Source organism: Kitasatospora sp. NPDC056138 (genome assembly GCF_042264695.1).
Lineage (GTDB): Bacteria > Actinomycetota > Actinomycetes > Streptomycetales > Streptomycetaceae > Kitasatospora.
In genome coordinates this window covers 110,365-168,035 of record NZ_JBHJVK010000006.1, presented here as the reverse complement: position 1 = coordinate 168,035, position 57,671 = coordinate 110,365, and the positions used below count along the sequence as shown (strand labels likewise).

The 57,671-nt window shown below is 74.2% G+C and carries 42 protein-coding genes (2 of these 42 only partly in view); 24 read left to right on the top strand and 18 right to left on the bottom strand.

The genetic code is table 11. From position 1 onward, the window contains the following. From ACFC1R_RS06855 to ACFC1R_RS06845, 3 genes are all read right to left on the bottom strand, one after another. Positions 1-643: the 5' portion of an amino acid adenylation domain-containing protein gene (locus ACFC1R_RS06855; protein WP_375933891.1), read on the bottom strand. Its footprint begins 3,707 nt before the window's first position; only the first 643 of its 4,350 coding nucleotides appear in the window; it begins with the start codon at positions 641-643; the stop codon falls past the left edge of the window. A gap of 67 nt (positions 644-710) precedes the next feature. Further along, positions 711-1,265: a DUF6309 family protein gene (locus ACFC1R_RS06850; protein ID WP_375933888.1), complete on the bottom strand. Its 555-nt coding sequence runs from the start codon at positions 1,263-1,265 to the stop codon at positions 711-713. 11 nt (positions 1,266-1,276) lie between these two features. Beyond that, positions 1,277-2,074, bottom strand: coding sequence for a phytanoyl-CoA dioxygenase family protein (locus ACFC1R_RS06845; RefSeq protein ID WP_375933885.1), 798 nt, complete (start codon positions 2,072-2,074; stop codon positions 1,277-1,279). A 949-nt stretch (positions 2,075-3,023) separates the two neighbouring features. Here ACFC1R_RS06845 and ACFC1R_RS06840 point away from each other — a divergent pair. The 7 genes from ACFC1R_RS06840 (at position 3,024) to ACFC1R_RS06810 (ending at position 19,876) form a co-directional block, all read left to right on the top strand. Then, the gene (locus ACFC1R_RS06840) at positions 3,024-4,100 is read left to right on the top strand and encodes an NAD(+)/NADH kinase (RefSeq protein ID WP_375933882.1); all 1,077 of its coding nucleotides are present in this window, start codon (positions 3,024-3,026) and stop codon (positions 4,098-4,100) included. Between the two features lie 438 nt (positions 4,101-4,538). Next, positions 4,539-11,408, top strand: coding sequence for an SDR family NAD(P)-dependent oxidoreductase (locus ACFC1R_RS06835; RefSeq protein WP_375933879.1), 6,870 nt, complete (start codon positions 4,539-4,541; stop codon positions 11,406-11,408). Then, positions 11,405-16,306, top strand: a complete 4,902-nt coding sequence (locus ACFC1R_RS06830; RefSeq protein WP_375933876.1) for a beta-ketoacyl synthase N-terminal-like domain-containing protein — start codon at positions 11,405-11,407, stop codon at positions 16,304-16,306. The genes ACFC1R_RS06835 and ACFC1R_RS06830 overlap by 4 nt, the downstream gene beginning before the upstream one ends. Before the next feature lie 68 nt (positions 16,307-16,374). Continuing rightward, positions 16,375-16,629 carry an acyl carrier protein gene (locus ACFC1R_RS06825; RefSeq protein WP_375933965.1) on the top strand — a complete coding sequence of 85 codons (255 nt, stop codon included), beginning with the start codon at positions 16,375-16,377 and terminating at the stop codon, positions 16,627-16,629. A gap of 3 nt (positions 16,630-16,632) precedes the next feature. Then, complete coding sequence (locus ACFC1R_RS06820) at positions 16,633-17,550, top strand: alpha/beta fold hydrolase (RefSeq protein ID WP_375933873.1); 918 nt, start codon at positions 16,633-16,635, stop codon at positions 17,548-17,550. Then, complete coding sequence (locus ACFC1R_RS06815) at positions 17,547-18,746, top strand: glycosyltransferase (protein WP_375933870.1); 1,200 nt, start codon at positions 17,547-17,549, stop codon at positions 18,744-18,746. Before ACFC1R_RS06820 ends, ACFC1R_RS06815 begins: the two co-directional genes overlap by 4 nt. Further along, the gene (locus ACFC1R_RS06810; protein WP_375933867.1) at positions 18,743-19,876 is read left to right on the top strand and encodes a class I SAM-dependent methyltransferase; all 1,134 of its coding nucleotides are present in this window, start codon (positions 18,743-18,745) and stop codon (positions 19,874-19,876) included. The genes ACFC1R_RS06815 and ACFC1R_RS06810 overlap by 4 nt, the downstream gene beginning before the upstream one ends. A 170-nt stretch (positions 19,877-20,046) precedes the next feature. Here ACFC1R_RS06810 and ACFC1R_RS06805 read toward each other — a convergent pair whose 3' ends face one another. From ACFC1R_RS06805 to ACFC1R_RS06795, 3 genes are all read right to left on the bottom strand, one after another. Beyond that, positions 20,047-20,658 (bottom strand): TetR/AcrR family transcriptional regulator, encoded by a 612-nt coding sequence (locus tag ACFC1R_RS06805; protein WP_375933864.1) that lies wholly within the window; start codon positions 20,656-20,658, stop codon positions 20,047-20,049. Further along, positions 20,658-22,181, bottom strand: coding sequence for an MFS transporter (locus tag ACFC1R_RS06800; RefSeq protein ID WP_375933861.1), 1,524 nt, complete (start codon positions 22,179-22,181; stop codon positions 20,658-20,660). Before ACFC1R_RS06800 ends, ACFC1R_RS06805 begins: the two co-directional genes overlap by 1 nt. A 173-nt stretch (positions 22,182-22,354) precedes the next feature. After that, complete coding sequence (locus tag ACFC1R_RS06795; RefSeq protein WP_375933858.1) at positions 22,355-22,621, bottom strand: hypothetical protein; 267 nt, start codon at positions 22,619-22,621, stop codon at positions 22,355-22,357. A 579-nt stretch (positions 22,622-23,200) separates the two neighbouring features. Here ACFC1R_RS06795 and ACFC1R_RS06790 point away from each other — a divergent pair. The 5 genes from ACFC1R_RS06790 (at position 23,201) to ACFC1R_RS06770 (ending at position 31,949) form a co-directional block, all read left to right on the top strand. Further along, on the top strand, positions 23,201-23,770 hold the full coding sequence (locus ACFC1R_RS06790) for a hypothetical protein (protein WP_375933855.1): 570 nt from the start codon (positions 23,201-23,203) through the stop codon (positions 23,768-23,770). A 171-nt stretch (positions 23,771-23,941) separates the two neighbouring features. Continuing rightward, positions 23,942-28,549: an HAD-IC family P-type ATPase gene (locus ACFC1R_RS06785; RefSeq protein ID WP_375933852.1), complete on the top strand. Its 4,608-nt coding sequence runs from the start codon at positions 23,942-23,944 to the stop codon at positions 28,547-28,549. A gap of 144 nt (positions 28,550-28,693) precedes the next feature. After that, on the top strand, positions 28,694-29,626 hold the full coding sequence (locus tag ACFC1R_RS06780; protein ID WP_375933849.1) for an NAD(P)H-binding protein: 933 nt from the start codon (positions 28,694-28,696) through the stop codon (positions 29,624-29,626). A 682-nt stretch (positions 29,627-30,308) separates the two neighbouring features. After that, positions 30,309-31,166 (top strand): oxaloacetate decarboxylase, encoded by an 858-nt coding sequence (locus tag ACFC1R_RS06775; RefSeq protein WP_375933846.1) that lies wholly within the window; start codon positions 30,309-30,311, stop codon positions 31,164-31,166. A 393-nt stretch (positions 31,167-31,559) separates the two neighbouring features. After that, positions 31,560-31,949, top strand: coding sequence for a hypothetical protein (locus ACFC1R_RS06770; RefSeq protein WP_375933843.1), 390 nt, complete (start codon positions 31,560-31,562; stop codon positions 31,947-31,949). A gap of 114 nt (positions 31,950-32,063) precedes the next feature. On the opposite strand, the gene ACFC1R_RS06765 is transcribed toward ACFC1R_RS06770, so the two are convergent. Continuing rightward, entirely contained in the window at positions 32,064-32,411 is a 348-nt protein-coding gene (locus tag ACFC1R_RS06765; RefSeq protein WP_375933840.1) for a DUF1330 domain-containing protein, read from the bottom strand. Positions 32,412-32,668: 257 nt separating this feature from the next. Here ACFC1R_RS06765 and ACFC1R_RS06760 point away from each other — a divergent pair, with 257 nt between their 5' ends. Further along, positions 32,669-33,397, top strand: a complete 729-nt coding sequence (locus tag ACFC1R_RS06760) for a response regulator transcription factor (RefSeq protein ID WP_375933837.1) — start codon at positions 32,669-32,671, stop codon at positions 33,395-33,397. Further along, a complete protein-coding gene (locus ACFC1R_RS06755) occupies positions 33,394-34,815 on the top strand; it encodes an ATP-binding protein (RefSeq protein WP_375933834.1) in 1,422 nt (473 codons plus the stop codon). Before ACFC1R_RS06760 ends, ACFC1R_RS06755 begins: the two co-directional genes overlap by 4 nt. 369 nt (positions 34,816-35,184) lie before the next feature. On the opposite strand, the gene ACFC1R_RS06750 is transcribed toward ACFC1R_RS06755, so the two are convergent. Then, positions 35,185-35,763 (bottom strand): ricin-type beta-trefoil lectin domain protein, encoded by a 579-nt coding sequence (locus ACFC1R_RS06750; RefSeq protein WP_375933831.1) that lies wholly within the window; start codon positions 35,761-35,763, stop codon positions 35,185-35,187. A gap of 1,113 nt (positions 35,764-36,876) precedes the next feature. On the opposite strand from ACFC1R_RS06750, the gene ACFC1R_RS06745 reads away from it, so the two are divergent. The 6 genes from ACFC1R_RS06745 to ACFC1R_RS06720 all read left to right on the top strand — a co-directional run bounded on the left by ACFC1R_RS06745 (position 36,877) and on the right by ACFC1R_RS06720 (position 43,395). Further along, on the top strand, positions 36,877-38,547 hold the full coding sequence (locus ACFC1R_RS06745) for a sigma-70 family RNA polymerase sigma factor (protein WP_375933828.1): 1,671 nt from the start codon (positions 36,877-36,879) through the stop codon (positions 38,545-38,547). A 265-nt stretch (positions 38,548-38,812) separates the two neighbouring features. Beyond that, positions 38,813-39,592 (top strand): ferric reductase-like transmembrane domain-containing protein, encoded by a 780-nt coding sequence (locus ACFC1R_RS06740; protein ID WP_375933826.1) that lies wholly within the window; start codon positions 38,813-38,815, stop codon positions 39,590-39,592. After that, complete coding sequence (locus tag ACFC1R_RS06735; RefSeq protein ID WP_375933823.1) at positions 39,589-41,595, top strand: FAD-dependent oxidoreductase; 2,007 nt, start codon at positions 39,589-39,591, stop codon at positions 41,593-41,595. The genes ACFC1R_RS06740 and ACFC1R_RS06735 overlap by 4 nt, the downstream gene beginning before the upstream one ends. Continuing rightward, positions 41,592-41,828, top strand: coding sequence for a hypothetical protein (locus ACFC1R_RS06730; RefSeq protein WP_375933820.1), 237 nt, complete (start codon positions 41,592-41,594; stop codon positions 41,826-41,828). The genes ACFC1R_RS06735 and ACFC1R_RS06730 overlap by 4 nt, the downstream gene beginning before the upstream one ends. 90 nt (positions 41,829-41,918) lie before the next feature. Beyond that, positions 41,919-43,178, top strand: a complete 1,260-nt coding sequence (locus ACFC1R_RS06725; RefSeq protein WP_375933817.1) for a hypothetical protein — start codon at positions 41,919-41,921, stop codon at positions 43,176-43,178. Between the two features lie 28 nt (positions 43,179-43,206). Then, positions 43,207-43,395, top strand: coding sequence for a hypothetical protein (locus tag ACFC1R_RS06720; protein WP_375933814.1), 189 nt, complete (start codon positions 43,207-43,209; stop codon positions 43,393-43,395). A gap of 172 nt (positions 43,396-43,567) precedes the next feature. Here the strand turns inward: ACFC1R_RS06720 and ACFC1R_RS06715 are convergent, their stop codons facing one another. Next, positions 43,568-44,017 (bottom strand): SRPBCC family protein, encoded by a 450-nt coding sequence (locus ACFC1R_RS06715; RefSeq protein WP_375933811.1) that lies wholly within the window; start codon positions 44,015-44,017, stop codon positions 43,568-43,570. 498 nt (positions 44,018-44,515) lie between these two features. Here ACFC1R_RS06715 and ACFC1R_RS06710 point away from each other — a divergent pair, with 498 nt between their 5' ends. Further along, complete coding sequence (locus ACFC1R_RS06710) at positions 44,516-45,382, top strand: polysaccharide deacetylase family protein (RefSeq protein ID WP_375933808.1); 867 nt, start codon at positions 44,516-44,518, stop codon at positions 45,380-45,382. A 118-nt stretch (positions 45,383-45,500) separates the two neighbouring features. Here the strand turns inward: ACFC1R_RS06710 and ACFC1R_RS06705 are convergent, their stop codons facing one another. From ACFC1R_RS06705 to ACFC1R_RS06680, 6 genes are all read right to left on the bottom strand, one after another. Continuing rightward, positions 45,501-46,049: an SsgA family sporulation/cell division regulator gene (locus ACFC1R_RS06705; RefSeq protein ID WP_375933805.1), complete on the bottom strand. Its 549-nt coding sequence runs from the start codon at positions 46,047-46,049 to the stop codon at positions 45,501-45,503. 267 nt (positions 46,050-46,316) lie between these two features. Beyond that, positions 46,317-47,735, bottom strand: a complete 1,419-nt coding sequence (gene proP, locus ACFC1R_RS06700) for a glycine betaine/L-proline transporter ProP (protein WP_375933802.1) — start codon at positions 47,733-47,735, stop codon at positions 46,317-46,319. Between the two features lie 585 nt (positions 47,736-48,320). Then, a complete protein-coding gene (locus ACFC1R_RS06695; RefSeq protein WP_375933800.1) occupies positions 48,321-48,959 on the bottom strand; it encodes a transglycosylase family protein in 639 nt (212 codons plus the stop codon). A 152-nt stretch (positions 48,960-49,111) separates the two neighbouring features. After that, positions 49,112-49,333, bottom strand: a complete 222-nt coding sequence (locus ACFC1R_RS06690) for a hypothetical protein (protein WP_375933797.1) — start codon at positions 49,331-49,333, stop codon at positions 49,112-49,114. Between the two features lie 126 nt (positions 49,334-49,459). Then, on the bottom strand, positions 49,460-51,265 hold the full coding sequence (locus tag ACFC1R_RS06685; RefSeq protein WP_375933794.1) for an acyl-CoA dehydrogenase: 1,806 nt from the start codon (positions 51,263-51,265) through the stop codon (positions 49,460-49,462). Between the two features lie 130 nt (positions 51,266-51,395). Continuing rightward, the gene (locus ACFC1R_RS06680; RefSeq protein ID WP_375933791.1) at positions 51,396-51,962 is read right to left on the bottom strand and encodes a GNAT family N-acetyltransferase; all 567 of its coding nucleotides are present in this window, start codon (positions 51,960-51,962) and stop codon (positions 51,396-51,398) included. A 150-nt stretch (positions 51,963-52,112) separates the two neighbouring features. Here ACFC1R_RS06680 and ACFC1R_RS06675 point away from each other — a divergent pair, with 150 nt between their 5' ends. After that, positions 52,113-53,231: a PP2C family protein-serine/threonine phosphatase gene (locus ACFC1R_RS06675; protein WP_375933788.1), complete on the top strand. Its 1,119-nt coding sequence runs from the start codon at positions 52,113-52,115 to the stop codon at positions 53,229-53,231. A gap of 342 nt (positions 53,232-53,573) precedes the next feature. Here ACFC1R_RS06675 and ACFC1R_RS06670 read toward each other — a convergent pair whose 3' ends face one another. Continuing rightward, positions 53,574-54,425, bottom strand: a complete 852-nt coding sequence (locus ACFC1R_RS06670; RefSeq protein WP_375933785.1) for an SDR family NAD(P)-dependent oxidoreductase — start codon at positions 54,423-54,425, stop codon at positions 53,574-53,576. A 131-nt stretch (positions 54,426-54,556) separates the two neighbouring features. Here ACFC1R_RS06670 and ACFC1R_RS06665 point away from each other — a divergent pair, with 131 nt between their 5' ends. Continuing rightward, positions 54,557-54,985: a MarR family winged helix-turn-helix transcriptional regulator gene (locus ACFC1R_RS06665; RefSeq protein ID WP_375933782.1), complete on the top strand. Its 429-nt coding sequence runs from the start codon at positions 54,557-54,559 to the stop codon at positions 54,983-54,985. A gap of 245 nt (positions 54,986-55,230) precedes the next feature. Here the strand turns inward: ACFC1R_RS06665 and ACFC1R_RS06660 are convergent, their stop codons facing one another. Beyond that, the gene (locus ACFC1R_RS06660; protein ID WP_375933779.1) at positions 55,231-55,677 is read right to left on the bottom strand and encodes a VOC family protein; all 447 of its coding nucleotides are present in this window, start codon (positions 55,675-55,677) and stop codon (positions 55,231-55,233) included. A gap of 92 nt (positions 55,678-55,769) precedes the next feature. Then, complete coding sequence (locus ACFC1R_RS06655; RefSeq protein WP_375933776.1) at positions 55,770-57,221, bottom strand: MFS transporter; 1,452 nt, start codon at positions 57,219-57,221, stop codon at positions 55,770-55,772. 119 nt (positions 57,222-57,340) lie between these two features. On the opposite strand from ACFC1R_RS06655, the gene ACFC1R_RS06650 reads away from it, so the two are divergent. Then, a protein-coding gene (locus ACFC1R_RS06650) for a TetR/AcrR family transcriptional regulator (RefSeq protein WP_375933774.1) crosses the window boundary here: on the top strand, positions 57,341-57,671 show its beginning. Its footprint extends 335 nt past the window's final position; 331 of the gene's 666 nt are visible here — the first part of the coding sequence; the start codon lies at positions 57,341-57,343; its stop codon lies off the right edge, out of view.

Sequence of the window (57,671 nt, the reverse complement as noted above, 5' to 3'; positions counted from 1 at the left end):
CGTGCACCGAACCCGCGGTCGCGAGTGCGAGCAGCCAGGAGGTGTGGCCGAGGTCGGCGGCCAGCGTGGTGACGTGGGCGATGCACGGGGCGTCGGCATCGGTGTAGCCGAGCCGGTGGCTCAGCGACCGCGCGTAGTGCACCGCGTTGGCGTGGGTGACGGTCACCGCCTTGGGCTCCCCGCCCGAGCCCGAGGTGAAGGAGAGGTAGGCCGGGTCCGTGTCCGGGCCCCGGTCGGCGACGGGCAGATCGGGCGGGCCGGCCGCAGCCAGCGCGTCGACGTCCAGCACCTCGGTGCGGCAGGTCCCCGGCGCCTGGACGGCGGCGTCCGTGGTGAGCGCGCAGCAGACGTCGACGGCCTGCAGGCGCCTGCGCAGATCGGACTCGGACCAGTCAGGGTCGACCAGTACCGCGGCTGCGCCCGAACGCAGCACTCCGTGCAGCAGGGCGCACACGCGGGCGTCCCTGGGCCCGAGCAGCGCCACCCGGTCCCGGCGGCCGACGCCGAGCTTGCGCAGGTGGGCCGCGACGTGCCCCGCCACGATGTCGAGGGTCCGGTAGTCGAGGGTGCGGATCCCGTCGGTCAGGGCGGGCCGGCGCGGGTGGGCCCGGATGTCGTGTGCCAGCAGGTCGGTCAGCGACACATCGGTCAGTAACGAGGTGGGCCGCGTCGTACACGTCACGTCTGTTCGTCTCCGGTTCGTGCGGGTGTCATGGTGTCCGACCTGCCTCCGCCTCGACGCGGGCCCGGACGTCGCCCGCGACGAACGCCTCCAGCCGCGCCGCCCGGGGCAGCCGCCGGGCCACTTCCCAGGCGAGCATCCGGTGCAGGCCGTCGAGGTGGACCAGGCCGCTCCCCAGCAGCAGGTCCGCGTAGTCGGAGTGCGGCACCGGGAGGGTGCTGAGGTACACCGGGGTGAGGGGGGAGCGCCTCAGCAGGTCGAGCTTGGCCGCGCACACCGGGTTCGCCTCGGCCCACTCGGCCCCGCCCGAGCGGATGCGGTCGGCGGCCTGTCCCACCGTCAGTCCGGAGCGCGGCACGAGTTCGAGCCGGCCGCCCTCGCTGAGGTGCCAGGGCAGCATGACGTCGAGGACCTCCGCCCGCGAGAGCCGTACCCGCGACCAGCAGCCGAGCAGGTCGTCGGCACGCCGGAGGTTCTCCTCCCCGTCCCGGTTGGTGTTCGCCTCGTGCGTCGTTTCCACCGGGTGGTTGTGCAGATAGGTCTCCCGGACCTCGGCGAACGCGACCGAGCTGACAATTTCCACGCCGATGCCTCTCACCCGGTTGCGGTGTATTCGGTGAAGTGCCGGTCCGCGAACAGCTCCGGCCACCGTCCCCGGTCCAGGTCGAGCGCCCTGGCGCGGGCGAGCATCTGCCGCCAGAACGGTTTGACCGGCCGCCATCGCGCTCCCACCTGGCAGTACGATGCGTCGACGAAGTAACGGGGGTGGCCGGACCCGGTCGGAGCCGGTCTGCGGGTGTGGAACAGAGCCGAGTTGAGCAGGACGGTCGAGCCGGCCGGCAGTCGGTCGATGACGACCTCGCCCGGCAGTTCGGCGGTGCCCAGGTGGACGAGCGCGGTCTTGTCCGCGGAGTCCCGGTGCGAACCCGGCAGTACCGCGAGGCTCCCGACTGTTTCGTCGAGGCCGCCGAGGTAGTGCAGCGCGTGGACCATCAACAGCGACGGATCCGCACGGTCGTTGGGCTCGTAGTCGTGGTGCCAGGGCTTGCCCGCGATGCCGGGGCTCTGCCGGTCGCTGTGCAGATGGTGGAAGACGAACGAGGGGCCCATGAGCTCCGCGAGCGCGCGCAGCAGCGGGCGGTGGGTGAGGAGTTCACCGTGTGCCGGGAGCTCCAGCTCCAGCACCGGGGGCGGGTCGTGCGCGACCGGGTCGGCGCACGCGGCTATCGAGCGGGCACGCAGACCCTCGTCCACCCAGCGGTCCACCTCGGGCACGAGCCGGCTTCGCAGGGGTTCGGGCAGGAGACCGGGAAGGACCAGGAATCCCGACTCCGCGAACTGGTCCCGCCGTGCTGCGTCAAGGGCCTCACGCCCCTCGAGAAACAGTGGCACTAAAACGACTCACCTCTTTCGGAGCGCGATGACGCGTCGGCCGTCGCGGACTTCCGGTAATCGAATCAGCGGTGGCAGAGCCCGGAGTGATCGCGTCCGGTCGGAATCCGCGTGTTGGAGTCTCTGTCACCGGGCCGGGCGTCACAAGACCCGCATCGAGTCCGGGTGCGGATTTCCGGCCATGCGGATTTCCGGTCCGGATCCTTCGTCCCAATACCGGCTCGCCCGGCGGGACTTTCGACGGGGCGGGCGGCGTGTGCGCAGGCCGGAGGAGGTTTGTCACCGAACGGTGGACGCCTTGAGTCGGATCGCGACGGCGGCCGGCGGGACGTATTCGGGGCCTTCCCCTTGCTATCCGAACATCTCGGACAGTAGATCATGGTTCACCGGGAGAACGGGATCTCGCCTCCGGGTGAAATCCGACCGCTGAACGGCGGATCGACCGCGATGCGTCGCGTGGATCGCCCGATCCTCCCGGCCCTCACCGAGAGGCCGGGGGTGGGTGGGATTTCCGTGGCGTACTGGGCCGATATCCGACGGCTGCGGCAAACCGGGCATATGCCGATCCGGGTGATCGGCCGCCACGGCCGTCGCCGGGCGGTTTGGATGGGAGCGCTGTGCGCTCGTTCCCGGGCCGCGGAGGCGTGCGCCGGACGTTCGTTCCCGGGCCGCGGAGGCGTGCGCCGGACGTTCGTTCCCGGGCCGCGGAGGCGTGCACCGTTGCGGCCCGGTGTGTGCCGGGTGCGGACTCCTGTCCCGCCGAGGCCGGCACCGCCGTGTTCCGCGCGGCCCACGGCGTTCCGCCGGACGCCTCCGCGCACCACGCACCACGCGGCCCCGGCCGGGGCCAGGGCGGTCGGGGGCGACCGGTCGGCCGGAGTTGCCAACCGGCCGTCCGCGCTGTGTGCTGGGGCCGGGGCGTCCCGTCGACGGTTGTGGAGCACGTGCCATGCCAGTGAACCGGATCGGCCTGGTGGTACACGGGGCCCGGCCCGCCGCCCGCGCGGCTGCCGACACCGTTCGGGCCTGGTGCGCCGGACACGGCATCCCGTGCGCCGAGGTCGACGTCTGGAGCGACGGCCGGCCCCGCCTCGGCGGCAAGGAGGAGGCCGCGGCAGCGGGGCACCCCGACCTCATCATCACCCTCGGCGGCGACGGCACCTTCCTGCGCGGAGCCCGGATCGCAGCCAAGGACAACGCCAGGGTGCTGGGAGTGGACCTGGGCCACGTCGGCTTCCTCACCGAGGTTCCCGCCGACGGGGTGCGCCAGGCCCTGGACGCCGTGCACGAGGACCGGGCCACGGTCGAGGAGCGGATGACCCTGACCCTGCGGACCTCCCGTTCGCTGGAGGTCCCCTCGGGCATGGAGCCACTGCTGCGCGACGGCCGGTGCCCGGCACTGCCCACGCCGCAGCCGCGTGCGGACGGCGAGGACGGCGCGGACGGCGCCGGCGGCTGGGGGGTGCCGCTGGACGTGACCGCCCTGAACGACGTGGTGCTGGAGAAGCTCGTCCGGGACCGGCAGGTCGCCCTCGCGGTCTACTTCGCCGGACGCCTGCTGGCCTCGTACTCCGCGGACGCGGTCATCGTGGCCACCCCCACCGGCTCCACCGCGTACAGCTTCGCCGCCGGCGGCCCGGTGCTGTCGCCCCACATGGACGCCGTGGTGTTCACCCCGGTGGCCCCGCACATGCCCTTCAACCGGACCGTGGTCGCCGCCCCCGACGAGCCGGTGGCCGCCCGGGTGCTGCCGCACTCCGGGCAGGTCGTCGTCAGCATCGACGGCCAGCTGCGCGGTGTGCTGGGGCCCGGCGACTGGGTCGGCGTGTACCCGGCCCCGTCCCGGCTGCGGCTGGTCCGGCTGGGACCCACCGACTTCTTCGGCCGTCTCCGTGAGCGGTTCAGCCTCACCGACGCCCCCGCCACCGTCGCCGACGGTCAGGCCCCGGCGCTGTTCCGCTCGCCTGATTCCGACGTACCCGAGGACCTGGTCGGCCTGCGGCTGCCCCCGGCCCTGGAGGAGTGACCTGCTCCGCGGTCGGCGCCACGGCCCGCCGCCGGTGGCCCCGTCGGCAGTGTGGGTCCGCCGGACAGCGGCGCCGTCCGGCCGATGGCGGGGGCTCCGTCGGGGGTGCCGGTGTCGTCCGGCCGCCGTGCGTCAAGAATCCCTCTGCCGGGCCGAGCTGACAATTTGTCAGGAACTCTCGCCGCATTGCGTCCCGGGGGGTGACTTCCGAAACCCGGAGTGCGCTACATTGGCATGCGCACGCAACGTGATCTTAACCTGACGGGCTGTGCCGTTCGCTATCGTCGGCAGCGCGCCGTACCACCGCAAGTGCGCACCCGCACCTCCTCATGCGCCCCCTGGGCGTAGTCCGCAGCTCGGCAGCTCCGGAGCACCCCGTACCGGAGTAGCGATCGTCATCGAACGTGCCCATTGCTCCGCGACGCCCCCGGAGGGTCCATGCCGCCCGCATCGCGCTTCGCCGACCTCGTCATCGGGATCACCCCCTTCCAGGAGCCGGACGCCGCACTCGCCGCGGCCGTCTGCCGTGCGGGAGCCCTGGGGGTGCTGGACCTCGGGGTCGGCGACCGTCGGGCCCGGGAGGAGCTCGCCAGGCTGCGTGCGTGGGCCCCGGCGGAGTTCGGCGTCCGGGTGGGCCCCGGCTGCCGGATCGCCCCCGAAGACCTGGGGGCCGCCGGCGACGGCGTTCGGCCTACCGTCGTGCTGGCCGCCGGCACTCGCGGGTGGCAGCCCGCCGGGCTCGGCCCCGGGTACCGCGTGCTGGCCGAGGTGACCGACCTGGAGCAGGCCCGCGCCGCGGTCCGGGCCGGGGCCGCGGGACTGATCGCCCGGGGTGCCGAAAGCGGCGGCCCGGTCGGCGAGTTGAGCACGTTCGTGCTGCTCCAGCAGCTGCTGGCCGCCCCGGAGATCGGACTGCCGGTGTGGGCCTGCGGCGGCATCGGTGTGCACACCGCGACGGCGGCGGTGGCCGGCGGCGCCGCCGGCGTGGTCCTGGACAGCCAGCTCGCGCTGCTCGCCGAGTCGGCGGTGGGCGACGAGGCCGCCGCAGCGGTGCGGGGCATGGACGGCTCCGAGACCGTCGTGATCGACGGGTGCCGCGTGCTGCGCCGGGGCCGGCCGGGTGTCCGCGGCCCGGCCGATCCGGCACCTGACCTGATGGTCGGCCAGGACGGTTTCCTGGCCGCCGTGTTCGCCGAGAGATGGGGTACCGCCCGCCGTGCGGTACCTGCCGTGCGGGACGCGGTCCTCGACGGGCTGCGGGCACTGGCCGCCCCGGGCGCCGCCGCGGCGCTGCTCGGTCCCGGCGCGCCGCTGGCCGGGTCGCTCGGAACCGAACTACCGGTGGCCCAGGGGCCGATGACCCGGGTCAGCGACCAGCCGGCCTTCGCGGCCGCGGTGGCCGGGGCGGGCGCACTGCCGCTCGTCGCCCTGGCGCTGGCCGGACCGGAGCAGACCAGGACGCTGCTCGCCCGGACCGCCGAGGCGGTCGGCGAACGCCCCTGGGGCGTCGGTGTGCTGGGCTTCGCGCCGGAGGAGGTGCGGCGCACCCAGCTGGCCGAGGTGCTCAGAGCCAGGCCCAGCCATGCGGTGATCGCCGGCGGACGCCCCTCGCAGGCCCGGGCGCTGGAGGAGGCGGGCATCCGCACCTTCCTGCACGTCCCCTCGCCCGGGCTGTTGCGCCAGTTCCTGGCGGACGGGGCGCGCCGGTTCGTCCTGGAGGGCTCCGAGTGCGGCGGCCACGTCGGCCCGAGGTACGGCTTCCCGCTGTGGGAGGCGCAGTCGGCGGTGCTGGCGGAGTACCTGGACGCCGCACCGGACGGGCCCCGGATCGAGGTGCTCTTCGCCGGCGGGGTGCACGACGAGCGGTCGGCGGCGATGGTGGCGGCGCTGGCCGCGCCGCTGGCGGCCCGGGGAGCGGCCACGGGCGTCCTGATGGGCACCGCGTACCTGTTCACCGAGGAGGCGGTGGACTGCGGCGCGGTGCGGCCGCTGTTCCAGCGGCAGCTGCTGGCGGCGCAGCGGACGCAGCTGCTGCAGACGGCGCCCGGACACGCCACCCGGTGTGTGCCGAGCCCGTTCACCACCGAGTTCGAGCGGGAGCGGGAGCGGCTGCGGGCCGAGGGCGTCCCCGAACGGGAGGTCTGGGAGCGGCTCGAGCGGTTGAACGTCGGACGGCTGCGGATCGCGGGCAAGGGTGTGGACCGGGTCGCGGGCGCCCTGGTCGAGGTGGACGAGGACGAGCAGCTGGCCCGGGGCATGTTCATGGCCGGGCAGGTCGCGGTGCTGCGCTCGGCCCCCACCACACTGGCCGGACTGCACGCCGCGGTGGGCCTCGGTGCGGCCGGCTTCCTGTCCGCGCGGGCCGCGGAGGTGACCGGGCACCCGCGGCCGGACCCGGCGGCGCGACCGTCGCCCCTGGACATCGCGGTGATCGGGATGGCCGGGATGTTCCCGCAGGCTCCCGACCTGCCCGCGTTCTGGGCCAACATCCTGGCCGGGGTGGACGCGGTGACCGAGGTGCCGGTGGAGCGCTGGGACCCGGCGCTGTACCACGCGCCGGACGGCGGGAGCGGCACCACATCGTCCAAGTGGGGCGGGTTCCTGCCCCGGATCCCGTTCGACCCGCTGAGCTACGGCATCCCGCCGTCCGCGCTGGGCAGCATCGAGCCGGTGCAGCTGCTGGCGCTGGAGGCGGCACGCCGTGCGCTGGCCGACGCCGGGTACGGCGACGGCGAGGACGGCCGGCCGTTCGACCGGTCCAGGACCAGTGTGGTGTTCGGTGCGGAGGCGGGCAGCGACCTGTCCAACGCCGGGGTGCTCGGGGCGGTGCTGCCGTCCTACCTGGGAACCCTCCCCGAGGCGCTGGCCGGACAGCTGCCCCGGCTCACCGAGGACTCCTTCCCCGGCATGCTGGCCAACGTCATCTCGGGCCGGATCGCCAACCGCCTGGACCTCGGCGGTGCCAACTACACGGTGGACGCGGCCTGCGCCTCCTCGCTGGCCGCACTGGACGTGGCCTGCAAGGAACTGACCGCGGGGAGCAGCGACCTGGCCCTGTGCGGCGGTGCGGACCTGCACAACGGGATCAACGACTTCCTGCTCTTCTCCTCGGTGCACGCGCTCTCCCCGACCGGCCGGTCACGGCCCTTCGACGCCTCGGCGGACGGGATAGCACTGGGCGAGGGCGTGGCCTGCCTGGTGCTGAAGCGGCTGGCGGACGCGGAGCGCGACGGCGACCGCATCTACGCGGTGGTCAAGGGGATCGGCAGCGCCAGCGACGGCCGGTCGCTCGGCCTGACGGCGCCGCGCCCCGAGGGGCAGCGGGCGGCGCTGGAGCGCGCCTACCGCAGTGCCGGGGTCGGTCCGGCCGAGGTGGGACTGCTGGAGGCGCACGGCACCGGCACGGTGGTCGGCGACCGGACCGAACTGACCACCCTGGTCGAGGTGTTCACCGAGGCGGGGGCGGCGCCGGAGAGCTGCGCGCTCGGATCGGTGAAGTCCCAGATCGGGCACACCAAGTGCGCGGCCGGGCTGGCCGGGCTGGTCAAGGCGTCACTGGCGCTGCACACCGGGATCAGGCCGCCGACCCTGCACCTCGGGCAGCCCAACTCCGCCTGGCAGGAGGGAGGGACGCCGTTCGCCTTCCACACCGAGGCCGTCCCGTGGGCCGCCCCGCCGGGCCGACGGGTGGCCGGGGTCAGCGCGTTCGGCTTCGGCGGCACCAACTTCCACGCGGTGCTGAGCGCTCACGACGCCCCGCCACCGGTGCACGGGCTGCAGGAGTGGCCGGCCGAGCTGTTCACCTTCCGGGGCGCGGACCGCGAACGGGCGCTGCGCGCGGTGACGGAGCTGCTGCGGCTGGCCGAGGCGGACGGCACCCCCTGGCGGCTGCGCGACCTGGCGCTGGCCGCCTCCCGGCGGGCGGAGTCCGGGCACGGGCCGGTACGGGTCGCGGTGGTCGCCTCGGACCCGGCGGAGCTGGCCGGGCTGCTGCGCCGGGCGCTGGCGGGCGAGCACGACCCGGCGGCCGGGCTGCACCTGGCGGAGCACGGCGAGGCGCCGCAGGGGTCGGTGGCGTTCCTCTTCCCGGGGCAGGGCAGCCAGCGGCCGGGGATGTTCGCGCAGCTCTTCGCGGCCTTCCCCGGGGTGCAGCGCCACCTGTCGGGGGAGTACGCGCAGCTGCTGTACCCGCCGACGGCCTTCACCCCCGAGGCGCGGGAGCGGCGGCGGGCGGCGGTGACCGACACCCGGGTCGCCCAGCCGGTGCTCGGGATGGCCGGGTTGGCCGCGTACGAGCTGCTGGGCCTGGCCGGGGTGCGTCCGCAGCTGGCCGCCGGTCACAGCTACGGCGAGCTGGTCGCGCTGTGCGCGGCGGGGGCGCTGGCGGCCGAGGACCTTCCGGCGCTCAGTGCCGAACGCGCCGGGGCGATCCTGGCGGAGGTCGGCCGGGAGGCCGATCCCGGGGCGATGGCGGCGGTCGCGGCGGCCGCCGAGAAGGTGGAGCACGTCCTGGCGGTGGCCGGCCTGGCCGGCCGGGTGGTGGTGGCCAACCGCAACGCCCCCCAGCAGACCGTGGTCTCCGGGCCGACCGAGGAACTGTCCATCGCGGTCGAGGAGTTGCGCGACGCCGGGTACGGCGTGAAGCGGCTGCCGGTGGCCTGTGCCTTCCACAGCCCGCTGGTGGCGGGCGCGGGCGGACGGTTCGCCGAGGCACTGGCGGGCCGCACCGTACGGGAGCCCGAGTTCCCGGTCTTCTCGAACCGTACGGCGGCCCGCTACCCGGCGGACCCGGTCGCGGTGCGGGCCGAACTCGCCGCGCAGATCGGCGCGCCCGTGCGGTTCGCCGAGCAGATCGAGGCGATGTACGAGGCGGGGGCCCGGGTCTTCGTCGAAGCCGGTCCCGGGACGGTGCTGAGCCGGCTGGTCCCGGCCGTCCTCGGGGACCGGCCGCACCGGGCCGTGCCGGTCGAGGGCCGCCGCGACGGACTGCCCGGATTCCTGGACGCGCTGGCCGAGCTGGCCGTCGCGGGCGTACCCGTGCGGACCGGGCGGCTGCTGCGCGGCCGCGACGCGGTGGAGGCCGACCCGGCGCGGGCGCCGCGCCGACCCGGCTGGACGGTGGACGGGCAGCTGGTGCGGACCGCTGCCGGAGAACTGCTGCCCGGTGCGCTCGCACCGGCCCGACTCGTACCGGAGGCTCTGGTGACCACACAGGCAGCTCACCCTGACGGCCCGGGACCGGGCGGGGACGCCCTCGTCTCGGAGTTCCTGCGCAGCAGCCGGGAGTTGATCGCGGCCCAGCGGGACGTGCTGCTGAGCTACTTCGGCGGTCCCGGCGCGGTGCCGGCGGCCCCGCCGGTCGGGCTTCCCGTGCCGGCCGCGCTCCCGGCGGCCGCCGTGGCCCCCGTCGTGCCCGTGCCCGTGGCCGCACCGGAGCCGATGTCGGCACCGGGCGTCCTGCCGGAGCAGCCGGCGGTCCGGGCGGCGGAGGGAGACGGACCGGTCGACGTGATGGCCGCCGTGGTGACCGTGATCAGCGAACGCACCGGCTACCCCGCCGACATGATCGAACCGGATCTCGACCTCGAAGCGGACCTGTCGATCGACTCCATCAAGCGGACCGAGATCATCGGCCGGCTCGCCCGCCTGCTCGCCGGCGCCGGCGGCGACCTCGCCGCGCTGACCGACGACGAGATCGAGGAGCTGTCCCGCGCCCGCACCGCCGCCGCCATCACCGAGTGGCTGACCGCCCGCCTCGACGGCCCGCCGGCGGCGGCCGACGGGGCCGGGCGGCCCGGCGCGGCGGACGCCGAGCCGACGGGGTCGACACCGGCCGTCCCGGGCCGCGAACCGGTCCGGCTGCGCTTCACCACGACCCCGCTGCCGGAACCCGGCAGAGCGGCCGGGACACTGGCAGGCCGCCGCTTCGCCCTGCTCGGCGAGGACGGCACCGGAGTTCGCGACGCCCTGGCGGCTCGGCTGGTCTCGTACGGCGCGCAGGCGCTGAGCCTGGACGCGGGACACGAACTGTCCGCCGCGGACGGCCCGGTGGACGGTGTGCTGCTGCTCGACCCGCTCGCCCCGCACGGCGCACCGGTGCTGCCGGACCAGGTGCCCGCGCTGCAGGCCGCGCTGGCCGCCGCCCCGGGCCGGCTGCTCGCCGCCCGCCGGGGGCCCGCGTCCGGCGGCGGCCGGGCGGCCGGACTGCGCGGGCTGTTCCGCACCCTGGCACGCGAGTACCCGCAGCTGGTCACCCGGCTGGTGGAGCTCGGCGAGGGCGGTACCGCCGGGGACGCGGCGGACGCACTGGTCGGCGAACTGCTGGCGGACGACCGCGAGCCGGTCGTGCTGCGCGGGACCGGGCGGCAGGCGCTGACCCTGGTGGAGGCGGACCTGGGCGTGCTGGGCAGCACGGGCGCGGGCCCGGCAGGCGACGGCGCGGCGGAGGCCGCCGCCCTGGGTCTGGACCGGGACGCGGTGGTGCTGCTCGTCGGCGGTGCGCGGGGCATCACCGCGCGCTTCGCCGCAGTGCTCGCCTCGGCCGCCCGCTGCCACCTGGAACTGCTGGGACGTACGCCGGCGCCGGAGGACGCCGAGGACCCGGACACGGCCGCCGCCCGCGACCGCACCGGGCTGCGCGCGGTACTGGCCCGCCGGGGCGTCCCCGTGGCGCAGATCGACCGCACCGCCGGCCGGATCCTCGCCGGGCGTGAAGTCGCAGCGACACTCGCGGAGTCGGCCGCACTCGGAGCCCGGCCCCGGTACCGTCCGGTGGACGTCACCGACGCCGCCGCGCTGCGCCAGGCGGTCAAGGAGACGTACGCCGAGTACGGCCGGCTGGACGGAGTGATCTACGCGGCGGGCGTGATCGAGGACAGGGTCCTTGCGGAGAAGGACCCCGGGTCCTTCCGTCGGGTCTTCGCCACCAAGGCCGACGGGGCCAGGGCACTGCTGGACGTCCTGGCCGAACTGCCCGGCGGCCCGCGGTTCACCGTCCTGTTCGGGAGCGTCGCCGCGGCCCTGGGCAACCGCGGCCAGGCGGACTACGCGGCGGCCAACGACGCGCTGGAGGAACTGGGCGCCCGCTGGGCGGACCGCACCGGGCACCGGGCGCTGACCGTGCACTGGGGGCCCTGGGCCCCGTCCGGCCCGCACGGCGGCATGGTCTCCGAGGAACTGGCCCGCGACTACGCCCGGCGGGGCGTCGAACTGATCGACCCGCAGGCGGGCACACTCGCCCTGCTGCGCGAACTCGCCTGGGGCGACGAGTCGCTGCGGTCCGTGGTCTACACGGCCTCGGGCTGGTGACGGCTGCCGTGCCGGCGAACGCGACACCACCGGTGGCCGTGGTGGGCATGGCGGTGCTGCTGCCCGGAGCACCGGACCTGGCGACGTACTGGCGCAACCTGCTCGACGGCGTCGACGCGATCACCGACGTCCCCGAAGGACGCTGGGACATCGGCTTCCACGACCCGGCGGCAGCGTCGGGACCGGCCGAGCCCGACCGCCTGTACTGCCGCCGCGGCGGCTTCGTGGACGGGCTGGCACAGTTCCGGCCGACCGGGTTCGGCATCATGCCGGCCTCGGTGCCGGGGACCGAGCCGGACCAGCTGATCGCGCTCCAGGTCGCCGCCGCGGCCGTCGCGGACGCGGGCGGCCGGGACCGGCTGCCCGACCCGGACCGGGTCGGTGTGGTGCTCGGCCGGGGCGGCTACCTGACGCCCGGCCTGGTCCGGCTGGACCAGCGGGTGCGCGGCGCGCACCAGCTGGTGCGCACCCTGGGCGAACTGATCCCCGATCTGACACAACGTCAACTGGCTCTGGTTCGTGAGGCGTTCACCCGCCAGCTGGGACCGGACCGGCCGGAGTCGGCGATCGGCCTGGTGCCCAACCTGGCGGCCTCCCGGGTGGCCAACCGGCTGGACCTGCGAGGCCCCGCGTACACCGTGGACGCCGCCTGCGCCTCCTCGCTGGTCGCGGTGGACCAGGCGGTCGGCGAACTGGCCACCGGCCGCTGCGACGTCATGCTGGCCGGCGGCGTGCACCACTGCCACGACGTCACGCTGTGGAGCGTGTTCACACAGCTGCGGGCGCTCTCGCCGAGCCAGCGCAGCCGCCCCTTCCACCGGGACGCCGACGGCATCCTGATCGGCGAGGGCACCGGCGTGGTGGTGCTCAAGCGGCTCGCGGACGCCGAGCGCGACGGCGACCGGGTGTACGCCGTGATCCGCGGCACCGGGGTGGCGAGCGACGGCCGCACGGCAGCTCTGGCCAATCCCGACCCGGGCGGCCAGAGCCGGGCGGTACGCGCCGCCTGGCGGGCGGCGGGCCTCGACCCGGCGGCGGCCGGGGCGGTCGGCCTGCTGGAGGCCCACGGCACCGCGACTCCGGCCGGCGACGCGGCCGAACTGGCCACCCTGGCCGAGGTGTTCGGCCCGGCCGCGGCAGGCGTCGAACGGGCGGTGCTCGGCTCGGTCAAGTCGATGATCGGGCACACCATGCCGGCCGCGGGCGTCGCCGGACTGGTCAAGGCGGCGCTGGCCGTCCACCACGGCGTCCTGCTGCCCACCCTGCACTGCGACGACCCGCACCCGGCGCTGGCGGCGACCCGGTTCCGCACCGTGGACTCCGCCCGGCCCTGGGAGGCCCGGCCGGGCGGGCAGCCGCGCCGGGCGGCCGTCAACGCCTTCGGGTTCGGCGGGATCAACGCCCATGTCGTGCTGGAACAGGCCCCGGGCGGCGGGGCCTTCCCCGTGCTCCCGCGGGCCGCCGCGCGCGTCACCGAACCCGGGCGGCTGCTGCGGCTGGCCGCCGACGGGCCCGGACAACTCGCCGCGCTGCTGGCGGCGGACGACCAGGCGGTACTGGCGGCCGGACTTCCGGACCGGGCGCTGCCCGCGCCGCACTGCCGGCTGGCCATCGCCGACCCGACCCCCCAGCGGCTGGCGCTGGCCCGCCGGGTGGTCGCGCGGGGACGGGCATGGCGCGGGCGCAACGACGTCTGGTTCGCCCCCAGGCCGCTGCTCGGTGCGGGGGCCGCCGCGCCCGGCCGGGTGGCGTTCCTCTTCCCCGGCCTGGAGGGCGAGTTCGCCCCGCGCGTGGACGACGTCGCCGACCACTTCGGCCTGCCCCGCCCCGACCTGGGCAGCGGCCCCGCCGGACACCCGGACCGGGTGGGCGACATCGGCCGGCACGGCGTCGGCGTGGTCGGCGTAGGCCGGCTGCTGGACGTGGCGCTGCGCCGCGCGGGCATTCGGCCGGACGCGGTCGCCGGGCACAGCGTCGGCGAGTGGACCGCCATGATCGCGGGCGGGATCTTCGCCGACCGGGAGGTCGACTCCTTCCTGGAGTCCTTCGACCCCGACGCACTGCGCGTCCCGGGGCTGTCCTTCGCCGCGCTCGGCACCTCCGCCGAGCAGGTGCTCGACACCCTGGCGACGGCGACGGCGACGGCGGCGGACGGACGGGCGGCGGACAGCCTGGGGCAGGTCGTGCTGTCGCACGACAACGCCCCGCAGCAGTCGATCGTCTGCGGGCCCGAGCGGGCCGTCGAGCACCTGGTGCTCCGGTTCAGGGCGCGCGGTGTGCTCGGCCAGGTGCTGCCGTTCCGGTCCGGCTTCCACACGCCGATGCTGGAACCGTACCTGGAACCGATCCGGCAGTCCGCGGACCGGTTCACACTGAGCCCCCCGACCGTGCCGGTGTGGTCCGGGACCACGGCCTCGCCCTTCCCGGCGGACCCGGCCGAGATCCGTGGGCTGTTCGTCCGACACCTACTGGAGCCGGTGCGGTTCCGGCAACTGGTCGAGGCCCTGTACGCGGACGGCTTCCGGGCCTTCGTCCAGCTGGGTACCGGGCAACTGGGCTCCCTGGTCGGCGACACGCTGCACGACCGGGATCACCTGGCGGTCCCCGCCAACTCCCCGCACCGCGACGGGATGGCCCAACTCCGCTGTGTGGCAGCCGCCTTGTGGACCGTCGGAGCGGATCCTGACCTGGCCGCGCTGCGCTCCGGCCCGCCGGGTGCGGGTGCGGGTGCGGGTGCGGCGATAGGTGCGGGTGCGGGTGCGGGTGCCGCCATGGCCGAGGCGGTCCGCCCGCATCCGGCGGTGCCGCTGGACCTGAGCGGAGCACTGGTGTCACTGGATCCGGCCGCACTGCCCTCGCTCCGCGCCGAACTAACCTCCGGCGTACCGAACTTCGCCCCGGCGGCCGCTGCGGGACCGGCTCTCGCTGCGGCACCGGCGGCCGGCCCGGCGTCCACGGCCTCGGCGGCCCGGCCGGACGGCACGTCCGGACCGGACCTGGCGGCACTCGCCGACCGGTTCCCCGGCGCGGCCGAGCTCGACGCGTTGCTGCGCGACACCGCGCGGACCGCCGCCGAACTGATCACGGCCGGACGGCAGACCGTGGTGCCCGCCCTACGGCCCCCTGCCGCCGGGGCGCAGCGGCCAGCCTCCCGTGCAGGCGTGGCCAAGCCGCCGGACGCGTCGGCGAGTTCGGCCGCCACGGCTCCCGCGGACGGGTCCGGCACCGCTTACACCGGTCGGCTGCGCATCTGTGCCGAGACCATGCCGTACCTGCTCGACCACTGCTTCTTCCGGCAGCGCCCCGGGTGGCCCGAGCTGGCCGACCGCTGGCCGGTGGTCCCGGCGACCACGATCGTGCAGCACCTGGTGGATGCGGCCGAACTCGCCCGCCCGGGGCGGGTGGTCACCGCGCTGCACGACCTGCGGTTCGGGCAGTGGGTCCCGGCCGCGACTCCGCTGGACGTGGAGATCACCCTCCGGGACGCGGGCGAGGGCCGGCTGGCCGCCGCCTTCGGCCGCTACGCGCGCGGCACGGTGGAACTGGCGGACGGTCATCCGCCCGCCCCCGAGGCCTGGCGGACGGATGCGGCGAGCGAACGGACCCCCGAGCTGACCGCTGCCGGGCTGTACGAACAGCGGTGGATGTTCCACGGCCCGGCGTTCCAGGGGCTGACCGAGCTCACCGCACTCGGGGAGGCGCACGTCCGTGGTGTGATCACCACGCCCGCCGCCCCGGGAGCGCTGCTGGACAACGTCGGGCAGCTGCTCGGCTACTGGATCATGGCCACCCGGAGCAGGCGCAGCGTGGTCTTCCCGGTCGGCATGCGCCGGTTGCGGTGCTACGGGCCGCCGCCGCGTCCGGGCAGCGAGCTCCACTGCCACATCCGGATCACCGAACTCGGCGACACGGCCCTGGAGGCCGACGTCCAGCTGGTGTCCGACGGGGTGGTCTGGGCCGAGGTGCACGGGTGGCAGGACCGGCGCTTCGACAGCCACCCCGCCACCCGGCCGGTCGAACGCGTCCCCGAACGCCACACCCTCTCCACCCCGCAGCCCGGCGGTTGGCTGCTGCTGCACGAGCGCTGGCCCGACCTGGCCTCCCGTGAGCTGATCATGCGCAACCACCTCGGTTCCGCCGAGCGGGACCGCTACGAGCAGCAGCCGCCGCGCGGCCGTCGTGGCTGGTTGCTGGGACGGATCGCGGTCAAGGACGCCGTCCGGCGGTGGCTGTGGGAGCACGGCGAAGGGCCGGTGTTCCCCGCCGAGGTCGAGGTGCAGAACGAGGAGAGCGGCCGGCCCCGCGTCGTCGGAGTGCACGGCCGCAGCCTCCCGGCACTCGACGTCTCGCTGGCCCACCGGGGCGAGGCGGCGGTGGCCCTGGTCCGGCCGTCGGACCCCGGCGGTACGGGTGGTGCGGGCATCGACCTGGAGGAGGTCGCCGAACGCGCTCCGGAGACCCTGCGGGCCGCGCTCGGTCCGGCCGAGCTGGAGCTGCTGTCGGCCTGCTGCGCCACCGGTGCGGCCGGCCTGCCGGCGCAGCCGGACGACGGGTCGCAGGCCCTGTGGTTCACCCGGTTCTGGGCTGCCAAGGAGGCGGCCGCCAAAGCCGAGGGCACCGGACTGCGCGGCCGCCCGAGGGAGTTCGCGGTCGTCGCCGCCGAGGTGGACACCCTGCTCGTCCGGGTCGTCGGGCCGACCGGGCCGCGTACCCACCGCGTGCACTTCGCGGATGTCGGGAGTCCCCCGGACCTGCCCGGACGCCGGTACGTGGTGGCCTGGACGGCTGCCACCACCGGCCGCCCGCCCGGCGGCGGCGACCCCCGGTACGCCACCGGCCGCCCGCCCGGCGACCACCTTGCCCCCACCCTGGACCACGAAGGGACAGCAGCGAAGTGACGACCAGCGAGCAGACGGTTCAACAGCGCCCGCCCACCGAGCAGGAGGTCCTGGACGAGATCACCGGCATGCTGGCCGCCGTGCTCGACGAGTACGGCCTGGCCGACGCCGAGGTCACCATGGAGACCCGCTTCACCGAGGACCTCGAACTGGAGAGCATCGATCTGGTGACCCTCAGCGGCCGGCTCCGGGAACGCTGGGGCGAGCACGTCAACTTCGCCGAGTTCATCGCGGACATGGAGCTGGACGAGATCATCGGCCTGACGGTGGGCCGACTGGTCGGGTACGTCGTGGACCGGCTGCAGAGCGCGGCGCGGGGCTGACCGATGTCCTTCCTCGACCTCGGCGGGCTGCGCCGGCACGTGCAGCGCCTCGCCCCGCAGGACGGCGGCCCGCCCGCCGCCACCGTCGTACTGGTGCACGGACTGCTCACCGACAGCCTCGCCAGCTACTACTTCACCCTCGGCCCGGCGCTGGCCGCCGCCGGGGTGGAGGTGCTGATGTACGACCAGCGCGGCCACGGCCGCACCGCACGGCCGGCGACCGGCTACCGCCTGGAGCACTTCGTCGACGACCTGGCGGCACTGCTGGACGCACTGGAGGTGGCGGCCCCGGTCCATCTGGTCGGCAACTCCTTCGGCGGCACGGTGGCGTTCGGCCTGGCCGTACGCCGCCCGGCGCAGGTGGCGAGCATCCTGGCGATCGAGTCCGAGCCGGCCTCCCGGGCGTGGGCGGCGAAGCTGGCGGGGATCCTGGACCGGGCCGAGCGGCAGCTGGTGCGGGAGTCGACGCTGGCCTGGGTCGCGCAGCAGCGCGGCGCGCACACCGCACGGCTGGCCCGGTCGGCCGGTCGGCTGCTGGCCCAGACCTCGCTGGCCCGGGAGGTCCCGGCCAGCAGGCTCCCGACCGAGTCGGAGCTGCGCTCGATCGGCTGCCCGGTGCTCGCCGTCTACGGCACCGAGTCGGACCTGGCCGAACAGGCCGCCTGGCTGGCAGGACTGCTGCCCGACTGCCGCACCACCCTGGTGCCCGGCCAGGAGCACTCCGTCCTGGTCGAGGCCCCGGCGAAGGTACGCGCCCTGACACTGTCCTGGCTGCGGGAACACGGCGTCGAACTGCGCGCCGTCGGTCTGCACGGCGTCGAACCGCACGGCCTCGGGCAGCACGGCGGTGCCGTGCAGCGCACCCCGTCCGACGGCCTGTTGCCGCCCGGCGGAAGGGAGTTGGAGGGCAGCACCCGGTGAGCCGCTACCTCTTCGTGGTCCCGCCGCTGGTCGGCCACGTGAACCCGCTGGTGGGCGTCGCGGCCGAGCTCGCCGCGCGCGGCCACAGCACGGCCTGGGCCGGAGAGCCGGAGCTGATCGGCCGGCTCGCCGGGCCGCAGGCCGAGGTGTTCCCGTGCACCGTCGCTCCGGATCCCGGTGCCGCCGCCCGGCGCCCGCCCGAGCTGCGTGGACCGGCCGCGCTGAAGTTCCTCTGGGAGGACTTCCTGGTCCCGCTCGCCGGGGCGATGGCGCCCGGCGTGACCGCCGCCGTCGAGCGCTTCGGCCCCGACGCGCTGGTGGTGGACCAGCAGGCGGTCGCGGGTGCGCTCGTCGCGGAGCGGCTGGGCCTGCCGTGGGCCACCTCGGCGACCACCTCGGCGGAGCTCACCGGAGCCCTGGACAGCATGCCCCTGGTCGACGCCTGGGTCCGCGACCGGCTGGCCGGCCTGCGACGTCGCCTCGGCGACCCGCACGGGACGGCCGACCCGCGCTTCTCGCCGCACCTGATCCTCGCCTTCACCACGGCGGAGCTGACCGGTGCGACCTGCGCGCCGGGCCGGGCGGTCCGCTTCGTCGGCCCGTCCATCACGGCGCGTCCCTCGGCCGGCGCCTTCCCCTGGCAGTGGCCGGACCCGGGCCGGAGGCTGGTCCTGGTCACCCTCGGCACGGCGAACCCGGACGCCGGCAGGGACTTTCTGACGAATGCACGGAAGGCGCTGCACGCGAGGTCGGAGCACCTGCAGGCGGTGATCGTGGATCCCGGCCGCCTGCTGGGGGAGCCCCCGCCGGACCCGGACGTCCTGGTGCTCCCGTCCGTTCCGCAGCTGGACCTGCTGGCCCGCGCCGCTGCCGTGGTCTGCCACGCCGGGCACAACACGGTCTGCGAGGCGCTCTGGTACGGGGTGCCGCTGGTGGTCGCCCCGATCCGCGACGACCAGCCGGTGGTGGCCGCCCAGGTGGTGGAGTCCGGGGCGGGTGTGCGGCTGCGCTTCGGCCGGACCACCGCGGACCGGCTCGGCCAGGCACTGGACGCGGTCCTCGGCGACCCCGCGCACCGGGCCGCCGCGCTGCGCGTCGGCGCCTCCTTCCGGGCCGCGGGCGGCGCGGCGTCGGCCGCCACCCACCTCGAACGGATCGTCACCGGAGCACCGCCGACCGAGGGGAGCGGACGATGACCGCCACCGCCGAACCACCCGCCGCCAAGGCGGTGACCCGCGCGGCCCGGATCGCCGCCCGGCGCCCGGACTACCGCAGCGACCTGGCCGACGGCACCGACCGGTTCTTCGGCGTCCGCCGCAGCGACTGTCCGTGGTGCGGTGCCGGGGACCTGCGGCCGCGGTTGCACACCTCGGACCTGGTGCAGCACAAGCCGGGACGGTTCGTCCTGGACGAGTGCCGCAGCTGCGGACACATCTTCCAGAACCCCCAACTGACCCCGGCAGGGCTGGAGTTCTACTACCGGGACTTCTACGACGGCCTGGGCGAGGAGCGCCTGAACGGGGTGTTCGGCACCCGTGCCCGGGTCTACCGCCGACGCGCCCGCTCCCTCCTGCCCTACGCTGCCCAGGCGCCCGCCAGGTGGCTCGACGTCGGCACCGGCCACGGGCACTTCTGCGAGAGCGCCCGGACCGTCTTCCCGGCCACCGCCTTCGACGGCCTGGACCTCACCGAGGGCGTGGAACTCGCCCGGCGGCACGGCCGGGTGACCCGGGCCTTCCGCGGTTCCCTCCCCGAGCTGGCCCCCGGGCTCGCCGGCCAGTACGACGTGGTCAGCATGTTCCACTACCTGGAGCACAGCACCGACCCCCGGCGGGAGTTGACCGCCGCCCGGCGGGCGCTGCGCCCCGGCGGGCTGCTGCTGATCGAGGTCCCCGACCCGCAGTGCCGCTACGCGCGCCTGCTGGGCCGCTGGTGGCTGCCGTGGCTCCAGCCGCAGCACCTGCACCTGCTGCCCGCGGCCAACCTGCGGCGCCGACTGGCCGAGCTGGGCTTCGCCGTCCTGCTGGAGCAGCACGGCGATCCGCACGACCCGGTGGACCTGCTGGCCGCCTGCTGGCTGCTGCTCGACGCGATCGCCCCGCCCGAGGACGCCCCCTGGCTGCCGACCGCACCTCCCGGGCGGTGGCGGCGCATCCTGCGCGGTGCGCTCTTCCTCGCCGCCACCCCGGTCCTCCTGCTCGCCGCCCTCCTCGACCGCCTGATCGCCCCCGTCGCCGGGCGCGCCGGACTGTCCAACGCCTACCGCCTGGTCGCCCGCCGGGACGGGTCCGAGCAGACCGCGGGCCGGGCCGGCCCGGCCGGCTGACCCCGCTGTCCCGCTGTCCCGTGAGTGCAGGGTGTCCGGCCCCGGTGCGCCGGCGGTCCTGAACCGCCGGTGGGGTGCGTCCGGTACCGCTGCTCCACCCGGACACGAGTCGGCCCGGACACGAGTCGGCCCCGGACCCCGTGGCGGGTCCGGGGCCGACCGGTGGCTGCTCAGGATGCCGGGGTGTCCTGCTCCGGCGGGAGGGTGGCGTCGACCACCCTCCGGACGAGGTCGAGGAGTTGCTCCGGTTCGGCCGCGGCGAGCTCGGTGAGTGCGCCGGCGCTGCGGGCGAGCAGGACGCCGGAGACGGCCGCCACCGCGAGCTCGGCCCGCAGGCGCGGCTGCGGCACGCCGTCCCGGGTGAGCCGGTCGTGCAGCGGGGTGACCAGCCGCCCGTACAGCTGTGCACGGGCGGCCTCCTGGACGGCGGGGTCGTCGTGCGGCATGACGGCGGCCCGGACCACCGGTCCCGGGCCGCGCTGCGCCATCCCCTCCAGCAGGCCGCGCAGCCGGTCCTCGTCCAGCAGGTCGGCGGGTGCGCCGTCGCCGAGCTGGGCCTGCATCGTGGCGATGTAGAGCTGGGTCTTCCCGCCGAAGTAGCGGGCGATCAGCGCCGGGTCCACCCCGGCGTGCTCGCCGATCTCCCGGGTGGTGGTGCGGTCGAAGCCGCGCTCGGCGAAGAGCTTCTGCGCGGCGTCGAACAGCAGCTCGCGGCTGCGGCCGGCGTCGCGGCGGCGCCTGGGCGCGGCCGGCTGCTCGGCGGGTGCGGGCCGCCCGGACATCAGCGGGGCCCCCGGTCGCCCGCGGCCGCCCGCGCCGGGTGCGCGAGCACCCCGTTCTCGTCCGTCGCCGCGTCGGCGATGCTCTCCTCCACCAACAACTCCTCGTCTCCGCCCGGACCGCTCGCCGCCGCGCTGCCACCCCGCCGGAGCAGGACGACGGCCACCACCGCGGCGGCCACGAACACCGCACAGCCGATCGCGGCGGCGGTCCCGTAGCCGTCGCCGGACGGCAGCACGTGCCCGGCGGCGGTGTGCGCCTGGAGCACCGACGCGCTCAGCGCGCTGCCGACGGCGTAACCGACATAGCGCAGGACCTGGTTGAAGCTTATGGCGCTTCCGGTCTCGTGGGCGGGAACCGAGCTGACGATGAGCCCGGGCATGACGGCGAAGGTGCAGCCGACGCCGAGTCCGGCGATCCCCATCACGAGGAAGAGCTGCCAGAGGCTGTCGCGCGCGAACGCGAAGGTCAGCATCGCCAGCAGCGAGACGACGCAGCCCAGCGGCAGCACCAGCCGCATCGAGGTCCGCCGGGCCAGCACCGGCACCAGCTTGCTGGAGGCGACGCTGGCGACCGAGAAGGGCAGCAGGACCAGGCCCGTGACGACCACCGAGGCGCCGAAGCCGTAGCCGGCCGAGGCCGGGGTCTGCACGAAGCGCGTCACCAGTGACATCAGCAGGTACATCCCGACGCCCGCGACCAGGCCGGTCACGTTGGCGGTCAGCACCACCCGGTTCCGGGCCAGCCGCAGGTTCACCAGCGGATGTGCGGTCCGCAGCTCGTGCACCGTCCACCAGGCGAGCAGGACGAGCGCGCCCACCGCCAGGCCGAGCAGGCCCGGTGAGGTCCAGCCCCAGGCCTCGCCCTCGCTGAGCACCAGCAGCAGGCAGGCGAGCGCGGCGCCGAGCAGCAGGGCGCCCGGTGCGTCCAGCGGCTTCGCCCCGAGGTGGCCGGTCGGCGGGAGGACGAACGCGGCGGCGGCCAGGGCGACGGCGCTGATGATCGCGCCGAACCAGAACCCGGCGTGGAGGCCGAGGGACTCGGTGATCAGCCCGGTCAGCGGGTAGCCCAGACCGACCCCGGCCACGGTGGTGATCGACAGCAGCGCCACCGCCGGGCGCGAGCGCTCTGCGGGGAGGCTCTCCCAGGCGGTGGCGATGGCCAGCGGGGTGAGGCCGAGGCCGGCGCCCTGCAGGGCCCGTCCCACGAGGAGGAAGCCGAAGCCGAGCGGCAGCGCCGCCAGCACGCTGCCGACGAGCACGACGGCCACCGAGCCGAGGATCACCGCCCGCCGCCGGGGTCCGTCACCGAGCCGTCCGACGGTGGGGGTGGCGACGGCGCCCACCAGCATGGTGATGGTCAGCGACCACTGGGCGTCGGAGAGCGAGACGTGGTCGGCTGCGGCGATCCTCGGTACCAGCGGGGCGCCGAGACTGCTGATCACCGCCACCACCATGCCCAGGTAGACCAGGACCGGTACCAGGGCACGTTGTCGCGACGGGTGCTGGGTCGGCGCTGACGCCATGGGGACCTCCGCTATGTCATCAAGTGATGTCTTCATATGTTGTCATCACTTGATGACAAGTGCCAGTGCGATGGGTCCCCCGTGGCGTGACGACGCCCGCCACGGCCGGGTGCGGGGCCGTGGCGGGCGAGGGGCTGCCGGGTGCCTGCCGGTCGGGCCGGCGGCGGGAGCAGTTATCCGCGCGGGTCGAGCGACTGCTGGACCAGCCGGACGGCGAACGGCAGCGTCAGCCGCACGAGCGCGCCCGCGCCGGCGGCGCCGGCGGCGCTGCTCGCCACCGGCTCCGCGTGGGCGAGGGCCTGCCGCAGGAGGCCGGGGGCGGACTGCTGCACCCGCCGCAGCGCGGGGCGCAGCAGGTCGACGGCGGGAACCTCGGGAACCGGGACGGCCAGCGTCCATTCGGCGGAGTGGGAGCGGGGCCAGGTCAGTTCGATGCGCACGGTCGGATCTCCTGTGCGGGTCGGGTCGATCGGATGCGGCCGGGCGTACGGCCGACGTGCTCCACCCCGAGCCCGGCGGTGCGTGGCGGGGGCGGTGGGGTGCCGTCAGCGGGTGCGGCTGCCGTGATCAGGCGGTGACGGGTGGGAGTGCCCGGGAAACGGGCTCCGGATTCGGCCGGGGACTCATCTCCCTCACCTCCTGGCGGCCGGGACACGCGCGGGTGTCGTCGAGATCGGGGCCGACGGCCCCGGTACGGCGGGAAGGCGCCCGCAACCGCCGGGACGCGCGCTGCGGCGACCGCTCCGGATCGGAACCGGGCAACCCGCTCGCGCGGACGTCTCTTCCGACGAGGTATTGACGCAAGTCGAGAATTGTCCGGATTGCGATAACTTGTCAACGAGATTTGGATTACACGAGGTCAAGAAGTGGCGGGCCGGTACCTGACGTGCGGCGCGCCCCGTCCCGTGGCGATCGGAGAACTCATGAGCGACAGCGCCGGTGCATCCTCATCCCCGGCGGACCCGGCGGACCCGGCGGACCCGGCGGAACCGCCGACCCGGCCGCATCCGGTCGAGGCGATGACGTCGGCGGTGCGCCACGTCCCCGGCGCCGCCATGGTCAGAGAGGTCTTCGACGGGGTGCTGGACACGGTCGGAGTGGTGTCACCGCACGCACGGCGCGTCGCCGTCTACGCGGGTGCCGGCCTGCTGGGCGCGGCGGGCGTGGTCGAGTGGCCGGTGGTGGCGGCGGGCGCGGCGGTGGTGTGGCTGACGCAGGCGCGCCCCAAGGGCGCGGACCGCGACAGCGGCACCGCGAAGGCCCCGTCGACCGCTCGCAGGCCCGCGGCCGTCAAGGCCGGTGCGGACCGGCCCAAGACACCGGCGCGCCCCAAGGCCGCGGACCGCGAGGGCGACACCGCCGAGGCCCGGTCGGCCGCCCGGAAGCCCGCGGCTGCCAAGGCCCGTGCGGACCGGCCGAAGACGAAGCCGGCCGCGAAGGCGGCCAGGACGACGAAGCCCGCCACGCGCAAGGCGGCGACGGCCAAGGCCCCGAAGAGCCGCACCACGGCTTCGGCGACCGGACGTCGGGCGGCAGGATCGCGCCGCACCGCGTCGTCCCCCGCCTCCGGCGGCGGGCGGGACTCCTGAGCGGGCCACCGCGCCCGGCCGCACCGCAGGGGCGGCCGCCGGACCCCGTGCTCCCGGTGGCGGGACCGCCCGTGCGGGACCACCGCCCGTGCGGGACCGCCCGCGTGAGAGCACCGGTGCAAGACCGTCCGTGCGAGAGCGCCCGGGCAAGACCACCCGTGAAGGTGAGACATGGTTCTGAGCCTGTTGACACGCCTGCCCGCGGTGGGGCTCGACCTCGCACTGACGGTGCCGACCGGGCTGGCCCGCCGCGTCCTCCCACCGGCCGGCATCGCCGTCCGGGCCGCGGCCGACGTCGCGAGCGCCGGTGCGCGCACCACCGCACACGGTGCCGAGGCGCTGTCGACCGCCGCGGTGCGGGTGAGCCGAGTCGCCCGGAACGCCGTCACACCGGGCCGGGGCTACTGGCGGGCCGGGTCCAGGGTGCACCTTCCGTTGCAGCCGGACCAGGGCTCCGCAGCGCTGAACGCGCGCCGGATGGAGGCCGCGGCCAAGCGGGTGGCGGTCGCCCTGGCGGAGCATCCGGACGTGGTGACCGCCTACTGGGACGGTGGCCTGGCGCGGCTGGTCGTCCAGATGACCGAGGACGCGATCACCGACCGGGTGGTGGACAAGGCGGCCGAGCTGGCCGCCCGGCAGGGGCTGGCGCGGCCGGACGAGGAGGTCCTGGAGCGCGTGCATCCGGGCCATCCCGGCGGCGTGCGGTCCGGCGCACTCGCCCTGGCCTGCGACCTGGCCGGCCTCGCCGCCGCGGTCGGCGCGCGGACGGCCCAGGTGAGCGGGGTACCACGGCTGGCCACCGCCGTGGTCACCCTGGCGCGCGAGGACTCGCGGGTACGGGGGGCCCTGCGGCGCAGGCTGGGCGCCCCCGGCGCCGACCTGGTGCTGGCCGCGGCCAACGCGGCCGCCCACGGCATCGGGCAGTCGCCGATCGCCTTGGCGGTGGACGCGGCGCTGCGGGTCGGCCAGCTGACGGAGGCGTTCGCCTGCGCCGCGGCGTTCGACGTCGCGCACGACGCCGTCTGCCGGCCCGGCCGGTTGAGCCTGGCCGGGGCAGAGGTCACCCGTCCGGCGCTGCGCCCGTACCCGAGCGACGCGTACGGGGACCAGGCGGTCACCACCAGCCTGGTCGGCGCCGCCGCGACCCTGCTGTTCACCCGCGACGTCCAGGAGGCGGCCGAGGCGGTGCTGGCCGGCACCCCGAAGGCCGCCCGGTACGGCCCGGCGGCCTTCACCGCGGCGCTGGGCACCGCCCTGGCCAGGGACGGCGTCCTGGTGCGCGACGCCGAGCGGCTGCGGCAGCTGGAGGTCGTCGACACCGTGGTCCTGCACGCCGAGGCGCTGCGCAGTACCCGGCGGACGGTGCTGGACGCGAACACCAGCGTGACCGACTGGGACCACGACCGGCTGTGGCGCGCCGCGGCCGCCGCGCTGGGCCCGCGCACGGCGGAGGCGGACCGGGACGGTGAACCGTCGATCCGGCTGCGACCGGTGCCCGGTCGGGGTGCCCCGGAGACGGGGCTGATGATCGCGTCGCTGCCCGGCCGGGACCTCGGCACCGTGCTCGTCGGATGGGAGCTCGACCCGCTGGCGGAGGCCGCGCTGGACGCGGCCCGCCGGGCCGGCCTGCACGTCGTGGTGGTGGGCGACGGCTCGCTCGGCGACTTCGGCGCGCTGGCCGACGAACGCGTCGAGTCCGACCGGCCGTTGGCCGATGTGGTGCGCGGCCTGCAGGACACCGGCCGGGTGGTGCTGACGGTGGCGCGGGTGCCGGACGCGGCGACGGGACGGCGTCCGGGCGGGCAGGCCGGCGAGATCCTCGCGGGACTGCTGCACAGCGATGTGGCCGTCTCGCTGACCGACGACCGGAGCGCCGTGGTGTGGGGCGCCGACGTACTGGCGCTGAACGGGCTGGAAGGCGCCTGGCGGCTGCTGGCCGCGGTGCCCGCCGCGCGGGCCGTCAGCCGGAACGCGAAGACCTTCGCCCAGGCGGGTGCAGCGCTGTCCGGGCTGCTGGTCGTCACCCGGGGGACCCGGCCGCACCAGACGGCCCTCCCCGCCGCGTTCCGGCTCGGCCCGGTCAACGCCGCCGCCGTCGCCTCCCTCGCCTCGGGCTGGTCGGCCGCACTGCACGTAAGTGCCCGCAGCACGCCGCACCCGCGGCCGCGGGTGCCGTGGCACGCCCTGCAGCCCCGCGAGGCGCTGTCCCGGCTGAGGGCCGCCGGGACCACCGTGCCCGACGCGACGACGGCCGTGCGTCAGGCGCTCGGCCGGGCCGTGGACCGGGCCGTCCTGCTGCCGGTCTTCACCCCGGCCCGGCTGACGCTCGGTCTGCTCGCCGCCGCACGAGCCGAACTCGACGACCCCCTCACCCCGGTGCTCATGGTCGGTGCGATCGCCTCCGCCCTGCTGGGTTCCACCGTCGACGCGCTGCTGGTCACCGGCGCGATGGGTGTGAACGCGGTGGTGGGAGGAGTGCAGCGGCTGCGCGCCGAACGCGCCCTGTCCACCCTGGCCGTGGGCCAGCGCCAGAAGGCCCGGCGCGTCGCGGACGGCGGCCGCGGAGAGTCGACCACCGTCGAGGCCGCGCGGCTGACACCCGGTGAGGTGATCGAGCTCTACACCGGCGACGTCGTGCCGGCCGACGCCCGGCTGCTGGAGGTCGACGGCCTTGAGGTGGACGAGTCCTCGCTGACCGGCGAGTCGCTGCCGACCGGCAAGCAGCTGGACGCCACACCGCAGGCGGCCGTGGCGGACCGCCACTGCATGGTGTTCGAGGGGACGACGGTGGTGGCCGGTCACGCCCGCGCCGTGGTCGTGGGGACGGGGGACGAGACGGAGGCGGGACGGGCGGCCCACCTCGCGTCGCGCGTCCCGACGGCACCGGGCGTACAGGCGCGGCTGCGCGAGCTGACGAACCGGGCGCTGCCGCTCACCCTCGCGGGCGGCGCCGCCGTCACCGCCCTGTCGCTGCTGCGCGGCCAACCGGTGCGCGAGTCCGTCCGGGGCGGGCTGGCCGTCGCGGTGGCCGCGGTGCCCGAAGGGCTCCCGCTGGTGGCCACGGTCGCCCAGCTGGCGGCGGCCCGGCGGCTGAGCCGGCGCGGGATCCTGGTGCGCACACCGCGCACCCTCGAAGCGCTGGGCCGGATGGACACCATCTGCTTCGACAAGACCGGCACCCTGACCGAGAACCGTCTGCACGTGGTCCGCACCGTCACCGCGCGCGGCGCCACCCACCCGGCCGGCACCCCCGAGGCGACGGCGGTGCTGCGGATCGCGGCCCGGGCCTGCCCGCACATCGCGGACGAGGCGGGAATCCACGCCCACGCCACCGACGAGGCCATCGTCGCCGCGGCCCCGGCCGAACCGGAGTGGACGCCGGCCGACGCGCTGCCGTTCGCAGCCAGCCGGGGATACGCCTCCGCCGTCGGCACCGACGCCGACGGCGCACGGCTGCTGGTCGTGAAGGGCGCGCCGGAGGTCGTGCTGCCCTGCTGCCCGGACGCCAGTCCCAGAGCCACCGGGACGGCCCGCTCCCTCGCCGGGCAGGGCCTGCGGGTGCTGGCCGTCGCGGTGCGCAGATCGGCGGGCGGGCCCGCGGCCGACGTGCTCGGCGCGCCGCTCCGGGGGCTGGAGCTCGTCGGGTTCGTGGCGCTGGCCGACGCGCCGCGCGCCAGCTCGGCCCCGCTGGTGGCGGCCCTGCGGCAGGCCGGCGTCCGGCCCGTCATGCTCACCGGGGACCACCCGCAGACCGCCCACGCGGTGGCCACCGCCCTGGGCTGGCCCGAGGACACCACCGTGGTCACCGGTGACGAACTGGCCCTGGCGGACCGGGCCGGCCGGGCCCGCCTGCTGAGCGGGTGCGGCGTCGTGGCCCGGGTCGCGCCCGAGCAGAAGCTCCAGGTCGTCGAGTCGCTCCAGGACGCGGGACACGTCGTGGCCATGGTCGGGGACGGCTCGAACGACGCCGCCGCCATCCGTGCCGCCGACATCGGGGTCGGCATCGCCGCGCGGGGCTCGGCGGCGGCCCGCAACGCCGCGGACCTGGTGATCACCAATGACGAACTGACCGTGCTGATCGACGCCGTGGCCGAGGGCAGGGCGCTGTGGCGCAGCGTGGCGGACGCGATCAGCATCCTCATCGGCGGCAACGCCGGGGAGGTCGGATTCTCCCTGCTCGGCACGGTGCTGTCCGGAGCCTCGCCGCTGTCCACCCGCCAGCTCCTGCTGGTCAACCTCCTCACCGACATGTTCCCGGCGATGGCGGTGGCGGTGACCCCCCGGAGCGGGGAAGCCGCTGCGGAACCCGGCTCCGAGGTGCCCGGGGCCGCCGCACCGGTGAGCGCGGGCCCGGTGGGCACCGCCGCACTCGGCGAGCCGCTGACCCGTCAGATCCGCCAGCGCGGTGTGGTCACCGGGCTCGGCGCCGGCACGGCGTGGCTGATCGGCACCCTCACTCCGGGTTCCACCCGGCGCACCAGCACCATGGCGCTGTGCGGTGTGGTCGGTGCCCAGCTCACCCAGACGGTCATCGGGCGGCACCACAGCCCCCTGGTGCTGGCCACCGTGCTCGGCTCGGCCGCCGCGCTCGTCAGCCTGATCCAGACACCGGTGCTCAGCCACTTCTTCGGCTGCACACCCCTGGGCCCGGTCGCCTGGACGGGCGTCGCCGCCGCCATCTGCGTCGCCGCACTGGGCCCGCGGATCGTGCCGCCCGTGGAACGCCTGCTGTCCGACGTCGGGTCACGGCTGCGCCCGGAAGTGACCGTCGTCCGCTGACGGCCGGCCGTCGACGGCGTGGTCATTCCGGGCCGGGCCGCCGCTTCGATACATGATCCTGAGCAGATGGCACACAAGTGGTGGTGCGACCGTCTCCGGCGGGTCGGGTGAACCGGAAGCGGCGTCAACTGATCGGAGGCGGCAGTGTCGAGTGTCAGTCGGATCCTTGTGACGGGGGCCGGTGGCGGTGTCGGGGGAGTCGGCCGGACGGTCGTCGAGGAGCTGGGTGCGCGGGGGGCGTCCGTGCGGGCCCTCGTGCACCACGACGACGAGCGTGCCGCGGCCCTGCGGGGCGTCGAGGGCGTCGAGGTGGTGGTGGGCGATCTCATGCGTGGTGCCGATGTGCTGGCGGCTCTGGACGGGTGCCGTCGGGTCTACTTCGGGATGAGCGTGTCACCCGGCTACCTTCAGGCCGCGACCACGGTGGCCGCCGCCGCCCGTGAGGTCGGCGGCCTGGAACTGCTGGTGAACATGTCGCAGATGACGGTCTCGCAGATGGATCTCGGCAGTACCGCCGAGTCCGATCAGCAGCGACAGCACTGGCTCGCCGAGAAGGTGCTCGACTGGTCGGGGCTGCCGGTCACCCACGTCCGGCCCACGGTGTTCATGGAGAACCCGCTCTTCGGACTGCTCGCGGTGGCGTCGATCATGCGGGACGGGACGATCCGGCTGCCGTTCGGCTCCGCGCGGACCTCACCGGTCTCCGCCCGGGACGTGGCGGAGGTGGTCACCCGGCTGCTGCTCGACCCGTCCCCGCGCACCGGCCGGGTCTACGAGCTGACCGGCGCCGCGTCGCGCGACATGACTGCCATCGCGGCCGAGTTCGCCGCCGCGTCGGGACGCGCCGTGACGTACGTCGACGTGCCCTACGACGAGTGGCTCGAACGGGATCTCAAGGGACTGGACCTGCCGCCCCACGTGTTCGACCACATCGCCACGATGGCCCGGTTGCACCGGCAGAACCGCTACGACAGGGCCACCGACGACGTCGGCGAACTGCTCGGCCGTCCCCCGGCGGGTTTCGACGGTCTCGTCGGGAACACGCCCGGCCTCCGCCTCGGCGGCCGTTCGGCGTAGGCGGACGGTGTGGATCCGGGCCGACGGGTGACGGTCCGGCAGCGGGCCGCTGCGGGAACACGACCGTGCCCCGGGCGGCCTGACGGGCGGTCTCACCGGCGGCGTCGGAGCCGTGGTCGTGGTCGTTCTCCGACGGCACCGGGCACAGGGTGATGCCGGTGTGCACCCCGGCCCAGGCGGACACCGATCGGACGCGCACGCGCACGCGGACGGTGCCCGGGGCCGGGGTGTTCCACGGTGTCCGTGCCGGGACGGGCCCGGCACGCGGGTCGCCGACCCGACGGGGGAGACCGGCTGCGGCCCTGGGACCCCGGCCGCCCGGGCGTCTGACGGGTCATCGTTCCACCGGTGGGCAGGGCGGTCGGGGCTGTCAAGGGCGCGGGTCGTGAACCGGCCGGTGGCCGGTGCGGCCGCTGACGTACGGGTGCGGCGTTGTGCCGGTCGCGTGCGGGGTCGCTCCTGGTCGGCGCGGTGGGCACCGGGGCTCAGGATGGCGGGAATCCGCTTCTCGTGTCATTACTAGGCGATGGTTGTTCCATGACCAATCCTTTACTTAAATGGATGGCGGGCGGAGAAGACGGCGGCTGGCACATGCCGCTCCTTCGACACCTGCGACCGGTACGCCAGGTAGGGCGTCCCGGCGGAACCCATCGGGCACGATCACCATCTGCCGGAGGACCCTGTGCATCATCCGATTCGGCTGCGCGACGCCATCGCCGAAGGCGGCACCACCCCGCTGATCGGCGTCTTCGACATGTTCTCCGCCTCCGTGGCGGCCCAACACTACGACGGGATGTTCGTCTCCGGATTCGGCTTCGCCGCCTCGTACTACGGCCTGCCGGACATCGGCTACATCGCCTGGCCCGACATCGTCGCCTTCGTCCAGCGGCTCCGGCTGGCCTTCCCCCGCCAGCACCTGCTGGTGGACATCGACGACGGGTACGTCGACCCCGAGACCGCCTGCCACGTCGTCCAGCACCTGGAGGCCATCGGCGCCTCCGGGGTGATCCTGGAGGACCAGCAGCGCCCCCGCCGCTGCGGGCACGTCGACGGCAAGCAGGTCCTTCCGCTGGAGGCCTACCTGGAGAAGCTCGACATGGTCCTGGCCGCGCGCCGCGACCTGGTCGTCGTCGCCCGCACCGACGCCACCGAGGAACGCGAGATCCTGCGCCGCGCCGAGGTGTTGGCCGCGACCGACGCCGACGTCATCCTGGTCGACGGCGTCCGCAGCGTGGACTGGATCCGCAAGGTCCGCGCCGTCATCGGGGACAAGCCCCTGCTGTTCAACCAGATCGCCGGCGGCAAGTCACCGCGCCTGTCGCTGCCCGAACTGACCGACCTGGGGGTGGACGTGGCGATCTACAGCACGCCGTGCCTGTTCGCCGCCCACAGCGCGATCGACCAGGCCCTGACCGATCTGAAGAAGACCGACGGCCGACTGCCCGAGTTCACCACCGACAGCATCGGCGTCGCCGAGTCCCTCGCCCTGCTGGAGAAGAACATCAGCCGGCGCCACCGAGTGGCGGCGCCGGCCGGGTGACCCGGCGGGCCGCCGCAGGTCCCGGCTCCGGTCGTCCGACCGGGGCCGGGACCCGGCCCCGCCCGGTGAAGGCGAGTGGATCCGGTGGGAGGTGAATGATCCTGACGGGCCGCCGGAGGGTCACATCCGACCCGGAACGCCCGGAGGCGATCAGGTGGGGCGACGGACCTCCGGCACCCCGAGGCGGCGTCGGGGCCGTCCGGGTGCCGGGCCGGGCCGGACGGCCCCCCGGCGGCGGCCGGACCCGGCGGCTCATGCGACGCGCCTGCCGCACCGGGCCGGCCGAACGCCACGCCGGGGCGGGACCTTCGGCCCGGGCCCGGTAGTGGGATCTTCGACGGTCGGCGCGGGGCCCACTGCAAAGCGGCAGCGGCAGGTACTAGGCTGTCCGCCATGCTGGAACCCGATGCGCTGCTCGTCGACATCGCCGCCATGGTGGAGTCCGAGCACAGCAACCAGATGCCTCTGACCGTGGTCGTCCCGGGCGCGGTCATCACCGGAAGGCTGGCACCGGAGGACCTGTGGCGGGAACGGGTGGCCGAGGTGCTCGCGACCTCGGACCACCTCAAGCCGTTCTCCGCCCTGTTCGCAGTCCCCGCAGCGGACCCGGCCGGGGCGTCCGCCGCCGACGGCCAGGTCCGACGGCCCACGCATCTGCACCTCCACCTCGCGAGGATCCTGCAGGGGAGTTTCGGGCTGCCCCACACCGGGGGCATGTACCGCATCGCCATCGCGGACGTGAGCAGCTGGACCGTCGGGGACCTCAGCTACTCGGACCAGTGACCGGGCGTCCCCCGTCGAGCGGGTCCGTCCCATCGGGTTCCCGTTCCTGTCGGGTTCCTGCGCGGGCGCCGTCGTTCCCCGGTCCGGGTGTGCCCTGCGGCCGGCCGGGCCCGGTCAGTGCGCCGCCCGTGCCCTGAGGGCGCGCGCCGTCTCCTTGGCGCTGTAGTCGGCGGGAACACCGTCGAACAGGATGAGATCCGCCTTCATGTGGTCGGTCCGCAGGTAAGCGATCCTCCCGTACGCGGGCGAGTGGTACCAGCCGTGCGCGGCCGCGCGGTCCGGGAACTCGATGATGATGACGTCGGGCCCCCAGGAGCCCTCGACCACGTCGATCTCGCCGCCGCCGTGCACGATGAAGCGGCCGCCGAAGGGCTCCAGCGTCGCCTCGATGCTCTCGATGTAGGTGAAGATGTCCTCGCAGGGTTCCACCGAGTGGACGTGGCAGAGTGCGTAGGCGGTCATGACTGCTCCTGGGGCCGGTGCGGATCGGTGTCGAGCGGTGCTCGGTGTTCGGTGCTCGGTGCTCGTGGTCCTGACCCTAGGCGAGCGCGCGACGGCCGGAATCGGTCATGAATAGGTAGGCGTACGTACACGCCCGCCAGTACCGGTCCGCACGCCGGACGCCGGTGCCGTGTTCGACGATGCGGGTCAACCGGCCACTCCCAGCGGCCGGTTGGAGAAACCCCCGCCCCGCCGGGGAGTCGGCTACGGTGTGCGCCATGACGTCCGTCCTCGTCGTCGAAGACGACCCCACCATTCGCACGTCCCTGATAGAGATCCTGACCGCCCACGGACTCCTGGTGCGCAGTGCTCCCGACGGTTTCGGTGCGCTGCGCGAGGTGACCCAGTGGCAGCCGGACGCGGTCGTGCTCGACCTGGGCCTGCCCGATCTGGACGGCGCCGACGCCCTGCGGATGATCCGCGGCCTCTCCCAGGTCCCGGTACTGGTGGCCACCGCCCGCGACGACGAGCGGGAGATCATCGACCTGCTCAACGCGGGAGCCGACGACTACCTGGTGAAACCGTTCTCCGGCGGACAGCTCGTCGCCCGGCTGAGCGCCGTGCTGCGACGCTGCGCCGTCGGCGCCGGAGCACTGGAAGCCGGCGAGGCAGGCCCGGCGGGCGGCGCGCCCGGTGTCGACCGCGCTCCGGTGGTCGCGGGCGAGCTGCGCATCGACCCGATGGCGCGCACCGTCCACCTGGCCGGCCGGGAGCTGGGGTTGACGCGCCGAGAGTTCGACCTGCTGGCCTTCCTGGCCCGGAACGCCGGCCGGGTCATCTCCAAGCGCCAGCTCCTCGCCGAGGTGTGGCGCCAGCCGTACGTGGACGAGCAGACCGTCGACGTCCATCTGTCCTGCCTGCGCCGCAAGTTGGGCGAACGGGCCTCGCGGCCCCGCTACCTGCACACCGTCCGGGGTGTGGGAGTGAAGCTGGTGTCACCGCTGTGAGGGCCACCCTCGCCATGGTGGCCCTGGTGGCGACCTCCATGGTGGCCGTGTCCTTCCTGGTCCCGCTCGCCCTGCTGCTGCGCACCCAGGTGCACACCCAGGCGACCACGGCTGCCCAGCAGCGGGCCGTGGCGGCGGTACCCGCCCTTGCGCTGTCCACCAGGCCCGCGGATCTGGCCCGGGCCATGAGCCGTCTGGACGCGTCGGACCGACTGGCCGTACACCTGCCGGACGGTCAGGTCATCGGCAGCGAACACGCCTCCGCCCGGATGCTGAACCGGGTCGTGCTGGACCGGGAGGCGGAGGCCCGAGACGTCCCCGGCGGATGGGAGTACCTGCAGCCCGTGCTCCTGGGCCGGGACCAGGTGGCCGTCGTCGAGGAGTTCGTGCCACAGGCCGAGCTGACCCGGGGCGTGACCAGGGCCTGGGCGACGATGTCCCTGCTGGCCGTCGGCCTGGTGATCGGCTCGGTCCTGGTGGCCGACCGTCTCGGTGCCCGGGTGGTACGCGCCTCCCGCAGGCTGTCCGGAGCCTCGGCCGCCCTGGGCGCCGGCGACCTGGACGCCCGGGTCGCGCCGATGGGTCCCAGGGAGCTCCGCGAGGCCGGCCTGGCCTTCAACGCCATGGCCGATCGGGTGAAGCAACTACTGGCAACCGAAAGAGAGTTGGTCGCCGACCTGTCGCACCGGCTGAGGACTCCGCTGACGGCGCTGCGCCTCGCGGCCGAGCAGATCGGCCCGGTCCAGGGCTCGGCCCGGGTGGCCGCCGCGATCCAGCACCTGGAGTCCGAACTGGACTCGATCATCCTGGCCGCGCGGGCGCCCCTGTCCACCAGGCCGGTGGGCCGCAGGGGCGGGTCCGGGCCGAGGGACACCGGCTCCTTCCGCCCCGACCAGCAGCTCGGCAAGCCGTGCCAGGTCTCCGAACTGGCCCGGCACCGGGTCGGATTCTGGTCGGTCCTCGCCGAGCAGCAGGACCGGGTGTGCATGTTCGAGGCGACCGACGAACCGACGCCGGTACGGCTGTCCGAGGACGACCTCGCCGCTGTCGTCGACGCCCTCGTCGGCAACGTCTTCCGGCACACGCCCCAGGGGACCGGCTTCGCGGTGAGCGTGCAGCGGACGGCGCAGAGCGTCGTCCTGGTGGTCGAGGACGGCGGGCGCGGCATCGACGACCCGGCCGGCGCGCTGTCCCGTGGCGTCAGTACGGGCGGGTCCACCGGTCTCGGACTGGACATCGCACGCAGTGCTGCCGACTCGACCCGGGGAAGCGTACGGATCCTCCGCAGCCCGTCGGGCGGCGCGCGCGTGGAGGTGGTTCTCGGCCTCGCCCCGGAGCCGCGCCGCAGCCTCGGCCGGCCCTGGGGCCACCGGCGCCGGCGTGCAGCGGAGAGCGGGCGCCTCAGCCGGCAGAGCTGAGTGGCGCCGCCGCGTGCGGCCCGCAGGTACGGGTGCAGGTGCGGGTTCCGGAACCGCCCGGCTCCGTCCGGTGGCACCGGCGTGCCTGCGCTGCGCGCGGGCCTGCACCTGTACGTGCGTACGTGCGTGCACCTGGCGTCCCGGCCCACCGTTGCGGGAGGCCGGGGCGGGCCGGCGCCGGCGGTCTGGGCCCTGTGACGACAGCCCTCGCACCACGGCGACCGGATCGACCGCGCCCTGCGGCCGTCAACCCGCCCGTGAGGGGCCCTTGTTACGGGGAGACCGCCGATCCGTCCTGCCGGGTGGGGCGGTGTGTCCCACCCGGCGGGATCGGTTCAATGATCGGTTTCAGTGATCGGTACGGGCGGCCTACCTGGGGGTCTCGGCCGCGCCCGGGTACCAGAGCCGACTCGATCCGGAGCCCGGCCCGTTCGGCCCGTTCGGCCCGTTCGGCCCGTTCGGCTTGTCGGGTCCGTCCGCCTTGGCCGCCGCTCTCGGCCGCACGCCGCTGCCCGGCCGGTTGCCGACGGGGGCCAGTACGACGACCACGGCCGGGAACCGGGGGTCGGAGGCCACGCGGATCGCACCGGCGGCGGTGATGGAGAAGACCTCGTCCGGAGAATCCGTGGGGGAGCAGGGCCGGACCCCGACAGCACCGTTGGCGCCGTCGTCGGCGTCCAGGCAGTAGGCCGGGTCGGCGAGGTTGCGGATCAGCCCGTCGCGGCCGAGGTTCCACCGCTGGGTCACGGCCCCGCCGCAGGCACTCACCACGACGTCCGCGCCGGCCTGCAGGGACTCGTCCCGCACGTCGAGGCAGAGACCCGACCCGGCGTTCACCAGCTGGAGGTATGCGTCACCCTGCTGGATCGGCGGGCGCGGGGCGGGTGCTGCCGGGGCGGTGGACGGCCCCTGTCCGGGCAGACGCGGGTCGCAGCCCGGGGTCGACACGGCGCCGGAGGGAGCGCAGCCCCGGGCGGGCGGGGACGACGGTGGCGGTGCGGCTGTCGGTGTCGCGGAGCCGTCGGACCGGTCGGCGGAGGTGGGGGATGGGGATGGGGATGGGGAAACGGTGGCGGTGGCCCCCGCCCCGACCGGCGGCTGACCGGGGGGTGCGGACGGGGGCCGGGGCGGAGAGAGAACGGTGAGGGCCGGTAGGCGGTGCGTCGCGGCGGAGGCGGTCGAGGCTTCGTCGTCTCCGGGCAGCACGGAGGTCACCGCGCCGGCCACCGCGAGCCCGATCAGTACCGCCGCCGACAGAGCGCCGGCCGCCGCCGCTCCTCGGAGCAGCCTGCCCTGGTGATGTCCTGCCGACCGGGCGGCGCCGACCGGTCGCCCCGTACGCGAGCGCAAGGTGTGCGAACGTCCGGCACGGGAGCGCCCGTGCACTGGACCGGAGGCGGGCATCGCGGGCCTCGCGCGGTGGCGGACACCTCGCGGGACCTCCGGCCCCGGCGGGTCGGCCGCTGTCGACGGCCCGGCCACCGGTGGTATCCCCGTAGCGAGAATCGAGATCGGCTCGGCAACGGAACGGTTGCCCATCCGCGTACCTGACAATGGTCTCCTACCTCCAGCAGGGTGGGGAACCGGGCGGTGCCCGCGCGCGTCACGGCGCCCGGCGGTCCGTGCGGTCGCTCCGTCAGGGCGAGTCCGTCAGGACCTGTTCGTCAAGGCCGGTTCGGCAAGGCGAGTCGGTGAAGGCGAGTTGGTGAAGGTCTGCTCGTCGGGTCTGCACATGAGCGCGCCGCGCATTCGGTAACAGACCGTCGGCTGCGGGCCGTTCGTGCCTCGGCCGGTCCTTCGGCCCCTGCGGGAGGGAGGACCGGGCTGCCGGTTGTCGTTCATACTGGCTGCTTCCTGAGCGGGTTCGCGTCGGAGTCCGTTCCGACGTACTGGGAGAACCTCCGGGCGGGAGCGGGATAACGGAAAGGTCCGGCAGACTTCTGCGACGGGTTCCCGTTATCCGTGCCGCCCTGTCAGGTCTCCCCCTCGTAGGGGAGCCCTGTGATCGGGACGCGTGCAGGACGAGTGAGGACAGGACAGCGGATGCAGGTTGAAGGCGGAATGGATACCGAGCTGGTGGTCGCGGCCGCGCGCGCCGGGGACGAAGAGGCCCGGGACCGGCTGATCGCCGGATATCTGCCGCTGGTCTACAACGTCGTCGGCCGTGCCATGAACGGCCACCCGGACGTGGACGATGTGGTGCAGGAGGCCATGATCCGCGTGGTGGGCGGCCTCGGCGGCCTGCGGGACCTGTCCTCGTTCCGGTCCTGGCTGGTGGCGGTCGCGATGAACGAGGTCCGCCGCTGCTGGTCGGCCCGCCGGGCCGGAACCGCCTCGACGCTCGACGGCATGGAGCAGGTCGCCGACCCCGCAGGGGACTTCGTCGAGCTGACGGTGCTGCGCCTCGGTCTGTCCGGACAGCGCCGCGAGGTCGCCGAGGCGACCCGCTGGCTGGACGAGCACGACCGGGATCTGCTGTCCCTGTGGTGGTTGGAGGCGGCGGGCCGGCTCACCCGGGCGGAGTTGGCGACCGCGCTCGAACTGTCCCCGCAGCACGCAGCCGTGCGGGTCCAGCGGATGAAGGAGCAACTGGAGGCCAGCCGCACGGTGGTGCGGGCCCTCTCAGCGACACCGCTCTGCCCCGAGCTGGCCGAGCTCACCTCGGCCTGGGACGGGCGGCCGAGCGCGCTGTGGCGCAAGCGAATAGCGCGGCACATCCGCTCCTGCCGCGAATGCACCCGCCTCGGCCAGGATCTCGTCCCGGCCGAGGGACTGCTCGCCGGACTCGTCCTGGTGCTCCCGGTGCACGGCTTCGCGGGCCACGGCCTGCTCACCGGTGGACTGTCGCTGCCCACCGGCGGACTCTCGCTGCCCACCACAGCCGCACCGGCGTCCGGCGCCACCGCCTCACCGGCGTCCGGCTCCACCGGCGCTCCCGGCACAGCAGCTCCCCACTCTGCGGCACCGGCCTCACAGCCCCACGGCCCGCAGGCCGCGCAGCAGGGTTCCCCCGGTGCGCCCCAGCACGGCGGTACGGATGGAGCAGGTGGCTCCCACCCGCGCGGTGCGCGGCGAGCGGCCCGCCGTTGGACACGGCACGGCGGTCAGGTGGCCGGTGTGCTCGCCGTCGCCGTTGCCGTCCTGGGTGTGGTCCGAGCGCTCCCGGATCGGGCCGAGCCCCCGCAGGCCGGATCCGCCCCCGTACCGACGCCCGAGACCGCCGCAGTTCTCGTCACACCCACGACGCAGACCCCGACGGTCTCCGCGAGCCCGGCGCCCTCGACCGCGACCGCCAGCCCGTCGCCCAGTCCGACACCGTCCGCCACGCCGTCCGCTTCCCCGTCGCCGCGCAGCCTGGAACGGCAACTCGTCGATCTGATCAACGCCGAGCGGGCGAAGAACGGTTGCCGGCCACTGCGCGTCGACCCGAGGCTGCACACCGCAGCCCAGCAGCACTCCCAGGACATGGCCGCCAACCACTACTTCGACCACACCGACCGGCAGGGCGGCCAACCGGACAGCCGGATCACCGCGGCCGGATACCGGTGGAGCAGGTGGGGCGAGAACATCGACCAGAACAGGAAAGCCCCCGGTGACGTGCTGAACGACTGGCTGGACGGAGCCATCCACCAGCAGAACATCCTCGACTGCCGGTTCACCGACGCCGGTGTCGGTACCGCGCCGTCCACCGGCGGCCTGCTGTGGACCCTCGACCTCGCCGCGTCCGGCTGACAGGGCCGACAGCCGCCTGACGGGGTCGGCTGTCGGCTGACGGTGGCTCAGCGCAACCTTATGGGTTGCTTAGAGGCTCCTGCGCCCACGGATTCCCGCATCGACCGGACCCTACGATCAGTGGTGCCGTCCTCCCCTCCTCCCGGAGGGCGGCACTCTCCCCCGTCCTTCGGTTCCCGCAGCGACCCGGCGCGGAACGGCGGGCGTGTCGATGACTCCTCCCTCACCTCGGCACGCCCGCGAGATACCACGGAGCCAGGAATCCATGACCACGATTTCCGACGCAGTGTCACCAGGCGGCGTCGAGGGCATCCTGTCGAGCGATGTCCGCAGGCGATTCCGCGCGTCCGTCCTGATACTCGTGGCGGCAGCCGCCCTCGCCGCAGTGATATCCGCGTTGGTCAGCCAGCCGGCATCGGCCGCCGCCCCGATACCGGGCTCTCCACTGGATGCCTACGACAGGCAGATACCGTACGACACGGGCGTCCACAGGATCGCCCGCCTCGCCGCGATCATCTCCTACGCCCTGATGGTGGCCACGGTCGTCCTCGGGGTGGTGCTCCGCATGCGCTACTTCCAGCGCAACGTCAACCGCCGCACGGTGTACGGGGCACACATGACGATCGCCCTCTCGGCGTTGATCTTCGGGGCGATCCACGGCCTGACCTTCACCTACCAGGGCGTGTGGGAGATCGGCACCGCCAATCTCCTGGTCCCGTTCACCGGCGGTCAGCAGCGGATACCCGTCGGACTCGGCGTCCTGGGCACCGAGTTGGCCATCGCGGTCGGGTGTTCCGTGTGGCTGCAGCAACGGCTCGGCTATGCAAGGTGGCTGACGCTCCATCAGTGGGCCTATGTCGCCTTCGGATTGATCTGGCTGCACGTCTTCACCGTTCACCCGGAGCCGCGTCACTTCAATCCCGTCGCGATCGGCGTCGCGGCCGGCGCGCTGACCTGCCTGCTGGCCTTCCTGATCCGCATCCTCCCCTCGCTGTCCAGGCTCCGCCAGGGGGCCTTCCCGAGCGATCAGGGTGCCGTCCGATGACCGTCCCGGAGGCGTGGCCGGGCGAAGCCTGGCAACCGCAGGGCGAACGGCTTCCCCAGGGGCAGTGGCCCCAGCAGGAGACCCTCCAGCAGTGGCAGTGGCAGTGGCAGTGGCAGTGGCAGTGGCAGTGGCAGCCGCAGGCGGCTCAACTGCTGCCGGAGGCCGTGCCGGGGTACGTGGCGGACGTCCGCGCCTACGATCCCGCTGCCGCCGAGGTCCGGCACCCCTGGTGGGCGGAGCCGATCGGGCCCACCGGTTCCGTTGCGTACGCCGAGCAGAATCCCCACACACAACAGCTGTTGACTGTTCCTCATGTACGGCCGCCCCATCTTGCGCCGACCGGCCACGAGTTGGGGGAACACCGGCACCCGCAGGGCACGGACCAGTTCCACGGCGGCGTGCTGCCGGCCGTGCAGCCGGTCCCAGCACCGACACCGACACCGACACCGGTACCGGTACCCGCTGCCGAGGAGTTCCTCTCCTCCTCCCGTCCCCGGCTGGTGCCCGAAGCCGAGCCGGTGAAGGTCAGCGTGGACAACAACCGTTGCCACATCTACGGCATCTGCCAGCAGGAGGCGCCCGAGGTCTTCCGGATCTCCGAGGGCGGTTCGCTGCACTACACCGGGAACGTGCCGGCGCACCTCGCGGCCCAGGCGCGGCAGGCGGTCCGCTGCTGCCCGATGCAGGCCATCGCCATCCGGGGCGGTTCGCCGGGCACCCCGGCCCGCCGTTCCCGTACACGTGCGGCGAGCCGGGACGGCCTGCGGCGGATCGTGGTCGCCGGGGGAGGGCTCGCCGGGCTGAGTGCCGCGAGCAGGCTGCGCGAGCGGGGCTTCGACGGCGAACTCGTCCTGGTCGGGGAGGAGACGCGTCGGCCCTACAGCCGTCCGCCCCTGTCCAAGCAGTTCCTGGCCGGTGAGCTGAGCGGCGAGGACCTCACCTTCCGGGCCGACGAGTCCCTCGACGCCCACTGGCTGCTCGGCACCCACCTGATCGGTCTGGACCCGGAGCAGCGGACCCTGCACCTCCGGGGCGGTGAACGACTGCCCTACGACGGTCTGGTGCTCGCGACCGGCGTCGACGCCAAGCGGCTGCCGCGGACTCCCGTGGTCAGCGACCGGATCCGCACCGTCCGCACCCTGACGGACGCGGCCGCGATCCAGCAGGCCATGCACGCGGCGCGGGCCCACCATGTGGTGATCCTCGGTGGCGGCTTCGTCGGCTGCGAGCTCGCCTGCACCGCCCGCGACCACGGCATGGACGTGACCCTGGTCGTGCACAGTGCTCCGCTCCTCCGGCGGGTGTTGGGCAGCCGGCTGGGGGCGGTCGTCGGGCGGATCCAGGCCCGGGCCGGCGTCGACGTCCGGCTCGGCACCGAGATCAGCGAGTGGACCGACACCGGTTCCGGGCTCCGCCTGCGACTGGACGACGGGGAGGTGATCGACGCCGACTTCGTCGTCCTGGGCCTCGGCAGCGTGCCGCGCACCGAATGGCTGCACGGCAGCGGACTGGACGTCGCCGACGGAGTGCTGTGCGATGCCACCTGCCACGCGGTGGACCTGACCGGCCGTCCGGTGCCCGGTCTCGTGGCGGCGGGCGATGTGGCGCGGTGGCCCAACCTGCGGTTCGACGCCACACCCCGGCGGGTGGAGCACCTCATCCACGCGGTCGAGATGGGACAGCACGCCGCCGACTCGCTGCTCCAGGGACCCGAACGGGCATCGAGGTTCACGCCGGTCCCGCGCTTCTGGTCCGAACAGCACGGGGTCCGCCTGCAGGCGGTCGGCATGCCCGCGCTGGGGGAGCGGATGGAGATCGTCGAGGGTTCGCTGCGGTCCGAGAGCTTCGTGGCCGCCTACCACCGCGACACTCCGCAGGGCACCCAGCTGGTGGCCGCCGTGGCCTTCGACATGCCGCGCCAACTGCTGGACCACCGCGACCGGATCGGCCGCATCGGCCCGCTCCCGGGGGCGTCGAAACCGAACAGGAGGAGGCGTCGATGAGCCGCCGAGCATCCCGTCGAAGGCGCCGGTTCCCCCGGCGGACCGGCAGCCTGCTGCCGTGGCTGCTGAGCCTGCCGGCGCGGGGGAACGTCCGTTGGCCCTTCATCGCCACCGTGATGGTGGTCGCGACGGGCCTCTACCTCCAGGTCATGCTGACCGCATCCCCGATGCCTCCGGGCCGGGCGCCCGCGCCCGGCAGCAGCAGCAGTGCCGCGCAGGCCCCGCACTACTAGAGCAGGTTGCCGAGGACGGTCAACGTCCGATCCATCCAGCCGAATTGACCGCTACGTCAATCGGATCGACTCTCCGTGGAGGAGCCTCAGATGACGTTTCCACGACAGTCCGGGCAGCATCGGTCCGGTGCCCGAAGGCGACGGGTCGCCGTGCTCGGCCTCGGCCTCGCCGGTGTACTCAGCGCGGGCGCCGCCCTGCTGGGGGTGTCCTTCGCGGCCACCACGCCGGGCGACCGGCCGGCGGCCGCCCCGTCGCCTGCCCAGCCCAATCCGAACTGCAGCCTCACGGTGCCGGACAACCCGCTCACGGCCCGAGGTCTCGCCACCCCCTACACGCTGACGGCCACCGATCCGGCCCAGGGCGCCTGTCACGAGTCCGACCCCAACCAGTCGGCGTTCGTCCAGGCCACCGTGCTCGACCCGGCCACCGGCGCCGTCTCCGTCTACAACCCGCTGGTCGTCGACCGGGGAACCGCCCCGGCCGTCGCACCCGTCGTCCCGACCCTGCCGGCGAACGCGGTGGTCGGCATCTGGTTCGGCTACAACGGCAACACGCTCTCCCTGCGCGGCCGGACCGCGGCCGGAGGGTGTGTCGGCGGCACCCCGGGAGGGCAGCCCTTCGGACAGTTCGCCTACTGCAACGCCCCCGCCTTCTTCAGCGCGGCCAACGCCGCCGTGCGGGCCGGCCGGCTCACCGTCCCGCCGCCCGGCACCGCCCGCGACGGCAAACCCTGCCTGACCACCCGTGACTTCGGTCTGGTCGACCAGGACCAGAGCGACAACGTCACCACCGAGTACCTGGCCACCGCCCGGGGCACGATCGCCCAGAAGACCGCGAGGAACTCCGCCGTCCTGGGCCGCGGCAGGACGATGCGCAACACCACCGCGCTCCTCAACGGGAGCGACAACCTGCTGCTGGTCGACTTCGAGGACCCGGCGCTGGGCTGCACCCCGTGGAAGGCCCCCGACCTCGCCGACCCCGGTAGCAAGGTCACCTCACTCGGCCTCAACGAGCTCCAGGCGGCCGAGTTCCAGAAGGACCCGGTCGCGCTGGTCCCCCTCAACGACCCCATGGTGACCGAGAACAACAGGCAGAGCCGGCAGAAGACCGATCTCTACCGGGCGGGCGTCGGCCAGCCCCGGCTCGGCGCCACCGCCAACGGCGACCCGAGGGCCTACTGCGCCGACCTGGCCACCCTCGGAGCGCAACGCATCAACCTCGACAAACGGTTCACCGTCAACGCCCCGTCCCCGCAGGCCGGCCAGAACCTCTTCGACTTCCTCACCCAGCGCCTGGCGGCGTCGCTCACCAACCTCGGCTGCCGACCCGCCGCGCCGGCCCATCCGTGACGACCGAGAGCCGTGACGACCGAGAGCCGTGACCACCGGGGGCCGTGGCTGCCGGGAAGTCCTCGGGTTCGCCGCCGGTCCGGCCGAGAACGGGGACACCGCCCTGGTCGGCGAGCTGCTGGAGCGGCTCACCGTGTCCGGCAGCGGAGCCGCCCGCCGCCGGCGGGCGTGGGCAGCGGCCGGCCGGGAGGGCCTGCCCTTCCTCCTCGTCCGGTGAGTCCCTTCCGGTGAGTCCTCGTCCAGCGAGCCTCCTCCGGTGGGTCGGTGAGTCGCAGACACACCGGGCCAAGCGTCGGCGTACCGGTCGGCCCCCTGTCAGCGGTGAACGCGAGGGGCCGACCGGTACGCGCATGTGCGGTCGGCCGGGCGGTCCGTGCCCCACAGGTGGGTCAGTTCCGGCCGGGCTGTCCACCGGTTCCGGCACCGTGGGACTCGATGAACGTCTTGAACTGCCGCAGGTCGTCGATGGCCTGGCGGTGGACGAAACCGAGCTTGGCGCCGACGGTCTCGGTGAGGCCGTGCGGAGCGTGGGCGAGCTGCAGCATCACCTTGGTCCGGCTGTCGTCGAGCCGGTGGAAGGTGACCACGCCGGCCTGGTGCACGTCACCGGCCACGGTGGTCCAGGCCACCCGTTCGCCCGGGATCTGCTCGGTGATCTGTGCGTCGAACTCCCTGGTCGCCCCGGCGACCTTGACCACCCAGTGCGTCAGGCCGGCGGCGCGCTGGTCGACGCGCTCCACGCCGTCCATGAACATCGGGAACTCCTCGAACCGCGTCCACTGGTCGTAGGCCACGGACACCGGGACACCGACCTCGATCGATTCCTCTACCTGTGTCATCGGATCTCTCCAAGCGGGAGGGACTGGGTCTCCTCGCGTCTGCCCGCTCGGGGGCGGGCCATGCCACCCGGGGTTCCCGAGGGCGGCAGGCCGGGTCCGGCCGGTGCGGGAGGTGACGCGCGCAACAGCGTCCGGTCGGATGGCTCACCGTCTGCCGGGGCGAACCCGTGACGATTCTCTCAAGTACCGGTGAACGCTTCGAAAGTCGTCCGTGTACGTCCATGGTCGTATGGAGCAGTCGCATCCACTCCGGTCGGCTGGAACCACAACAGGAGGCCAGTCGCCATGCCGGACCGCGGCACCCCCCGTCCTCTGCTCCGCCGCGCCGCTGCCGGCGGTGCTGCCGTGCTGTCGCTCGCGCTGGCCTGCGCCTGCGGGCCGTCCCACGGATCGGCGGCACAGACACAGGCCGGCTACGGGGTGAGTGTGACGCCGCTCCCGAGCAGTGACCCGAGCGCCCCCGCGGCCGCAAGCACCTCCGCAGGCGCAGGTGCGGGCATGGGTGTCGTCCTGGCCGCGAGCACCGTTCCGGGTGCACCGGCCGAGACCGGCCCGGCTGCCGCCCAGGGTGCGGCTGCGGCCCCGACCACGACCGCCGGCCCGACGTCCCCCGGCGCGGCCACCGCTTCCGGGCCCTCGTCGAGCACAGCGGCTACGCTGCCCTCGACCGCGGCCGGCACGCCGCCGGCCGCCGGCGCACCGGCCGCCTCCGCCCCTGCTTCCGCGTCCGGCCCCGCGGCCCTGCCGCCTGCGGCCGACGCCCCGAGTCACTCGATCGTCTACCACACCGCAGAGCGCGGACGGACCGTCGCGCTCACCTTCGACGACGGCCCGGGCCCGGCCACCGCACAGGTGCTCGACCTGCTCGCGCAGTACCACGCCAAGGCGACCTTCTGCCAGATCGGCCCGCAGGCCGCCGCCGACCCGGCGATCGTCAAGCGGATCGTCGCGGACGGACACCGGCTCTGCGACCACACCGTGAACCACCCGCAGCCGATGCACACCCTGCCGCACGACCGTCAGGTCTTCGAGATCGACGGGGCCAAGGACATGATCACCAAGGCCGGCGGACCGGGCACCAAGGTCGGCTGGTTCCGCGCCCCCGGCGGTGACTTCAGTGCGGACAACCGTGCGATAGCCGTCCAGAGCGGCCTGCGGCCGCTCGGCTGGACGGTCGACACCCGCGACTGGTGCCGCCCGGGAGCCGCCGCGATCCTCGCCACCGCGCAGCAGGAGCTGCACCCCGGCGGCATCATCCTGATGCACGACGGGGGTGGCGACCGCAGCCAGACCGTGGCCGCCCTGAGCCAGCTGCTCCCGTGGCTGGTCCAGCAGGGCTACACCTTCGACTTCCCGGCGAGCTGACCGTTCCCGGCGGGTTGCCGCCACAGCCTGCTCCCGGCGTGCCGTCGATCCGCACACGGCATCGGCGCGCCGAAGCGCCGGGAGCACTCCGCAGCATCCCCGCGAGGGCTGAGCCGGCTCACGACGTCCCTCGCTGACGGCCGATCCGAACTCCCCGGCCGGCCCGTCGCTCCTCGTCCCGGCCCCGGCCCCGGCCCCGGCCCCGGCCCCGGCCCCGGCCCCGGCCCCGGCCTTGGTCCTGGTCCTGGCCCTGGTCCCGGCCGCTCGCCGTGTCGGCGAGGAGCGTCTCCCAGTCGACCGGCAGCCGCTCGGAACCGGGGGCGGTGAGGGCGTAGGTCGCTTCGAGGAACGCCCGGAGGGAAGCCGTCCGTGCGGTGAGCAGCGCCGAGCCCTCCGGGACCCGCAGTTCGATCAGGCAGTGCTGTGCGCTCAGTGGCCGGATGCGCACGTCGCCGTCCCCACGGGGCGAGTCCAGCCCCGTGGCCAGCAGTTCGCGGCCGAAGGCCCAGGTGCTCGCCGTGCCGTCCAGGGTCTCGCTGGTGGGGAAGACCATCCGGACGGCGAACGCGTCCGCGGTGTCGTAGCGGAGCGCGGCGTGGAAGCTCCGGGTGGGGAACAGGTCGCCGATGAGCGTGAACTCGACCGTGTGGCGGACGGATGTGTCCATGGGGGCGTCTCCTTCTGAGGTTTGACCCGTACCCGGGCCCGTGCGACGTCGCGGCGTCTGCCCGGCACCGGGCCGTTCATTCCGGACCGTCTCGATGAACCGTCAGCACGGTCGCCCTGAGGAGAACCCGGGGTTCGAAGCCGGCTCCCGCACACGCCGAGCGGGGCTCACCTGATGGTGTGAGCCCCGCTCCCGGGTGGTTCCACGTGTGTTCTGCGGGTGGTCTGCGTGTGCGCCGGAGTGCCGCTGCCCGTCCGGCGCGAGCACCTACCGGGCGGCGAGCAACTCCTCGGCCTCCGCCGCCGATTCGACCGCCGGCGGCGATCCGGGCAGCGGGCGGCGAGCGCTCTCGGTCATCAGCCACACCGCGACGGCGCCGATCACGGCCGCCGCCATCATGTAGTAGGCGGGCATCATGCGGTCACCGGTGGCGTTGATCAGCGACGTGACGACCAGCGGAGTGGTCCCGCCGAAGAGGGACACCGAGATGTTGAACCCGATCGACAGCGCGCCGTACCGCACGTGCGTCGGGAACAGCGCCGGAAGCGCGGCGGGCATGGCGCCGGTGAAGCACGTCAGGAGCAGGCACAGGGCGCCGAGGCCGAGCATGACGGCCCACTGGTCACCCCGGCGGATCAGCAGCAGGGCGGGCACCGAGAGGAACAGGAAGCCGAGGCACCCCGCCAGCAGTACCGGTCGTCGGCCGAACCGGTCCGAGAGGTGCCCCACCGGACCGTTCACGACCATCATGAGCACCATGGCCGCGATGATCAGCAGCAGCCCGCGGGTGGCGCCGAAACCCAGTTCGGCGGTCAGGTAGGTCGGCATGTACGAGAGCAGCATGTAGTCGGTGACGTTGTACACGAGCACGAGAGCCACACAGAGCAGCAGCGCCCGCCACTGCCCCGCCAGCAGGGCCCGGAAGCCGGTCTTCGGACGCTGCTGCTCCGCGGACTCGGCCTGCTCCTGGAGCGCGCGGAAGGCCGGGGTCTCCTCCAGCCGCATCCGCATGTAGAGGCCGATCAGACCCAGCGGGCCCGCGACCAGGAACGGCAGTCGCCAGCCCCAGGAGAGCAGGCTCCGCTCGTCGAGGCCGAGGGTCATCGCCGTCACCAGCCCGGCGCCCGCCACGTAGCCCACGAGGGTCCCGAACTCCAGCCAGCTGCCGAGGAATCCGCGTCGGCGGTCCGGGGCGTACTCCGCGATGAACGTGGTCGCGCCGCCGTACTCGCCGCCGGTCGAGAACCCCTGGACCAGCCGGGCCACCAGCAGCAGCACCGGAGCCCAGACCCCGATCGTGGCGTAGGAGGGGATCAGGCCGATGCAGAACGTGCCGACGGCCATCATGATCATGGTGACGGCGAGCACCTTCTGCCGGCCGATCCGGTCGCCGAGCGGGCCGAAGACCATCCCGCCGATCGGCCGGACCAGGAAGGCGGCCGCGAAGGTCGCGAAGGTCGCCAGCAGTTGCGCCGTGCTGTTTCCCGCAGGGAAGAACACCTTGCCGAGGGTGACGGCCAGGTAGCTGAAGACGCCGAAGTCGAACCATTCCATGGCATTGCCCAGCGCGGCGGCGGACACGGCCCGCCGGAGCATGCCGGGCTCGACAACGGTCACCTCGTTCGTGGACAGCGGCTTCCGGCCGTTCGGTGGTGCCTGACGGGTCCCGGGGATCCGGTGTTCCATGGACGAGGAAGTTGTCGATGTGAATGCGCTCAACTGACTCACTCTTCGTGTTCGGCGATACGGACCGCAGGCGCCTAACCCTGTACGGGCTGCGTAAACGGAAAACGTGGCCCGTTGAGAGGGGGCTCACATCGTCACCGGACGTCACTGAAGGTGATCGCTGCTCCATCGAAGGCGGCCGGGGCCGGGCCAGGGGAGTCCGCTGCGGCGCCTGCGCCGGTGCCTGGTCCGGCGCTCGGCGCGCGCACACCCGGCGCGTAGCAGGGGCGGCCCTTCCGAACGCCGCCGGGCCGGCCGTCACTTCCGTGGCGTACCGGCCCGCTGGGGGCGGTTGGGGGCCGGCCGGTCGCCGAGCCCCATCCGTTCGATCTCTGCCGTTCGCCCCTTCGCCGGTTCACGGGCCGCCCGTCGTCGGTTCACGGGCCGCCCCGTCACCCGTCCACGGACCGTCCGGCGGCTTGCCGGGCCGACCGGCCGTGGCGTCGGCGTCGCCGCCCGGGGCAGCAGCCGGGTGGCGCGGTGGACCGGGACCTCGCACGGGCGCCCGGGTGGGACATGCCGGGGCGCCGGGCCCGATCCGCCGGTTCAGGCGGGCAGGCGGAGGACCTGGCCGGGCAGCAGGAGGTCGGGGTCCTCACCGATGGTGGCGCGGTTGAGCTCGTAGATGGCCTGCCAGCCGCCGGGGATGCTCCGGCTCTCGGCGATGTCGCTGAGGGTGTCGCCCTCCTGGACGGTCCGACTGTCGGCGCCGTCGGCACTGCCGGTGGCGTCGCTCTCCCCGGTGTCGTCGCTTCCGGTGTCGTCGGTCCGCGGGGCCGGGGCGGTGGGGGCCTTCTCGGTCCGCTCGTGGTGCCCGGTTGTCGCCGGGTACGCGTCGGCCCGGTGGGCGCGGGCACCGCACTCGGGCCAGGGCGAGAGACCGCGTTGCCTGGCGAGGTGTTCGGCGACGGCGATCTGCTCCTCGCGGGAGGCCAGGTCGGCGCGCGGCGCGTGGGCGAGCCCTCCGTTGGCACGCCACGTCGGCTGGTCGAACTGCAGCCCGCCGAAGTACCCGTTGCCGGTGTTGGTGTTCCAGCGGCCGCCGCTCTCGCAGCGGGCGATGTGGTCCCAGTCCACGCCATGTGCACCGTCGGTCGGCCGGGCGCCTGCGGCCTCGTCCAGGGAGACGGGTGCGGCGGTCGCCGGATGCGCGAGGGCGGCCGCCGCGCCGAACGTGCACAGCATCAGAAGCATTCGCCTGGAGGCGGAACGGGGTAGCAACGGACAGGCCAGCATGGGCACTCCACACCTTCGAGGACAGGGACCGGACGCCGTAGCGCCACGCCTCCACCCATGCACGCCGTCCGGCGTCCCGCGCCGCAGGCGCGGCCGGTCATTCACCCGCCCGGCCGCCACGCACCACCCGACCGCCGCGTGCCGCCGACCGGCGGCAGGGCGCTGCCGGGGTCGAAGCGGAGATGCGGGAGCGTCGTCCCCGGCACCCGGCCGAGGCCGGTGGCCGGAGAGCCGGGAACGCCGGAGACGCTGATGATCGACTCGGCCCCGGCGCGGCGGAGCGGGGGCGGCATCGCGGGGGTGGCGGCCGCTGTGCCGAACACGTTGGTGTCATGGGTCTGACGTGCCCGGGGCCCCGCCCGCACCTGGCGCCCACTTGCCGTTGGACGGACGTACGCTCCCGCCCGGCGCAGCGGACGCCCCGGGCGGGAGACCCGGCCGGGCCCGTGTCAGAAGGCCGGACCCGCGGGGAGGCCGGCGGCCGTGGTGTCGGTGATGGGACGGTCCTGCAGGACCTCCTCGGGTACGGCGAAGGCGTCGGTCAGGGTCAGGGCGTGCGGGACGAGGGCGGCGACGGCGGATTCGGTCGCATCGGGGAGTTGGCCGATGTGACGGACCGTCAGGTGTCCTTCGGCCAGGAGGTCCCCGCTGTGGGTGGCGATCCGGCGCAGGGCGAAGAGCTGGTGCAGGGCGTGCAGCAGGGACCGTGCCCCGGGGTGGTCGGTGCGGTCGGCAGCGGCCAGCAGGGCGTCGGCGGCCAGGCGGTTGGCGTGCGCCTCCACCAGTTCGAGGGCGGGGGTGACGGCGGCGTTCCAACGGCCGAGCGGGTCACGGGTGTCGGCGGCACGCAGCCTGGTGCGGGCGCGTCGGTGCCAGGTGCGCTCGACGTGTGCCAGGAGGTCCTGGCGGAAGGCCGGGTCGGTGAGCTCCCGGTCCTCGGGGGTGGTGCCGTCGGCCGGCTCCGGCGTGTGGTGTCCCAGCAGCATCTCGCCGGCGGCCTTGACCGAGATGACGAGGTTGTCGCCCTCGGCGGTGATCGCGCCTTCGTTGGCGGCCACCTGACCGGCGATGCCGTTGAGGAGGAACAGCCCCTGGGCGCCGCACCGTTCGCGGCACTCGGTCAGGACCTCGCGGGCCCGCCAGGTGATCCAGGCCTTGGCGACGGCGACCAGGCGCTCGCTCTCCTCCCGGTCGGTGGCGCCGGCCTGCGACCAGCTGCGTACCGCGGTGCGGTGCAGCAGGGTCGCGGCATAGGTGGTGGCCAGGGCGTCCAGCAGCCGGCCGTGGTGGCTGCGGTGGGCGAACAGCGGCACGCTCCCCTTGGCGGTCACACCGCTGGTGTGCCGGGTGTGGGCGTAGCGCACGGCGAGGGCCGTCGCGTGACGGGCGACGCCGAGGCTGGATGCGCTCATGCAGAGCTTGCCGGTGGTGACGCGGCCGATGGAGCGCAGGAAGCGCTTGCGGCGGCTGCCGATCGTGCTGGTGAAGGTGCCGTCCGGGGCAAGGCGTCCGTGGTCGGACTGCAGGAGCGCGTCATGGGGCAGGCGCACCTGGTCGAAGGAGGTCAGGCAGTGGTCGACCGGGCTGGTGGCCGTCTGCGGCAGCCGGCTGATCCGTACGCCCGGCAGCGGGCCGTTCTCGTCGCTGAGGGGCGTGAGGAAGAGGAAGACGCCCTGGTCCCTGCCGTCGGCGATGAGACGGGCGGCGACCACACCGGTCTTGGGGCCGCCGGTGCTGCTGGTGTTCGGCATGAACTTCCGCGCGCCCGGGGTGGGGGTGTGCAGGACGAAACCCCCGGTGGCCCGGTCGAGGGTGGCGGTGGTCTCCAGCTGGGCGGCGCTGTTGCCGTGTCCCGCCTCGGTGCACAGGAAGACGCCGGTGCGCCGCATGGCGGTGAAGTCGGTGAGGTCGCGCTGCCGGAGCGGATCGTGGTCCAGGAGGCTGCCGAGGAACAGGTTGTAGTGGATTCCCGCCACCGTGGTGAGGCCCCCGTCCACCGGCGCGGCCCACTCGTGCAGGGCGGTCAGCCGCTCCACGTCGCTCGCCAACTCCTCGGCGCTGTCGAGCGTTTCGTTGACCAGGTGCAGGCGCCGGTAGGACAGGGCGGCGCGTTCGTGCGGGGCCAGCCCCTCCTGGAACCGGAAGGGCTCGGTGCTGAACAGCTTGCGCCACGACGCGTGTGTCCGGTCGAAGCGATCGGCGAAGAGTTCCGCGGTCAGTGCCTCAGAGGTCTGGACATCCGAGCATGAAAGCATATGAGAAGACATGGTCATGCCACGACTAACGGCACCCCGTCCGAACGGTCACGCCTCCCGGCCGACTGCTCTCTGTGATCTCCACCACGCGGCTCGACCCGTCTGCGAGGGCCTTCCGGCCCCCGGGGTCCTAGGCCGGGGCCGGACCGTGATCGTGACCACCGGCCGCGGTGCCGGGCTGCCAGTCGCCGTCGAGGATGCCGAACACCTCGGAGTCCCGCCAGCCGTCCCGGAGCAGCGCGGTGTGCCGCAGCCGCCCCTCGTGGGTCATGCCGAGCCTGCCCAGCACCCGAGCCGACCCGATGTTGCGCGGGTCGCAGGTCGCGAAGATCCGGTGGAGCCCCAGGTCCCCGAACCCGCGCGAGAGGAGCTCCCGCCCGATCGCCGTGCCCACACCACGCCCCCAGACCCGTGGGTGCACGATGTAGGTGATCTCTCCCTGGCGGTGGCGACGGCTGCGGACGTGCAGCTCACCCATGCCGACGAGGTCCCCCTCGAAGCGGGCGACGTAGGCGAATCTCTGCTGCGGGGCGTGCGACCAGGCCTCGACGGCGGTCCGTACGAACGCGCGGGTCTGCTCCTCGGTGTTCGGCCCCCAGGGCTGGAAGCGACAGGCCTGCTCCAGGCCGGCCCAGGAGTGCACCGCCTGCCAGTCGTCGAGTGCGAGCCTGCGCAGCGTCACCGGGGATTGGAACACGGGCCGATCCTGCCAGATCCCGGACGGCGGGCGCCCGGACTTTCCGAGGACACCCACGGGCACCCGGGGACGGCGGAGGGGGACGGGTGGCCGCGGTGTGGCGCGGGGCGGCGCGCGGGTTCCGCGGTGCTGCGGGTGCAGGCTTGAGGCATGTCTCTCCGATCGCAGCTGGGCATCCGTCGTCCCTGGCGGCCGGGCCACGTACCCGCGTTGGTGGTGATCCCGCTCGCACTGATCGTCATGATCTGCGTCGTCGACATCCTGGCCCCGCCGCACGTCCACCTGGGGCCCCTGCTGGTCGTGGCGCCCGCGATCACGGTGGCGCTCGCCGGCGCCCGGCTGACCGCGTTGATCGGTGCGCTCGCGGTCGCGGCCCAGGTGGTGATCGGCGCGGCGAGAGGTGTGCTCGCCACCGGCAACATCCAGGCCCAGGTCGCCGCGCTGGTCGTGGTCTCCGCCCTGCTGGTCCTCTTCTGCCTGGTGCGCGACCGGAGTGAGCGGGAGCTGCACCAGGTGAGGTCGGTGGCCGAGGCTGCTCAGCAGGTCCTGCTGCGGCCGCTGCCCCGCCGAAGCGGTCCACTGGAGATCGCCTGCCTCTACCTCCCGGCCGAGGAGGAGGCCGAGATGGGCGGCGACCTGTACGCGGCCGCACGCACCCTCCACAGCACCCGGCTGCTCATCGGAGACGTGCGCGGCAAGGGCCTGGGCGCGATCAGCCATGCCGCCCTGCTGCTCGGCGCCTTCCGGGCGGCGGCCCATCGGCAGGCGACCCTGGCCAGGCTCGCCATCCACCTGGACGGTGCCGTCCGCTGGGACAGCAGCCAGTGGCACACCGATGCGGACCCGGACACCGACGAGTCCTTCGCGACCGCCATCCTGCTGGACATCCCCGACCACCAGGAGGTCGTCCACCTCATCGACTGCGGCCACCCGTCACCGCTGCTGCTCCGGGACGGCGGCGTCACCGCGCTCCCGACCGGAGCAAGCCATCTGCCGATCGGGCTGGGCGGACTCGTCGGCGGCATCGACTACGCCGTCGAGACGCTCCCGTTCGAGGCCGGCGACGTGCTCCTGCTCTTCACGGACGGTGTGATCGAAGCCCGCAACGCCGACGGCGCCTTCTACCCGCTCGGCGTGAGGGCGGCCGCATGGGGCGGGGAGAGCCCCCGGGAACTGCTGCTGCATCTGCGGGACGACCTGCTGGCCCATGTCGACGGCCACCTGGGTGACGACGCAGCCGTGGTCGCACTGCGCCGCCTGGCGGACTGACCCCGTCCCCGGACACGGCGTGCCTGTTCCGCCCGGTTGCCCGTTCGCCGGTTTGATCCGCCGTCCGCTGGTCAGAAGAGGCTCCGGCAGGGCGAGCGCGGTCCCGGGCGGTGTCCCCCCGGCTGCCCGGTACCGCGCCCCTGCCGTCGAGTTCCGACGGTGTCCTGCCGACCTGACAGGGCCGGCGGCACGGCGCTGCGGGTTGCTGCCCCGACCGGCCGGACCACCCCCGCCGGGCAGGGTGCGGGCGGTGGGCGAGTGGTCACCCGCCGCCCGACGCAGCCCCGGCGGTTCACCGACGGCCGGGTGGCCGGCGAGCGCGGCCGGGTGGTTCCCGAGGGGTCAGGCGAGCCAGGAGGTGGTGAGGGCCTGCACGGCCGAGCCGTCCAGGTCGGCGAGCTTGACCCCGTTGAACGCCCGGGCCGCGTCCGAGGTCTGGAGGCGGAAGGCGGGCCGGTCGGCGGTCAGCGCCTGGAGTACGGTCTCGGCGGCTTCCGCCGGGGTCTGGGCCGCGCTGGCGAACGCCGCACGGGTCCGGGCCACGTAGGCCTGCAGGGCCGGGGCGTACGGGCCGGCCTCCTCGACCGACCGGTCGAGGTCGACGCCGACGTTGGCGACGAACTCGCTGGCGACCGGGCCCGGTTCCACCACGCTGACGCTGACTCCGACGGAGGCCGCCACCGGGGCCAGGCTCTCCATGAAGCCCTCGACGGCGAACTTGGCCGCGCAGTACGCCTCGTTGAACGGCTGCCCGATGACGCCGCCGACGCTGGTGACGGTCACCAGGCGCCCACCGGTGGCCCGCAGGTGCGGCAGGGCGGCCTTGGCCACCTGGACGACACCGAAGAAGTTCACCTCCATCACCTGGCGGACCTCGTCCACGCTCTCGTTCTCCAGCGTCCCGACGTGCCCGGCACCGGCGTTGTTGACCACCGCGTCGAGCCGGCCGTGGTCGGCGACGACGCCGGCGACGCACTCGGCCACCGACGCCGCGTCGGTCACGTCCAGGCGGCGGACGTCGATCTCCACGCCGGCCTCCTCGGCCGCCTTGCGCAGCGCGTCGGCCCGCAGCGGGTCGCGCAGGGTGGCGACGGTGGTGAAGCCGGACCGGGCGGCGGCGATCGCGGCGGCGAGGCCGATTCCGGACGAGGTTCCGGTGATCAGGACGACCTTGGAGGACACGGTGGAAGCCATGGTGAGGCCCTTCGGGAGCGGGGGAAGCAAGGGTAGTTATCCAGCCTGGTAATTATGAATCATAACTACCTGGCTCGATAACTATGCCCAGAGATATTTGCCAATGTCAAGCATCTGGCTAGAGTGGAGGCATGCCTTCCTCTGCAGACGAGACCTCGGCCCGGGTGCTCAGCCTGTTCGTGGCGATCAACCGCCGCTACGCCCGCGAGTCCGAGGCCGCCGCGGCCACCTACGAACTGACCGCGCTGCAGGCCAAGGCGCTCATGGCGACGGTCGAACCGGTGCCGATGCGCACCGTCGCCGACCGGCTGCACACCGAGCCCTCGAACGTCACGGCGGTGGTCGACCGGCTGGAGGAGCGCGGCCTGGTGGAGCGCCGTCCGGCGCCCACGGACCGGCGGATCAAGCTGGTCGCGGCCACCGAGGCCGGTCGGCGGGCGATCGCCGAGCTGCGCGCCGCGATGCCCTTCGCGGCGGATCCGCTCGCCGCCCTCGACGCGACCCAGCGGGCGACCCTCTGCGAGCTGCTGGCCCTGCTGGCGGAGGAGCCGCAGTCCTGAGGGAGCTGGCCGAGATGGATGCGGAACCCGCATCCGGATGATCTTGAGCGGTCGAAACCTCGTGTTGAAGCCCTTGTCCAGGGCTGTTCTCGTGCCTGCAACCGGTGCGCCGGGGCGGGGGATCGCCGGGGCTGTGTGGCCGCCGTGCGCCCGGGGCGTCGGCAACTTCGGGGAGTGAGGTCCGGGCCGGCGGTCGGTGCTGCTGCTGCGAGTCGCGGGAGGCGGCCCGCAGCAGCCGACCGGGCTTACGGGCGGTTGTCCGGCCCGGCGGCCTGGGAGGCGATGGTGTTGCGGGGCTCGGGCTCGTCCCCGTACGGGGTGGTGATGAACTCGATGGAGACGGTGCCGCCCGGGTCGAGGAGGTAGAGGCCCCGGCCGCCGTAGTGGTGGTTGATCTCGGCCTCGAGGCTCATCGCCGGGTCGGCCCAGAAGCGGATGCCGCCGTCGTCGATGCGGGTCCTGATGGCGTCGAACTCCGCGTCGGTGACCAGGAAGGCGAGGTGGCTGCGGTTGATGGCGTCCGGGGTGACCAGGTCGTCGGCGAAGTCGATGCCGACCCGGTTGGAGGTGTTCACCTGGGTGAAGCGGGCCCAGTCCACGGGGGCGGGCGCGGCCATCAGGTCGGCGAGGAAGGCGGCGCTCTGCCGCCGGTCCTTGCAGTGGACGATGATGTGGTTGAGCTCGTTGGCCATGACGGTTGCTCCTGATTCGTGAGCAGGTGTCCCGGTCGGTCCGGCCTGGGCCGGTGGACCGGAGGCGGACGGTGACCGGGTCCTGTGCTGGGTCAGGGGGCGGTCCTGGGGGTGCGGCGGGGCAGGAGGAACGAGCCGACCGCGGCGCAGGCGGTGAAGGCGGCGGCGTACAGCAGGGCCCGGCCGTAGCCGGCGGTGACCGCCTCCGCCGCGGGCCCGGTGCGGGTGGCCGTGGTGTGGGAGGCGACGGTGGCGAGGAGCGCCAGGCCGAGTGCGCCGCCGACCTGGCGTGAGGTGTTGACCAGTCCGGAGGCGAGTCCGGCCTCGGCCCGGTCGGTTCCGGCGGTGGCGGCGACCGTCACGGGCATCATCGCCAGACCCATGCCGAGCGTGCACAGCACGAACGGCGCCGCCACGTCGGTGCCGAAGGACCCGTCGGCGCTGAGCTGCGACAGCCAGCCGAAGCCGGCCGTGCTCAGGGCCATGCCGCAGACCAGGAGGGGACGCGGCCCGGTCCGGTGGACGAGGCGGGTGGCGATCTGCGCGCCGAGGATGATCGCGAGGCAGCCGGGCAGGAAGCACAGGCCCGCCTCCAGTGCGCTGTACCCGAGGATCTGCTGCATGTAGAGGGAGAGCAGGAACCACATCGCGAACATGGCGGCGCCCAGGGAGAAGACGACCAGGTTGGCGGTGGCGAGGGTGCGGCGGCGCAGGATCGCGAGCGGGACCAGCGGGGCGGCCACCTTCGACTCGATGGCCACGAAGGCGGCGAGCAGCAGGACGCCGACAGCGCTCGGGACCCACACGGTGGGCGAGTTCCAGGCGTGGGTCTCGGTGGAGACGATCCCGTAGACCAGGGCCGTGAGGCCCGCGGTGACGGAAAGCGCGCCCGGCAGGTCGAGGCGGCGCAGGCCGCCCTTGGCGCCGCTCGCGGCGGGTACGTACACCAGCGCGGCGGCGGCGAGGGCCAGGCCGAGCGGCACGTTGACGAAGAAGACCCAGCGCCACCCGGCGTACTGGGTGAGTACGCCGCCGAGCACCGCGCCGGCCGCGCCGCCGGCTGCCATGACCGCGCTCCAGGCGCCCATCGCGCGGGTCCGGGCGCGGGGCTCGGTGAAGGTCGTCATGATCAGGGTGAGGGTGGCGGGGGCGAGGACCGCCCCGCCGACGCCCTGCACCGCACGGGCGCCGATCAGCAGGGCACCGCCGCCGGCGAGTCCCCCGGCGAGCGAGGCGAGCGTGAAGACGCCGAGGCCGGTCAGGAAGACGCGCTTGGCGCCGACCAGGTCGGCGGCGCGGCCGCCCAGGAGCAGCAGGCCGGCGAAGCCGAGGGTGTAGGCGTTGACGATCCACTGCTGCCCGGCCGAGCTGAGGTGCAGGGAGGCCCGCATGTCCGGCAGTGCGACGTTCACGATCGACACGTCGAGGACGACCATGAACTGGGCCGCGCAGGCGATCACCAGGATCGCGGTGGTGGAGAGGCCGGACGGACGGTGCGAGTCCGCGGTGGTGTCGGGGAGGGGCGCGGGCGCGGTGGCGGTCATGGAACCTCTCGTGCGGGCGTGGCGGATGGCCGGAGCGGGGCTGCCGACGGGCCGAATCAAGAGCAGCTACAAAAATATAGTAGATCTAATTTCCGGGATGGGAGGGTTAAACTTTTCCCATGCCGACCGCCGACTCCCTGGCCCCGCCCGCACCGGGCCTCCGCGTCCGCAAGCGGGAGCGCACCCGCCGTTCGATCACGGACGCGGCCTTCGCCCTCTTCGCCGAGCGCGGCTTCGACGCCGTCAGGCTCACCGAGATCGCGGCTGCGGCCGACGTCGCCCCGGCTACCGTGTTCACGCACTTCGGGTCGAAGGAGGAGATCTTCTTCAACCGTCGTGCGGAGTTCGACGAACACCTTCCCGAGGCGGTCGCCGATGCCGCCAACGGCGCCGAACTCGTCTCCGGACTGCGGGAGTTCTACGGATCGTCCGTCCGGCTCGCACTCGCCG

Excerpts from the sequence above, each read along its gene's own strand:
- ACFC1R_RS06840 (WP_375933882.1), top strand. The coding sequence starts at position 3,024 with ATGCCAGTGAACCGGATCGGCCTGGTGGTACACGGGGCCCGGCCCGCC.
- ACFC1R_RS06735 (WP_375933823.1), top strand. The coding sequence starts at position 39,589 with ATGACCGTCCCGGAGGCGTGGCCGGGCGAAGCCTGGCAACCGCAGGGC.
- ACFC1R_RS06705 (WP_375933805.1), bottom strand. The coding sequence starts at position 46,049 with ATGGACACATCCGTCCGCCACACGGTCGAGTTCACGCTCATCGGCGAC.
- ACFC1R_RS06710 (WP_375933808.1), top strand. The coding sequence starts at position 44,516 with ATGGGTGTCGTCCTGGCCGCGAGCACCGTTCCGGGTGCACCGGCCGAG.
- ACFC1R_RS06675 (WP_375933788.1), top strand. The coding sequence starts at position 52,113 with ATGTCTCTCCGATCGCAGCTGGGCATCCGTCGTCCCTGGCGGCCGGGC.
- ACFC1R_RS06800 (WP_375933861.1), bottom strand. The coding sequence starts at position 22,181 with ATGGCGTCAGCGCCGACCCAGCACCCGTCGCGACAACGTGCCCTGGTA.
- ACFC1R_RS06740 (WP_375933826.1), top strand. The coding sequence starts at position 38,813 with ATGACCACGATTTCCGACGCAGTGTCACCAGGCGGCGTCGAGGGCATC.
- ACFC1R_RS06655 (WP_375933776.1), bottom strand. The coding sequence starts at position 57,221 with ATGACCGCCACCGCGCCCGCGCCCCTCCCCGACACCACCGCGGACTCG.
- ACFC1R_RS06820 (WP_375933873.1), top strand. The coding sequence starts at position 16,633 with ATGTCCTTCCTCGACCTCGGCGGGCTGCGCCGGCACGTGCAGCGCCTC.
- ACFC1R_RS06725 (WP_375933817.1), top strand. The coding sequence starts at position 41,919 with ATGACGTTTCCACGACAGTCCGGGCAGCATCGGTCCGGTGCCCGAAGG.
- ACFC1R_RS06765 (WP_375933840.1), bottom strand. The coding sequence starts at position 32,411 with ATGACCGCCTACGCACTCTGCCACGTCCACTCGGTGGAACCCTGCGAG.
- ACFC1R_RS06805 (WP_375933864.1), bottom strand. The coding sequence starts at position 20,658 with ATGTCCGGGCGGCCCGCACCCGCCGAGCAGCCGGCCGCGCCCAGGCGC.
- ACFC1R_RS06665 (WP_375933782.1), top strand. The coding sequence starts at position 54,557 with ATGCCTTCCTCTGCAGACGAGACCTCGGCCCGGGTGCTCAGCCTGTTC.
- ACFC1R_RS06785 (WP_375933852.1), top strand. The coding sequence starts at position 23,942 with ATGGTTCTGAGCCTGTTGACACGCCTGCCCGCGGTGGGGCTCGACCTC.
- ACFC1R_RS06825 (WP_375933965.1), top strand. The coding sequence starts at position 16,375 with ATGCTGGCCGCCGTGCTCGACGAGTACGGCCTGGCCGACGCCGAGGTC.
- ACFC1R_RS06790 (WP_375933855.1), top strand. The coding sequence starts at position 23,201 with ATGACGTCGGCGGTGCGCCACGTCCCCGGCGCCGCCATGGTCAGAGAG.
- ACFC1R_RS06695 (WP_375933800.1), bottom strand. The coding sequence starts at position 48,959 with ATGCTGTGCACGTTCGGCGCGGCGGCCGCCCTCGCGCATCCGGCGACC.
- ACFC1R_RS06760 (WP_375933837.1), top strand. The coding sequence starts at position 32,669 with ATGACGTCCGTCCTCGTCGTCGAAGACGACCCCACCATTCGCACGTCC.
- ACFC1R_RS06660 (WP_375933779.1), bottom strand. The coding sequence starts at position 55,677 with ATGGCCAACGAGCTCAACCACATCATCGTCCACTGCAAGGACCGGCGG.
- ACFC1R_RS06715 (WP_375933811.1), bottom strand. The coding sequence starts at position 44,017 with ATGACACAGGTAGAGGAATCGATCGAGGTCGGTGTCCCGGTGTCCGTG.
- ACFC1R_RS06810 (WP_375933867.1), top strand. The coding sequence starts at position 18,743 with ATGACCGCCACCGCCGAACCACCCGCCGCCAAGGCGGTGACCCGCGCG.
- ACFC1R_RS06670 (WP_375933785.1), bottom strand. The coding sequence starts at position 54,425 with ATGGCTTCCACCGTGTCCTCCAAGGTCGTCCTGATCACCGGAACCTCG.
- ACFC1R_RS06770 (WP_375933843.1), top strand. The coding sequence starts at position 31,560 with ATGCTGGAACCCGATGCGCTGCTCGTCGACATCGCCGCCATGGTGGAG.
- ACFC1R_RS06835 (WP_375933879.1), top strand. The coding sequence starts at position 4,539 with ATGCCGCCCGCATCGCGCTTCGCCGACCTCGTCATCGGGATCACCCCC.
- ACFC1R_RS06730 (WP_375933820.1), top strand. The coding sequence starts at position 41,592 with ATGAGCCGCCGAGCATCCCGTCGAAGGCGCCGGTTCCCCCGGCGGACC.
- ACFC1R_RS06745 (WP_375933828.1), top strand. The coding sequence starts at position 36,877 with ATGGATACCGAGCTGGTGGTCGCGGCCGCGCGCGCCGGGGACGAAGAG.
- proP (WP_375933802.1), bottom strand. The coding sequence starts at position 47,735 with ATGGAACACCGGATCCCCGGGACCCGTCAGGCACCACCGAACGGCCGG.
- ACFC1R_RS06685 (WP_375933794.1), bottom strand. The coding sequence starts at position 51,265 with ATGCTTTCATGCTCGGATGTCCAGACCTCTGAGGCACTGACCGCGGAA.